Source organism: Marinactinospora rubrisoli (assembly GCF_042664915.1).
In the GTDB taxonomy this organism is placed as follows: Bacteria; Actinomycetota; Actinomycetes; order Streptosporangiales; family Streptosporangiaceae; genus Marinitenerispora; species Marinitenerispora rubrisoli.
Window position 1 is genome coordinate 575447 of sequence record NZ_JBHTBH010000001.1, and the last position, 57671, is coordinate 633117.

The window sequence follows — 57671 nt, forward strand, 5'->3', positions numbered from 1 at the left end:
GGGGCCGGTGGAGCGGAGTGAGGAGGCGAATGCGACCGGGGGACGGGAGCGGTGAGCCGAGGAGCGAGCGTAGGTGGCGCCGTTTCTGGCCGGAGGCCCCTCGTACGGGGCCCGGCGCAGCGGAGTGAGAAGACGAACGCGACCAGGAAAAAACACGTCCTCGCAGGCCGGAGGCCCCGCCCGTGCGCCGTCCGGCCGGTCGCCGTGGCGAGGCGTGCGAGCGGTTCGCGCGGTCAGGAGCCGCAGTTGGTCTCGTGGACGGTGATCGACCGGTCGCTGATCGCGCCGGTCCAGTCCACGCAGATGCCGGCCGCCTGCAGGTAGACCGGCCCGGCGTACTGGGCGAAGCTGCCGGAGTCCCACACGGCCGTCGAGTCGTCGCCGGCGTGCCGCAGCCCGACGTCCATGTACACCGGGCCGCCCGAGCCGGACCGGATGGTGACGGCGCAGTTGCGGCCGTCGTCGTTGTTGTACAGCAGGTAGACGGTACCGGCGCCGTTCGGCAGCGCCTGGGAGTTGACGGTGCCGAATCCGGCGCCGCACAGTTCCTCGGGGCTCGCGCCCTGCGCGGCGCTCGCCGACGACAGCAGGGTCGCGGCGGTCAGGGCGGTGACCACGCCCGCCGCCGTCGTCCATCTCGGTCTGACGGTTCGCACGGTGACTCCTTCGCGGGTGAGGCCGGTCGGCGGCCCCGACGGCGCGTGCCGCCGGGACTCCGCGGTTCGGTGGAGCGGCCGGATCATGGCGCCCGCCAGAACAGGGGGCGCGGGTCCAGCCACCAGGTGAGGCGGCGCAGGCGGCGCTGCCCGGCGCGCAGTTCCGCCAGGTAGCCGCGGGTGTCGGCCACGATCCGTTCGGCGGCGCCGGCGGTGAGCCAGCCGGTCGCCGCGAAGCCGACGATGTTGACCGCGTAGGCGAGTTCGGGCAGCCGCCGTCCGGGCTCGCCGGTCGCCAGCAGCCCGTTCGCCAGGGCGACCGTTTCGGCGGCCGTGCCGGAGGCCGGGAGCGCGGCACCGGCCAGCCGCAATCCATCGCGCAGCTCGTGCCACGCCCCGAGCACCCGGTCGCCGGGATCCGGCGCGGCGAGACGGCGGCGCGTCCGCAGCCACCGCAGGACCGGCACGCCGACCAGCGCGAGCACGGCCAGCCCGAGCACCGCACCGGCCGCCACCACGACGATCACGCCCCAGCGCGTTCCGGCCGGTTCCCGGTGCCCGGACGCCGCCGGGTCGTCCTCCTCGGGTGGCGTGGGAGAGTTCTCCGGCTCCGGCGCCTCCGACTCGGCGATCGACCCGGTCTCCGGCGCGGCGGAACCGCCCGCGTCCTCGCCGCCGGGCGTCACGTCGAACGGCACCCAGCCGAAACCGGACAGGTACACCTCGCCCCACGCGACCGCGTCGCCGGTGCGGACCTGGAACTCGCCGTCGCCGGCCGGTGCGCCCGGGCCGAACCCCACGACGACGCGGCTCGGCAGGCCGGCCGCCCGCGCGATCACGGCGAAGGCGCTCGCGAACTGCTCCGACGTCCCGCCGCCGCCGTCCTCGCCGGGGGCGACCAGCAGGTTGGCCAGGTTGGCGTAGCCGTGCCCGCCGGGCACCTCGGGGTCGAAGGTGTAGGTCTCCCGCAGGTAGCGGGCGATCGCCTCGGCCCGGGCGTGCGGCGGGCCGCTCGCCGCGATCTCCGCCACGATCTCGGTGACCAGGGGCGGCGCCCCGGCCGGCAGCTCCCGGTACCGGTCCAGGGCGGCGTCCGCGGGAACCCGGGCGTCCGCCATCTCCGCGGCGCGCCAGTGCCCGACATCGCCGGTCACCGTGTAGCGGCGTCCCTCCGCGGGACCGTCCAGCGCCGCCACGGTCCCCGAGACGGCGTCGAAGCCGATTCCGGCTGCGTCGATCCTGCGCGGCGCGCCCGGCACCGGCAGCCAGTCGCCGGGCAGCTCGCCCACGGCCACCTCGACGCGCGCCTCCGTGGCGTGCGGCGGGGCGGGCTCCGGCGCGGGCAGCGCGGTTCCGGCCGATCGGTACCCGGCCTCGGGCAGCCAGGTCGTTCCGGTGAACTCGCCGAGCGCCACCCAGCGCAGCTCGGCGGGTTCACCGGCGCGGACGGTGAGCAGCGGCCGGTCGGGCTCGGCCGCCCACTCGGACAGGTAGCCGAGCGGGTTCAGCGCGGGCGCCGGCGGGGTGGGCGGCGAGACGGCCGAACGCGGGTCGTACGGCCGCGCCTCCCAGCCGGAGACGGCGGCGGGCCCGGCCACCGTGGTGACCAGCACCGCCAGCAGCGCCAGTCCGGCCGCGCCGACGGCCCGAAGCCGCAGCGGTCCGCGGGGCACCGCCGTGCCACCGTCGGCGTCCGTGAGACCGACCCGCAGGGCGGCGCCGCCCGGCGCGCCCTGCGCGGCCCGCGCGTCGGCCCCGGACACCGCGAACAGGCCCGCCGCGGCCGCGGCCAGCAGCCCCACCGCCAGGTATCCCGGCGGCGCCACCGGCCCGTTCAGCACCACCGCGCCGACCAGGAGCAGCACCGGGGGGACCAGTGCCGCTCCGCCGCGCCGCCGGTGCCACAGGTGGGCCGCGGCGGCACCGGCCAGCCAGGTGGCGAGCATCGGCAGCGTGAGCGTGTCGACGTTCACCGGCGTGGGGGCCGCGCTGGTCAGGATGTGCGCCCCGGAGTGCACCAGCGCCGACGCGACCTGCTCCGGGGGGAACCCGGCCAGCGGGGGCCGCCAAGCGGCCACCGCCACCACGCCGCCGAGCGCGATGGGCGACCCGCCCAGCAGCGCCGCGACGGCCGCCGTCCGCGCCGAGAGCAGCAGCGTCACCGCGACGCTCACCACCGCCGCCGCGCCGAGCACGATCCGCACGGCACCCGGTTCCGCATAGGACGGCGCGAGCGCGACCCCGCCCGCGACGGTGGCGAGAACCAGGCACACCGCCCCGAACACCGCTCGCACGTCGCGACGCGGCGGACCGGGCGCCGTCCCACCGTCCGCCCCGGGACGCGCGGCGGCGGTCGAGGGACTCGGCCGTTCGACGGTCACCGCGCCCATGGCCCACCTCTCCCTCGCGCCAGGCCGTTCATCGAACCCGACCGCCGCCCGGACCGGACGATCGGCGGATTCCGGCGCGCGGCCGAGTCCCGCTCTCGGCCGGTCGAAGCGGAGATTCGCGCCGCGGGCGGAACATGACGGGACCGGCCGTTCTCCGGGAATCCCGGGGGCCACGGCCGTGAGTAGCGGATTCCAGGGCCGGTGGACGCGTGATCCGCCCCGGGGTGCATGGCGCGGCACCGGCCGCCCGCGCGGGTACCCGGAGAATTCGGCCGGCGAGCGGCGGGTGAACCCGCGAGGCTTCGTGCGGGCGAGCGGTTCCGGCGCGCTCGTGCGTCGGCGTGGGAGCCGGAGCCACATGCCCCGTCCGCGCACGGGACTCGAAGCGGCGCGTGATCCGGGTGGAGCCCTCGGGCCGCCTGTTGCGCCCGCAGTGCCGGTCCGCGAGGCCTGGTGCGGGCGGGGCACGCGGCGCGGCCCTGGGCGTCTGCCGCTGCCGCAGGCGGAACGGGACGGGGCGAGCCGTCCGCCGTGGACCTCGGGAGCCGAGCGCGCGACCGGTAGGTCCCGGGACCGGCGGACGCGCGGTCCGCCATCCTGTGCCGCATGACGAGGCACCGGCCGTCCGCGCGGGTTCTCGGAGAATCCGGCCGCCGATCGTCGGGTGAGCCTGTGGCGTGCTTTCCGGGCCAGGCCGTCTGACGCGATCGCGCATCGGTGGGGGTGCCAGCGTAAGGAGGCCACCCCTTGTACGGGACGTGATCCGCGACGTGCCCCGGGTGGAGCCGCCGGCCGGACCGCGGTACCCGGTGTGCCGGATCGGGAGGTCCGGCGGGGGCGGGTCCCGGACGCGTGGCGGAGCCCCGCGCGCCTGCCGGCCCGCGGACCCGCGGGTTCGCGGTGCCGACCGCCGAGGATCCCTGGGCGCCGGGCCATTGACCGGCGGGCGAGCCCACGCCCACGCGTGTTCCCGGCCCGACGGAGGTCGGCTCCGCCGCCAGCGCGGAAGAAGCCCCTGCCGCGGGCCGCCGCACACCCGCAAGCCCCGGGGCCGGTCGGCCCACGCGAACCAGGGCGGGAACCGGCATCGCCCTGCTGGAAAGCGAGGGCCACCGCTGAACCGCACCGCGGCCTTCCGGCACCGGCGACGCGATGCCCCGCGCCGCCGGCCCCCGTCCGTCGGCCAGTGCCCGCGCCGGTGGATTCGCCCGTGGCACGGCCTCGGCGATCTGCGTGGGCGGCGTGTCGTCGTATCCGCCGACCGCCGGGGCTTGCACTCGGCCGGGTCGCGGGCCGGTTCCGGCGGCCGTGCGGGCGCCCCACCCCTTCAGCGCGCCCATGGCGCCTCGTTCCACCGCCGGACGAAGTCGGCCGGATCTCGCGCGGGCAGGACCGTCACGCCCGAGGGCGCCACCCGGCCGGAGGCGGGACCGAGCAGCACGGCGACCAGCCCGGGGCAGCAGTCGCGCAGCTCCGCGAACACCCGCAGGTCGTCGTCGGAGAGCCCGGCGCTCACCAGCACCACCGTGTCACCGGCCCGGCGGGTGCGCAGCGCCCGGCACGTGCGGGCGAGGTCGGCCTCCGGCGTCGGCTCGGCCTCGGCCAGCAGGTCGAGCAGACGGTGCACCCCGGCCGCGCCGTCGCGGGCCGCGCCGCTCACCAGGCGCAGGTCGCACCGCAGGCCCGAGCGCAGTGCCGTCACCGCGACGGACGCCGCCGCCTCGGCCACCGCGTCCAGCCCGTCACGGCCGTCGGCCGCGCCCCGGTCGTCCACGAGCAGCGCGATCCGCGCGTGGGAGGTGTCGATGTACTCGCGGACCACCAGCCGGCCCTGCCGCGCCGAGCTGCGCCAGTGCACGTGCCGCAGGTCGTCGCCCAGCACGTAGTCGCGCAGCGCGTGGAACGTGAGGTTCCCGCTCTTGGCACCGTCCAGCACACCGTCCGGGTCGGGCACCCGGCCGACCGGGAGCGAACGCAGCGGTGTCCAGCGGGGGTGCACCCACACCCGGTCCGTCCCGCCGTACCGGCGGGTGGCCGCCGCGAGCCCGAACGGGTCGGAACGCCGGGCCTGGACCGGTCCCAGTTCGAGGACCCCGCGCCGCCCGGCCGCCAGCCGGTAACGGACGCTTCCGGCCGCCCCCGCGTCCGGCAGATCGATCATTCGCTCCTCCCCGAGACCGGCGACGCGCTCGGCCAGCCGCGGAAACCGGCGGCGGCCGTCGGCGCTCAGCGTCACGTCCACCGCGACCGAACCGCCCGGCGCGACGCGCGACGCCGCCGGCCGCCGGTGCACCGCGATCCGCCCCGGCGGCCGGGCCAGCGCCACGGCGAGGGCCACCACGAGCAGGGCGGCGGCGCCCAGCACGGCCAGCTCGCGGTAGTCCCAGACCACACCGAGCGTCAGCAGCGCCGCGCCGCACGCGGCGACCGCCCACCCCCGAGCCGTCGGCATCAGCGCCGCCCCGCCGTCGCCCGTGCGCCCCCGCCGGACACTCAGGCCACCGTCCGCACCGGCTGCGGCGCCGGCGTGTCGTCGAGGACCTCCGCCAGCAGCGTCGCGGCGTCCCGGCCGCCCACCGCCGCCTCGGAGGTGAGGACGAGCCGGTGCGCCCACACCGGGACGGCCAGCCGCTTGACGTCCTCGGGAACCACGAACGGGCGCCCGTCGGCGAGCGCGGCCGTCCGCGCCGCGCCGGTCAGCGCCAGCGTCGCGCGGGTGGACAGGCCCACCCGCAGCTCGGAGTGGGACCGGGTGGCCTGCGCCAGACGCAGCACGTACTCGAAGATGGCGTCGTGGATGTGCACCCGCCGGGCGGCGGCGGCCAGCCGGGCGATGCCGGCGGTGTCCGTCACGGGCTCCAGGTCGTCCGGCGAGGCGAGCCGTTCGCCGCGCAGCACCGCGAGCTCGGCATCGGAGTCCAGATAACCGAGGGAGAGCCGCACGAGGAACCGGTCGAGCTGCGCCTCGGGCAGCCGGTAGGTGCCGTCCATCTCGACCGGGTTCTGCGTCGCCACGACGAGGAACGGCTCCGGCACCGGGTGCCGCACACCGTCGACCGTGACGTGCCGCTCCTCCATGACCTCCAGCAGCGCGGCCTGGGTCTTGGGGGAGGCGCGGTTGATCTCGTCGGCGATCACGACGGCGGCGAAGACCGGCCCGGGGTGGAACTCGAACGTGTGCTCCGCCTGGTTGAAGACGGTGACCCCGGTGACGTCCGACGGCAGCAGGTCCGGAGTGAACTGGATGCGGCGCCAGTCCGCGCCGACGCACGCGGCGATCGCGCGGGCCAGCGTCGTCTTGCCGACCCCGGGCACGTCCTCCAGCAGGATGTGGCCGTCCGAGAGCAGCGCCGTGAGCGCCAGCCGCACGACGTCGGCCTTGCCGAGCACCGTCCGCCGCACGGCGGCCGCGATGCGTTCGACGTCGGCGGCGTACGCGGTCACCTCCTCGGTGGTGAGGGGCGGCGCGGCGGCGTGGCCGCCGGGGGCCGTGTTGGCGACGGCGTCGGACGCGGTGGTCACTGACGGTCCTTTCTCTGTGCGGATGTGCGGGCGACGGGGCGGGGATGCGGCACCGGGCGGCTCAGCCGAAGTCCCGGACACAGGAGGCGGGACTCGTGGTCCCCTCCTCGGCGACGGTCCCGTCGGAACCGACCGCCTGCACCGTGAACGAGAAGCACCGTCCGGACGTGCGCTGGAAGGAGTGCGACGTGCCCGGAACGGTCACGGGCTGCAGGCTCCCGCTGCCGTCGCCGCCGGGCGTCACACGGTACTGGGCGGCGCCCTCGACCGCCGACCAGCGGACGGCGATCGTGCCGCCCGAGGTCTGGAACGAGACCTCGGCCGGCGCGCCGAGCGACGCCTCGGGCAGCGTGAGCGGCGCGCTGCTCGCCGGCTCCCCGCTCGCACCGCCCTCACCGCGCGCCACCACGGTGAACACGTAGCTGGAGCCGGGCTCCAGGCCGGTGACCGTCACCGAACCGCCGGTGGACGTGCGGTCGGCGACGTCGGCCGCCGGGTCGGCCCGCGTGGTGACGAGGTAGTCGACGGCGCCGTCCACCGGCGCCCATGTGACGGTGGCCCGTCCGTCGCCGTCGGCCTCGGCGCTCACCCAGTCCGGGGCGGCGGGCGCGTCCCGGGACGGCGTCACCTCGGCCGACTGCGCGGCGGGGCCGGTGCCGTACCGGTTCGTGGCGGTGACGCGGAACCGGTAGGCCGTCCCGTTGGTCAGGCCGGTGATCGTCGTGCCGAGTTCGTCGCCGCCGACGGTGGTCCGGCCGCCCTCCCAGGTGACGACGTAGCGCTGCACCGGGGCGTCCGGCGAGTAGGCGGCGGACCAGGACAGCCGCACCGAGCCGTCGCCCGCCTCGTGCGAGACGGGGGTGGGCGCGCCGGGGGCCTCACCGGAGTCGGGCTCCTCGGGCTCCTCGGGGTCCGGGATCGGGCCGGGCGGGTCGCTCGGCAGCGGCACCTCGATGGGCGGCTGTGACGCGGGCGGATTGGCCGGCGGCCCCGGATCGGTGATGTCGCCGGGCTCGGCAGGGTCGCCACCGGGACCGGGCGGCGGCGCGTACTTGTCGATCACCTGGGCGCGACCGGACGGGTCCACGACGACGGCCGACCGCGAGTCCGGGGCGTTGACGAACAGGTGGCCCTCACGGACCTCGACCTCCAGGTCGCCCTCGGTCTCCGGGACGGTGATGACCTGCTGCTCCACGCCGTCCGGCGCGTAGACGCGGACCACGCCCTCCTCGTCGAACGGCAGGTACACCCGCCCCTCATAAGGCACGGCGGTTCCCGCCGCGGCGAGGTCGACGCTGATGGAGCCCAGCTCCGGATCGCCGCTCGCCATGCCGGTGAGGGTGAGGATCCGCCCGGCCTCGGGCGCGGTCAGCGCGATGAGGTCGCCGGTGGTCCGGTCCGGGACCGAGGCGCCCTCCAGCGGGATCGGCGACGGGATCACCACCGGGTCGCCGGTGCCGGTCACCGCCGCGATCTCGTCGTCAGAGCGGTTCACGGCGAGGGCGCCGTCGTCCAGCGCGGAGACGGCGAGATCGTCGCCGGGGTCGGCCACCGCGACCGTCCGCCCGACCTCCACCTCGCCGTGCGCGGCCGTGAGACCGGCGACCGTGCCCTGGCTGGGGACGCCGAGCCACAGCGCGCCCTCGCCGTCGAACGCGCCGCCCACCAGGGGCGCGGGCATGTGCACGCGTTCCCCCGTGGTCTGCAGGGTGGCGGGGTCGACCGGCTGAACCTCGCCGGTGCGGCGGTCGACGACCACCGCGGTCTCCTCGCCGAGCGCCAGAGCGAAGTCCCCGCCCGCACCGAGGTCGACCCGGCCGGAGAAGCCCATCCGGTTGAGGTCGATCGCCGTCATCCGCCCGGTGTCGAGGTCGTGCAGGATCAGGTACTGGTCGTTCTGGGTCACCTGGACCCGGTCGCCGGTGGCCTCGGGCAGCCGTGAGACCAGATCGACCTGCCCGCTGTGCCCGTTCACCCGGCTGATCTCACCGGTGAGGCTGCTCCACAGCCACACGTTGCCGTCCGACATGGCGTCCGCCCGCCCGAGCGCGCCGGCCCCGAACACCGTGCACACGAGCGCGACCGCCAGCACGACCGCGGTGCCACCGGACGCGCCGGACCCGGACCAGAACCTCCGGACCGCCGTGACGATACGCACTCGCACGGTGCCACGACTCCTGTTCACCTAGGGCCAGCCGCCGTGCGGGGTGGACTGGCGACGGAGTGAAGGTGTCACGCTCCGCGCCGGTCGGCGGCGTCTCCCATGGCCCGATGTCAGCGGCCGATGAATGCCGCGCCGTGGCACGATCGTCACACTCCGTGCGGCGACGCGGGCTTTCGGTCGCGCCCGAGGGGGTGGGGACATCGGGCGGGGGCTGCGTGATCGGCGCGGATGAGAGAACGATGGATCGATCGCAGCAAACCAGAACGTGCCGGGCGAATCAATCCCCTCCGGTCACGAAAACGTCCCGAATACGGGGGGCCCGGATGACGGAGCGGCGGCTTCCGGGTGGCGCCCGGCGGTCAGCGACCGGCCGGCAGATGCCGCAGCTTGTCCGGGTTGCGGATGATGCGGAGTTCGGTGATCCGGCCGTCGGCCACCTCCGCGCAGGCGACGGTGTCCGGGCGGCCCGCAACGGTGAGTAACAGCCCCGGCTCGCCGTTGACGTCGACCGCGTGCAGCCGGGGATCCGCCATCGGCTGGGCCAGTACGGCGGCGAGGAACCGGGCGACCTTGTCCGCGCCGTGCTGGGGGCGCGTGGCGGCCCGCACCTTACCGCCGCCGTCGCTCCAGGCCGTCACGTCCGGGGCGAGCAGCTCCATCATGCGGCTGAGGTCGCCGCCGAGGCAGGCGGCCAGGAACCGGTCGGTGACCTGCCGCCGCACCTCCGCCGGGGTGTCGTACCGCGTCCGGCGGGCCCGGACGTGCGCCCTGGCCCGGTGGCCGACCTGCCGGACGGACGCCTCGCTGCGCTCCAGCATCCCGGCGATCTCCCGGAACGAGAAGCCGAAGACCTCCTTGAGCACGAAGACCGCCCGCTCCAGCGGCGAGAGACTCTCCAGCACGACCAGCAGGGCGAGCGAGACCGACTCGGCCAGCTCCGCCTCCTCCGCGGCGTCGGGCATGGTGACCAGGGGCTCCGGCAGCCAGGGGCCGACGTACCGTTCCCGGGTGACGGCCGCCGAGGAGAGCAGGTTGATCGCGAGATTGGTGATCGTGCGGGCCAGGTAGCCGCCGGGATTGTCCACCGGCGCGGGTGCCTGGCTGCAGCGCAGCCAGGTCTCCTGCACCAGGTCCTCGGCGTCGGCGACGCTGCCGAGCATGCGGTAGGCGATGCCGAACAGCGTGCGCCGGTGCTGCTCGAAGGTCGCCGTGTCGATCACGGTCGCGACGGTACCGCGCAGGCGTTCGAGAAGCCCTGGCCGGTGAGGCCGAAGGCACTGTTGACGCGCGAACGGTAGTTCTCCAGGCCCACCACGGCGGTGAGCTCGACGAAGGCCGCCGCACCGAGTCGCCGCAGCAGCGCGGCGGCGAGCTCGTCGGTGACGCGGGGCTCGGTCTCGGTCATCGCCTCGGCGTACTCCAGGACCAGCAGCTCCAGTTCCGTGAAGGCCGCCCGGTCGGCACGCCACCGCGGAACCATGGCGATCTTCTCCATGGGCAGCCCGAGCTCGTGGGCCTCCCAGTGGCCGAAATCCATGCACCACGAGCAGTTGATCCGGGCCGCCGAGGCCATCACGGCGAGGTGCTTGAGGCCGGGGTCGAGGCCGTTCCACCTGGCGGCGGCGCGCTCCAGCCGGACGTAGGCGAGCAGTACCCGCGCGTTGTGCCCCATGGCCAGGCCGGGGGCGAGCACCTTGCCGTAGCCGCGCCGGGAGTACCAGGCGGCGACGCGGTTCAGCAGGGTGTCCGGTGGGGTGAGCGAGATACGGGCCATGGTGGCTCCTCCATCGTGCCGGACGCCCGGTTCGAGCTTCGCCGGGCGTCCGCGGTGCGTGCTTCCACAGGGATGACAGGCCGGCCCGCCGGAGTGTGACATCGGCCGGTCGCCCGATCCTGATGCGGGGCTCGGCAGTGCCCCGTCCCCCTCATGGGCGACGCGGGCGGGCGGCGTTTAACACGCCGAAGCCCGGCATGTCCATATCCCGCAGCGGCCACATCCGGCACACGAGCGGGGCGACGCGGCGGTGCGATCGTTACCGCGGCCGCCCATACTGCTGCGCGGAGTGAGATCCCCCCACAACTCAGCGTTAGGTGCGGCGAACGTGTCCTCGACGAGCATCCCCCCAGTGCCCGCCCGAAACCGACCCTCCCCCCGGCCCGGCCGTCGTCCGTGGGTGCGCGTCCGCACCACGCTGGCCGGGCTCATGGCCGGTCTCCTCGCCGCGCTGGCGCCCGCGGCCCCGGCGCTGGCCGACGACCGGCACAGCTTCGACCTCGGAGCCATCAGCAACCCGGACTGGATGGCCGGGATCAGCGACGGCACCAGCTTGGCCGCGCTGTCCATCCCCGGCACCCACGACACCATGGCGCGCGACGTCACCGCGATCGCCGAGACCCAGGAGAGCCCGCTCCCCGAACAACTCGACGCGGGGGTACGGGCGCTCGACATCCGGACCCGGCACTTCCAGGACCGGTTCACGATCCACCACGGCGCCGTCTACGTGAACGCGAACTTCACCGACGTCATCCGGCAGACCACCGACTTCCTGCGCGCACACCCGACCGAGACCGTGCTGATGCGCATCAAGCCCGAGCACACCGCCGAGCAGAACACCCGCAGCTACGAGGAGACGCTCGACTGGTACCTGGAGGAGAACCCCGAGACCGCCGGTCTGGCCCGCGACTTCGTGTGGACGCCGCCGAGCGGTGACTACGCCACCCGCGTCCCCGACCTGGGCCAGGTACGCGGCCGCATCGTCATCCTCCAGGACTTCGACGGAGCGGGCCGGGTCTACGGCCCCCGGTGGGCGGGCTCGGGCATGTCCATCCAGGACGACTACGAGGTGCCCACCCTCTTCGACATCGCCGGCAAGTGGGAGAAGGCCCGCACCCACTTCGAGACCACCCGCACCGGTCCGGCCGGCACCCTGCACATCAACTTCCTCAGCGGCGCCGGCGTCGGAGCCTTCCCCATCCATGTGGCATCGGGCGGCTTCGGGTTCCGGGGCACCAACGACCACGCCCTCGCCTATCTCCGCGAGACCGACCTCCCCCGGACGGGCGTCGTGATGGCGGACTACCCGGGCCCGGGCCTGGTCGAGGAGATCCTGGCCGAGAACCCCTAGCCACGGGTGCGGCCTTCGCCTACGTCGCCATCGGGATGGCACTGAGCGGGCTGACGCCCGCGCACGCGCTGCCCGGCATGCTCGGGGCCGCGCTGTGCGGCGGGCCGGTGGCGGCACTGGTGGCCGGTTCGCCTGACCCCGCGCCCCGCTGCCGTCCCTCCGGGGGACGGCAGCGGGGCCGCCGGGCTACCGGCCGACCGCAGGCGCCCCCGGACGCTGCGGTGCCCCGGGTACGGCCGGCGCGGCGGGCCGGTGACGTGCCAGCATGATCGCCGGCACCACGGCGAGGAGGAAGAGCGCTCCCGCCATCGCGACGTAGAGGTACACGCCGGCCGCCGTGCTCACCGGTGCACCGTCGGCGAAGGTCCCGGGAATCCGGGTCGCCTTGAGCACCTCGCCCCCGGCGAAGTTGAAGACGACCGAGCCGAGGGCGAGCACGACCGACACCAGACCGGCGATCGTGCCCTGCCGCTCGGGCGCCGCGAGGCCGGTCGCCAGGTTGTAGCCGGAGGCACCGATCGCGCCGGCGGCGACACCGACCATGGCGCCGCAGGCGATCGCCAGCGGGAGCACTGATACGCCCGCCAGCATCACGAAGGTCGCCACGACCCCAAGAGCGATGCCGCCGAGGAGGGGAAGCGCGGGACCGAACCGCCCCGCGATCCATCCGGCGCACGCGCCGCCGATGACGATGCCGAAATTCGGTGTGGCGAGCAGCACCGCGACCGCCTCTCCGTCGCCCAGCCCGTAACCGAGCCCCAGGCCGGGCGGCACCTGGGCGATGATGCTCGTCAGTTGCAGCATGCTCCGGAAGGAGCCCGCTGCCAGCACCAGGGCCAGCAGCGTCAGCAGGACCGGACGGCTGAGAGCCCGGATGTCGATGATGGGCTCGTCGACCCGCAGCGCGAGGAACGCCCAACCGGCCAACGCGACGGCACCGGCCGCCAGCAGCGCGATCGCGCCCCCGGACAGCCATCCGAGGTCGCTGCCGAGGCTGACGTAGGCGAGCACCGCGCCGAGGCCGCCACCGAGCAGCAACGCCCCGACCACGTCGATCCGGCCGGTGCCGCGGATCGGCGACTCCGGGATGAAGGAACGCACGCAGATCGCGGCCGCCGCGGCGAGCAGGGCCGCCACGACGAACACGCTCCGGTGGCCGAACACATCGATGACCGGCTTCATCAGGAACGGCTCGATGATCCCGACGACCGACGAGCCGGACGTCACGAGCCCGACCACGGCCATCGCCACCCGCGGGGAGTAGATCTGGCGCGCGAGGGTCACCGTGATGAAGACCGCGGCGAAGGCGGCGCCTTGGAAGAAGCGACCCGCCAGGAAGATCCAGATATTGGGGGCGGCAAGGCAGACCAGCGCTCCCGCGCATGCGAGGAGCAGCGTGCCGATGAGTATCCGGCGCTTGCCGAAGATGTCGGAGCTCTTCGCGAGCAGCGGTGACCAGATGGCACCGGCCAGCATCGCGCTCGCGTTCAGCCACGCCGCCTGGTCGGTGTCGAAATGCTCCAGTAACTGGGGCAGGACCATCATCGGCGAGCCGATGGCCACGTCGGCCAGAACATTGGCGAGGGTCAGAACGGCCGCCCAGAGAACGAGCCGCTTGCTCCAGCGGTGCTCCTGGACGCCGGGGGTGGGCTTTTCCAGCGTGTCGTCCACTATGCATTCTTTCCAGCGCATTGAGGGCCCGGCGAACGGCACGCTCCGTGAGCGGCGCGATCGGGGCGGGTCGCCGGCCGAGCCGACGTCCGGGGAGTGGGCGGGTTCAGGCCGCGCCGGTGCCGGGCGCCTGCAGCGCCTTGTTGCGGGCGGCGATGGCAGCCCAGGTGGCCGGCAGCATGCGGTCGCGACCGCTGTCGACACGACCCTGAGCAAAGGTGACATAGGGGCGCTGCCGGGCCTCGTACCGCGCGAACGCGGCGGTGTGGTCATCGCCGCACCGTTGGAGTTCCTCGGCGAGAAAGCGGGCGCCGGTGAGCGCGAGGGAGGTGCCCCGGCCGGACAGGAAGGCCGGGCAGTACCCGGCGTCCCCGACGAGGACGACGCGGCCACGGTGCCAGGAGGGCAGGTGGATCTGGCCGGCGGAGGTGAAGAAGAAACCGGGATCGGCGCGGGCCGCCGCAAGCAGCTCCGGGATCCGCCACGACCGGTAGCCCGCGAAGGCGTCGATGAGGATCTTCTTCTGGGCGTCCAGGTCGTGGCGGTCGTAGTCGATCGGTTCCGAGCGGAACTGGAAAACCGCGACGGCCTTGCCGTTGTACCGGAAGATGCCCGCCATCCGGCCGGGGACGTTGTATATCGAGTTGGCGCCCTCGGATCGCGCCTCGCCGGGGTGGTCGGCGAGGGCGAAGTAGACACCGAGGTGCCGGAGGTAGTCCTCCTCGGGCCCGAACACCAGCCCGCGGACCGTGGAGTGCTGGCCGTCGGCACCGATCACCAGGTCGTACCGCCCGGTGCGGCCCGATGCGAAACGCACGTCGACGCCGCCATCGACGCCGCCGTCGGTCAGTGTCGCGATCGAGTCGCCGAAGCGGATCGTCGCGGTGTCCGGCACCGCATCGGCGAGAATGCGCACGAGGTCCTCGCGGAGGAGCTCGATGTCGTCATCGGAGTCACTGATCTCCGCGATCGGGAGCCGGGCCACCGGTTCGCCCCGGCTGTCGACGAACCAGGTGAGCTCCGACATCCGGACCCGGTGCTTCCGGATCTTCGTGAGCAGCCCCATCCCGGCCACGGCCTCGATCGCATCACCCCGGATGTCGATGGGGGTGCCGGTGAGCCGGAGGTGGTGGCCGTACTCGACAACGGTGACTTCGTGGCCGCGGGTGCCGAGCTCGACCGCGCAGGCGAGCCCGGCGATACCGGCGCCGGAGACAAGGATGTGCACGTGTGCGCTCCAGGTTTCACTGAGGGGGTGATCGGATCGGCCGCCGCTGCCGCGGTTACTGATACCTAAAGCAACAAATTGTTGCTTTTAACGCAGCTTACTTATCGCCGGCTTGCACCGCAACGCCGCACCTGGCCACAATCGGCACCCGAGCAGAGCACAGGAGGTGAGCACGGCGATGGCCGACAGGACCGCCGACCGGCCGCCCGCACGGCGCCCCGGCGGCCGCACCGCCCGGGTGAGAGCCCAGATCCTCGCCGCGACCGCCGAGCTCGTGGCACGCGACGGCATCGCGGGCTTCCGCTACGAGGAGGTCGCCGAGCGCGCCGGCGTGCACAAGACCAGCGTCTACCGCAACTGGCCCGACCGCGAGGAACTGGTGGTCGAGGCCCTGCTGCGCTACGCCGAGGACCTCGCCTCGATCGCCGACACCGGCGACATCCACCGAGACCTGGTGGACTTCCTGCTGGCCCTCGCCGGCGGCCTGGAAACCCCATTCGGCCGGACCCTCGAACAGGCCATCCAGCCCGCCCACCCAAGCCCCACCGTCCGGCAGGCGGTGACCAGAATCCTCGACCAACGCGTGGCCGCCCTGCGACGCCGCGTGGACACCGCCGTCGCCCGGGGCGAGCTCCCTCCGGTCGACAGCGCCTTCCTCGGCGAGATGATCTCCGGCCCGGTACACCTCATCACCAACCGCGGCGTGCGCCCGTTCACCCGCACCGACGCGGAACGCATCGTCGGCGTGGTACTCGCCGGCATCCGGGCCACGGCACCGCACGCCTGAACAATCAGCCCACCCATACGGTGCCGACCGAAGACCCGAACCGCCGACTCAACGCATCCAGTACCGCCGATTGCGGCTCGCCTGCTCGGATTCGCGCCGACTGTCGACTCGTGGCCTACGCTGGCAGCCTCGGAAAGAGGCAACGGCAAAGTGGTTCAAAATGAGGTTCGGCGTCAGTATCGTTCCAGGTCAACGAGACTGCTCCCCGCGCACGCGGGGGTGACCCCAGCCCCGGCTGACCCTCCACCGGCCCAGACTCCTGCTCCCCGCGCACGCGGGGGTGACCCCGACTACCGCTCCGAGTGGTACCGGGACGTCGTCTGCTCCCCGCGCACGCGGGGGTGACCCCCAGAGCACGCACCAGCGCACGAGCGGGGGCGTGCTGCTCCCCGCGCACGCGGGGGTGACCCCCCCTCCACACCACCGGCCCCCTCCGCTCGTACCTGCTCCCCGCGCACGCGGGGGTGGCCCCGGTGGCACGCCTACACAGGCGACACGATGGACCTGCTCCCCGCGCACGCGGGGGTGACCCCATTTGCACCCGTAGTGCCTCATGCCCGGCCATCTGCTCCCCGCGCACGCGGGGGTGACCCCCGCGCGACGGGCGCCACCCTGGAGTTCGATCTCTGCTCCCCGCGCACGCGGGGGTGGCCCCCTTCACTCCGGTCAGCATTGGCAAGGTCAGATCCTGCTCCCCGCGCACGCGGGGGTGGCCCCCTTCACTCCGGTCAGCATTGGCAAGGTCAGATCCTGCTCCCCGCGCACGCGAGGGTGACCCCAGCGTCGAGTTGGCGTTGCGCGGCCCCTGGTGCTGCTCCCCGCGCATGTGGGGGTGACCCCGACGCAGGAGTCTGGGTGTGGGCCTGCGACTGCTGCTCCCCGCGCGCACGCGGGGACGACTCTCAGCCGTGCCCAGGAGTGCCTGAAAACGTCGACTGTTCCACCCCCCTTAGCGCCGTGCCCCCGCGAGCCGTTCCGCTCCGAAGGCGCGCGAAAGACCTCCGGCCCGATGGCCGGATACGGACAAGTGCCCCGTTCACCGCGTGGATGCGATCTCAAGTCCGCTTGAATCACGCCATGTCCTTCGAGCAGTTCGCCCAGCAGCTGCGCGGTTCGCTCTCCGCGACGGCGCGTTCCGTGTGGGCCAAGCACGATCGGGACACCAATGGGTGGCTCCCGTTGTGGCGTCACATGGCGGACAGCGCGGGTGCTGCGGCCTATTTGTGGGACGAGTGGTTGCCGCCGCTGGTCAAGCGGCGGATCAGCGAAGCGCTGCCCGAGGGCGCGGCTGACGGTCGGCTGCTCGCGCTGTGGCTGGCCATGGTGCACGACATCGGCAAGGCCACCCCCGCGTTCGCCAGCCAGGTCGAGGAGCTGGCCGACGTCATGCGCGCGCAGGGTCTCGCTATGGATTCGCGCCGCCAGATGGCCGACCACGGTTTCGCTCCGCACGGACTGGCCGGACAGATTCTTCTTACTTCGTGGCTGGAGGCGCGGGGGTGGACGAAGGCGGCGGCACTGCAGCTCACGGTGATCGTCGGCGGCCACCATGGTGTGCCGCCCGGCGACGGCGCTGTAAGGGATGCGATGGTCCGCCCGGCGTTACTGTACGGCCGTCGCGATGAGCACGTGTGGCGGCAGGTGCAGGGCGAACTGCTCGACGGCGCCGCCGTCACCTGCCAGATCGAGGAGCGCCTCGCCGTCTGGCGCACCGTGCGGCTTTCGCGGCCCGCGCAGGTGCTCCTGAACGCGCTCGTCATCGTGAGCGACTGGATCGCCTCCAACCCCGAACTCTTCCCGTACTTCCGGGAGACGGGCGACGAGCGCCGCGGTCGCGTCGAGGTGGCCTGGGAGAAGTTGGGGTTGCCGGGACCCTGGCAGCCGCGAGAGCCGGTGGGAGCCGCGCAGGAGGTGTTCGCGGCACGTTTCTCCTGGCCGGAGGAGGCACGAGTCCGGCCGGTGCAGGAAGCCGCCCTCGCAGCGGCGCGTGCGATGGAAGACCCAGGGATGCTCGTCATCGAGGCCCCGATGGGTGAAGGCAAGACCGAGGCGGCCCTGGTCGCGTCCGAGGTCCTCGCAGCGCGGAGCGGCGCCGGAGGCTGCTTCATCGCGCTGCCGACCATGGCCACCAGTAACGCGATGTTTCCGCGCCTGACCGAGTGGGTCCAAGCGCTGGGTGAGTCAGAGCCTCGGTCGGTCTTCCTGGCTCATTCCAAAGCGGCGCTGAATGAGCGGTACGCCGCCATGCTGCACGCGGGTCGTTGGGCATCGGAGGACATCGATCGCGACGGGAGTGAGCGGGAACACGGCAGGGCGGCGACCGAGCTGGTCGTCCACCAGTGGCTGCGCGGCCGCAAGAAGGGGATGCTGTCCTCGTTCGCCGTGGGCACGATCGACCAGCTGCTGTTCGCCGGTCTCAAGAGCCGTCATCTGGCGCTGCGCCACCTGGCCCTCGCCGGCAAGGTCGTGGTGATCGACGAGGCGCACGCGTACGACACTTTCATGAACACCTACCTTGACCTGGTGCTCTCCTGGCTCGGTGCCTACCGGGTCCCGGTCGTCGTGCTCTCGGCGACGCTGCCGGCCCGCCGCCGCCGGGAACTCGTCGAAGCCTACGCCCAGGTCCGGCGCGGGACCGCCGAGTTCGATCTGGTCGAACAGGCCACGGGCTACCCCCTTCTGACCAGCGCGGTGCCCGGCCGCGCACCGGAGGTCATGACGCCTGGCGCTTCCGGGCGGCGGACCGATGTGCGCATCGAGCGCATCGTGGATGATCCATGCGCACTCGCGGAACGTCTCAGGGAGGAACTCAGCGACGGCGGGTGCGCCCTGGTCGTGCACAACACCGTCCGGCGGGTGCACGCCACCGCCAAGGTGTTGCGCGAACGCTTCGCGGACACCGGAATCGAGGTCTCCGTCGCCCACGCTCGATTCGTCGACCTCGATCGTGCCGCCAGGGACCGGGAACTGCTGGCCACCTTCGGCCCTCCGTCCAAGGTCGCCGAACTCGGCGGGCGGCGGCCGGAACACGGCCGGGTCGTCGTCGCCAGTCAGGTCGCGGAGCAGTCGCTGGACATCGACTTCGACATCCTGGTCAGCGATCTGGCGCCCATCGACCTGCTGCTGCAGCGCATGGGGCGTCTGCACCGCCACGCGCGCGGAGCGGACCAGAGCGAGCGCCCGAAGCGGCTCCGCTCGGCGCGCTGTCTGATCACGGGAGCCGACTGGGAACAGCGGCCACCGAAGCCCGACCCGGGGTCCGAAATCGTCTACCGTCCCTACCCGCTGCTGCGCGCCGCCGCGGTGCTGGAGCCGTACCTGGCCCCGGAGGCGGCCGCGACCGGCGATAACGTCGTCCACTTGCCGGCTGACATCGACCGGCTGGTCCAGCGGGCCTACGGTCCCGATCCGGTCGGGCCCGGCGCATGGCAGGAGACGGTGGCCCAGGCGCGCGAAACGCACGAGATCGAGCAGGCCAAGAAGGCCGAAGGAGCACGGATCTTCCGCCTCGGCGCGCCCGGCAAACCGGGACGTTCCCTGCTGGGCTGGGTGGAAGCCGGCGTCGGTGATACCGACGACACGCCACGCGGCCGAGCCCAGGTTCGCGATACCGGAGAGAGCCTGGAGGTGCTGGTGGTGCAGCGCCGCCAGGACGGCACGCTGACCACGCTTCCTTGGCTCGGGGAGAAGCGCGGCGGGATCGAACTTCCCGCCGACGTCGCTCCCCCTCCGGACGCCGCGCGGACCGTGGCGGCGAGCGCCGTGCGCCTGCCCTTCCCCCTCGTACTCCCGAAGGTGATCGACCGGGTGATCGACGAGCTGGAGGAGAACTGCTTCCCGGCGTGGCAGAGCAAGGAGGCCCACTGGGTCGCAGGTGAGCTGCTCCTGGTGCTCGACGAAGACTGCCGTGCCGACCTGGCAGGCTTCGAGGTTCGTTACTCCCGCGAGGACGGTCTTGAGGTAGTCGATGGCGATTGAGAACGGCACCAGCACGTTCGACCTGACCGAACGCCCCTGGATTCCCGTGCGCAGGCGCGACGGCAGCGAAGCGGAGCTGTCCCTGCGGGAAGTGTTCGAACAGGCGCACGACGGACCCGACGGTGTGCGGCGGATCGTCGGCGACCTGCCCACCCAGGAGTTCGCCCTCGTCCGGCTGCTACTGGCCGTCCTGCACGACGCGCTCGACGGGCCCGAAGACGTCGAGCAGTGGAAGGAGCTGTGGGACGGCAAGCGACTGCCGGCCGAGCTCGTCCGTGACTACCTCCGGCTGCATCAGGACCGCTTCGACCTGCTGCACGGCACGGCCCCGTTCCTCCAGGTGGCCGACCTGCGGACCGCCAAGAGCGAGTACTTCTCGCTGGACCGCATCGTCGCCGACGTGCCCAATGGGGAGCGTTTCTTCACGATGCGCGCACGCGGCGCCCAGCGGCTCAGCTTCGCCGAGGCGGCTCGCTGGCTGGTGCACGCCCACGCCTTCGACCCGTCCGGTATCAAGTCCGGGGCCGTCGGCGACCGCCGGGTCAAGAACGGCAAGGGCTATCCACAGGGAGTGGCCTGGGCCGGAAACCTTGGCGGGGTTCTGCTGGAGGGCGAGGATCTCCGGCAGACGCTGCTGCTCAACCTCATCGCCTTCGACTTCGACATCCGCACCGATGAGGGCGACCGCCCCGCATGGCGGTTCGACCCCGTGGGTCCTGGGGCGCTGCGCGGAGCCGAGGGGGTGTACCGGCCGTACGGCCTGCGGGACCTCTACACCTGGCAGAGCCGCCGCGTCCGGCTCTTCGCGGACGGAGAGGGGGTGTACGGGGTCCTGCTCTGCTACGGCGATCCGCTGGAGGCACCCAACCAGCATTCTCGCGAGCCGATGACGGGGTGGCGTCGCAGTCCGAACCAGGAGAAGAAGCTCGGCAAGAATCCCGTCTACATGCCGGCCGAGCACGATCCGAGCCGGAGCGCGTGGCGAGGACTGGAGTCCCTGATCCAGGGGGAGGCCGACACTCAGCGAGGGGAGGCGGCCAAGCGGCTTCGGCCCCGGGTGATGGACTGGGCGGACCGTTTGGTCGTTCGGGGCGTGCTGCCGGAGGACAAGCTCGTCACCGCCCGCACGGTCGGCGCTCGTTACGGAACGCAGCAGTCGGTCATCGACGAGGTGACCGAGGACCGGGTCAACATGCGCCTCGCTCTGCTCGCGGATACGGGGGTGGAACTCCGCCAGGCGGCCGTTGCAGCGGTCGCCGACGCTGATAAGGCCGTCTTCGCCTTGGGCAACCTCGCCAGCGGGATCGCCCGCGCCGCGGGTCTCGACCCGGAGGCGCCCCGGCAGCAGGCGCGCGACCGGGCCTTCGGTGAGCTCGACGCGGCCTTCCGGCGTTGGCTGGAAGACCTGGCCCCCGGACAGGACCCGGATGAGCGCCGGCAGGTCTGGCAGTGGAAGGTCCGGCGGCTCGTTGATGGCATCGGCCGGGAACTCGTCACCAACGCGGGAGAGGCCGCCTGGACCGGGAGAGTCATCGAGATGGAGAAAGGCGACCAACTGTGGCTCACCGCCGGCCAGGCCGAGCGTCGATTCCGGTCCGACCTGAACAAGGCACTCCGCATGACGGTGCACCAAGCGACTTCGGAGAATGACACGTGAGCCAGAAGAGCGGGAAGGACGCCGAAAAGCGGGAGCAGCGCACCGAGCTGACGCCCTTCGGCCGGGCCGTGCACGAGCAGCTCGCGTGGCTGCAGCAAGGATATGTCGGCAGACCCGAAGACCCGATGGCCGTGCAGCTCCTCGCCGAATTGCGTCGGGGAGCGGGCAAACTTCCTGAGGACGTCCCGGAAATGCTCGGCCAGAGCTACGGACTGGACGGCCTTTGGCTGGAAGACGACTCGCGCATCCGCGCCGCCCATGTCAGCCTCACGCTGTACTCCCGTCATCAACAGTCACTGCGTGAACACGGTCTGCGAATGTACCGGTGGCATTCCCCGGACAGCAACAGGCCGTCTCCGGTGCACACACTCGGATGGGCCGTGCGCGCGCTGATGACGGACGACGAGGAGAACGGAGCGGAAACGGCGCGGGAAAACCGCGAGCGGCGTCAGGTGCGGATTCGCGACTCGGTCCGGCAACGGTTCATACAGGCCGGTAAAGCCTCGAACGTGAAGACCACGGCCGAACGATTGCGGGGCCTGGTGGACCTTCTCCACAACCGGCAGATTCCGCTGGACTATGCACGCCTCGCCGAAGATCTGTACGACGTTCAGCAGCAAGGGCGCAGACCCGAAGTACGGCGCCGCTGGAACTTCGCTTTCAACGCCTATCGAAAGCCCAACACGGCTGAAACCAACGAGACTCTCAAAAACGCTGACAAGGACGCCTCGTGAGTCGAACGATCCTGGACGTGCACATCCTGCAGACCGTCCCGCCGAGCAACATCAACCGCGACGACACCGGCTCGCCAAAAGGCGCCGTCTACGGGGGTGTTCGCCGCGCCCGGGTCTCCAGTCAGGCATGGAAGCGGGCCACCCGCGAAGCGTTCAAGAACGTGCTCGACCCGAGCGAGCTGGGAACGCGGACCAAGCGCGTCGCCGAACTCGTGGCCGAGCGCATCCGGGAGATCGACGGCGACATCCCGTGGGAGCAGGCGCTTGAACTAGCGGCCGCCACGGTGACCGCGGCCACCGGTTCCAAAATCGAGAAGCCGAAGCCCAGGAAGGGCGACGAGTCGGCGAAGGAGAAGGCCCCCGAGTCCTCCTACCTGATGTTCCTCAGCGCCCGCCAGCGTGACGGTCTGGCCGAACTCGCCGTCGAAGGCCGCGCCGACATCGCCGCGTTCCTGAAGCAGGCGGAGAACAAGAAGCGGGCCAAACGGATAGCGAACACCGGCCACTCGGTCGACATCGCGTTGTTCGGCCGCATGGTCGCCGACTCCTCCGACATCAACGTGGACGCCTCCGCCCAGGTCGCCCACGCGATCAGCGTGCACGCCGCCGACATCGAGTCGGACTATTACACCGCGGTGGACGATCGCCGCAGCGACGCAGAACCCGGCGCCGGCATGATCGGCACCGTCGAGTTCAACGCCGCCACCCTGTACCGCTACGCCGCTGTGGACGTCGACCGGCTGGCCGACAACCTCGGTGTCGGCGTCCGGGACGACCGCCCCGGTAGCGAACCCGTGCGCCGGGCGGTGGAAGCGTTCGTGCGGTGCTTCGCGGAATCCATGCCCACCGGTAAGTCCAACAGCTTCGCCAACCACAGCCTGCCGGACGCGATCATCGTCAAACTGCGGGATTCGCGCCCGATCAATTTCGCCGGCGCGTTCGAGGAGGCCGTACCTCAGGACGCCGTGAGTGGGCAGCTGGCCGAGGCGTGCCGGAAACTCGCCGAGCACATCGGCGACGTGGAGCGCGCCTACGGGGTCGAGAACGCGCCGACGTGGGTGCTTCGCGTCGGAGCGGCCACCAAGGACCTCAGCGGGCTCGGCGAGGAGGTCTCCATGGGAGAGCTGGTCGAGCGAGTCGGGAGGGCGGTGGCCGAGCGGCTGGAGAACACGCCATGAGCGTGCTCGTCATGCAACTCGCCGGGCCGCTCCAGTCCTGGGGTGCGGCGTCCAGGTTCGCGCGGCGCTCGACCGAGAACGCGCCCACCAAGAGCGGCGTCCTCGGTCTGCTCGCGGCAGCCCAGGGGCGCCGCCGCACGGACGACGTCAGCGACCTGTCGCGCCTGCGGTTCGGGGTGCGCGTGGACCAGCCGGGTGTGCGACTGCGGGACTTCCAGACCGCCCACCATGCGGACACCGGCGAACCCATGCCGGTCTCCGAGCGTTTCTACCTTGCCGACGCGGTGTTCCTGGCGGCCGTGGAAGGCGACGATCGGCTCATCAGCGAACTGGATCGTGCCTTGTGGGCGCCGGTCTTCCTGCCCTACCTCGGCCGGCGCTCCTGCCCCCCGGCCGAGCCGATCTCGCGAGGCATCGTGCGTGATTCCGAGCTGGAGGCCGTACTCAGGAACCACAAGTGGATCGCCTCGACCTGGTACCAGGAAAAGCGGAAGTGGGAGCCAACGATCGAACTCGGGGCGTGGATCGACGCCGCCCCGGGAGAACGGGCGGATCACGAGATCCGCGACCTTCCGGTGAGCTTCGATCCCGCGCATCGCCGGTACGCGCTGCGCGGGCAGAAACACCTCACCGTGAGGTTCCCCAACCCTCGGGGGCACGATCCCATAGCCGCTTTAGGAGGCGAATGATGCTGCTGTCCAGGGTTCGCCTCAATACCGCGCGCGCCGGCGCTCGTAAGCTGCTCGCCTCACCGCAGGCCATGCACGCCGCGGTCATGGCCTCCTTCGCGGAAGAGCCGGCTCCCACCCCGGAGGGTGGCCGGGTGCTGTGGCGCCTCGACCGCAACTCCCGCACCGAAGTCTTCTGCTACATCGTCAGCCCTGCCAAGCCGGACCTCACGCACGTCGTGGAACAGGCGGGATGGCCCACGACCCAGACATGGGAGACCCGCGACTACCTGCCGCTTCTGACGCGCCTCGAAGCGGGGCAGACGTGGTCCTTCCGGTTGACCGCGAACCCGGTGCACAGCATCCGCAACAAGGACGGGGTGCCGACCAAGGTCACGGCGCACCGAACGCCTAGGCATCAGCTCGCGTGGCTGCTCCAGCGTCAAGAAGCCAACGGGTTCCAGATCGTCACCAAACCTCCCGGGCAACGCCGGACACCCGACGACGTCCATGAAGTGATCGTCCACGATCGGCACAGCCGCCAGTTCGGGAAGACCGAGGCCGACGGCAAGCAGAACCGAGTGCCGCTGGTCAGCGTGACTTTCGACGGACGTCTTGAGGTCACCGATCCCGACGCGCTGCGCAGGATGCTCGTCAGGGGCCTCGGCCGTGCCAAGGCGTACGGGTGTGGGCTGATGACCCTGGCACCGGTGGCTGAATGAGCGGCATCGGCGCGCGGAAGGCACTTGCTCCCCAGGAACTCGCCCGCGTCGGAGATCGGCTCTCCTTCGTCTATCTGGAGCGGTGCACGATCCATCGGGAGGACAACGCGATCACCGCCGAGGACGTCGAAGGGATCCGGTACATCCCCGCCGCCACCATCGGCACCCTGCTGCTCGGACCGGGCACCAGGGTGACCCACCAGGCAATGCGCGTGCTCGGCGAGTGCGGTGCCGGTGTGGTGTGGACCGGCGAACATGGCGTGCGCTACTACGCCGGCGGCCGGGCGCTCTCGCGTTCATCGGCCCTGGCCGAGGCTCAGGCGCGGGCCTGGGCCAACACCCGCAGCCGAGTGAACGTCGCCCGAGCCATGCACCGCCTGCGGTTCCCCGACGCGGACACCAGCAAGGCGACCCGGCGCCGGCTCCTGGGCATGGAGGGCGACCGGGTCAAGACCTGCTACCGGCAGGAGTCGGCCAGGACGGGGGCGCCCTGGCACGGTCGACACTTCATACCCGGAGACTTCAACTCTGGAGACCCACCGAACCAGGGGGTCACGGCCGCCGCCCAGTGCTTGTACGGAGTGGCCCACACCGTCGTAGCCGCCCTCGGATGCTCCCCGGCACTTGGGTTCATCCACTCCGGACATGAACTGTCGTTCGTGCTGGATGTGGCCGACTTCTACAAGACCGATGTGGGAATCCCCGCGGCTTTCGACGCGGCAGCGGAGGGCCCAGAGGACGTCGGAAGCCGGACTCGCAGACTCGTCAGGGACCGGATCAACCAGGGCGAACTGCTCGACCGCTGTGTCAGAGACATCAAGACACTTCTGCTCCCGAAAGGCGAGGACGCAGAGCTTGAGGACGCTGCCGACAGCGTGGCACTCCAGGTCGACGGCGACATGCAGGTGGAATCGGGGATCAACTACGGAGTGATCTGGTGACGGTCATCGTCCTGACCACCTGCCCGGCCGGGCTCCGTGGCTTCCTCACCCGGTGGCTCATGGAGATCTCGGCGGGCGTATTCATCGGCAATCCCTCCGCCCGCATCCGAGAGGCACTGTGGAACGAGGTGCAACTGTACGCAGGCGCGGGGCGTGCGTTGCTCGCCTATAGCACCGATACCGAGCAGGGCTTCACGTTCGAGACTTTCGACCACAAATGGAAACCGGTCGACCACGAGGGCCTGACGCTCCTCATGCGCCCCCACCAGAGGGCCGTTGGCTCAGAGAACGCGTCGGCTAACGCCAAGGGGTGGAGTAAGGCGTCGAAACGCCGTCGCTTTGGAAACCGGTGAAGCAAAGTGGTTTCAAACCGGGGTGTGCGTTTGTGAACTAGCAGGTCATCGAGAGTGCTCCCCGCGCACGCGGGGGTGGTCCCTGCGACGACTACGGGGAGAGCCCCACGACATCGTGCTCCCCGCGCACGCGGGGGTGGTCCTCGGGATGCTCGCCTACGAGCAGGGCCTGAAGGGTGCTCCCCGCGCACGCGGGGGTGGTCCCGCGACGAGGCGCGAGCGGAAGTCCGCGAGGTGGTGCTCCCCGCGCACGCGGGGGTGGTCCCCGCACGCTGTCCCGGGATGAGGCGGGCCGGCTGTGCTCCCCGCGCACGCGGGGGTGGTCCCGACGAGCGGGTCGACCACGGTCAGGCCAACCAGTGCTCCCCGCGCACGCGGGGGAAAAGTCCCGTTACCCTCATTGGCGAGGTAGCCCCAAGGCTGCTCCCCACGTACGTGGGGATGGTCCCGAGTAATAAAGGAACCTAGCCAGGGAACATGGCCTGCTCCCCGCGCACGCGGGGCTGGGGCTCCTCGCCAAAGCCTGATGATCTTCGTGCTTCGCTGAGCAACGACCGGAAGCAGATTTCTCTTACTTTCAGAGAGAGCGGAGGACAGCGGCGACAGCGCCTATTGGCGCGGCAAGCAGTGCCAGGCAGGTGGCAACGGAGTTTGGATCAGTGGCTAGAACGATGACGGTGATTCCTATCAGGAGGAAGCCCGTTAGTGCGACAAGGACTGCGCTCCATCTTGTATGCGACTCAGGTGAAGAGGTAAGCGGCTCGGCTTGTGGATCAAGCATGTCGTTCCTTGGTGGCGTGGTCGTGAAGGAGGCCTCAGTGGGTCAGGCCGTTGAGAGATTACTTTATTACTCCTTGCCATGTTCTCTTCGTGGAGAACGAGCGGACTTCTGGTAGCGCTCTGATCAGCGCCAACGTTCTAAGCTCACGGTTGTTGACCATATGTGGCCAGCCATGCCTTCGCTGTGGCTCCCGAGTCTGCGCGAATGACAGTCCTGGCTCCTCACACACGCCGGGGCATGCGGGGCATGAACGTGGGGCGCGTCCTTGAGCTTTCGGTGGCTGTCATGGGGCGGAGAAGGTCCTACGAGCCGTCGGCGTCCTCCGCATACACCGCTTCGCTGCTCTCGGCAGCCTGGTATTCGCAACAACCGCAGCGGCGGCCAGCGCCTCAGGTTTCCGGTTGATCAGTAACCGCGGGGGAGGGGTGCGACGTTGACATTGGGATCCACTTCGTCCCATTTATGTCGCTTACGTCCGTGGACCACCGAGATGACCCAGAGGACGCGCTGCGCCCACTGTTCGAGGCATTCAGGCTGAAATTGCGATGGACAAGCCGGACGGGCAACTGACCGTCGGGGTGACTCTGCTACCGCAGACCGTCGCGGCGGTCCGGGAGATCGCAACGCAGGTCACAGAGGATCCGGCATGCCCTGAGTTGCCGGTTTGGTTGGTGGCCCCAGCAGGATTCGAACCTGCGACACCCGCTTTAGGAGAGCGGTGCTCTGTCCCCTGAGCTATGAGGCCGGGGTTCTGTCGGAAAACGAGGTCGGGCTCACGTGCGGATTTCCGGCAGGGGTTGGTGGCGCGGCCGACGAGAGGTGGGCCACTGTGGACAGTGTAGCGGGCGGGGCGTGGTGAGGGGCCATCGCTGCCGGGGTGGGGGCGAGGGGACTCGGCGTGGAGTTGTCGTGCTGTGGTGGCCGGAACGTGGGAATTCCGAACCGCCGGCCCTGGAAGCCGGTACGGTTCCGAACGTCGGCTGGGCGGCGCATGGCCGCTGGCGGGGTGCGGGATCGGGAAGGTGAGACTCCCTTGAGCACCATGCCGTGCGCCGCTGCGTTCCTTGGGGGCGCGGCCGGGCCTCGCGGACTACTGGGAGCGATGGGAGTGCACACGTGAACGACGCCGGTCCGTCCCTCTTCGTCAAGATCTGTGGGCTGCGCACCGAGCGTGATGTGGCCGCGGCAGTCGGGGCGGGGGCCGATGCCGTGGGGTTCGTCTTCGCCGAGAGTCCGCGCCGTGTCGGTGCGGACGTGGCGGCGGAGCTGGTGCGCGGCGTTCCCGGGCGCGTGCTGACGGTCGGGGTGTTCCGTGACCAGCCGCTGGAGGAGGTCCGGGCCCTCGCTCGTGGCAGTGGGGTGCGGGCGGTTCAGTTGCACGGGGGCGAGGGACGGTCCGACTATGCCGCGCTCGCCGCGGAGGGGTGGACGCTGATCCGCGGTGCCGGTGTGCGCGAGGGACGCGTGCCGTCGCACGGCGAGATGGGGGAGGACATCCTGCTGCTGGACGCTCCTGTTCCCGGCTCTGGGACGAGCTGGGACTGGACGAGCGTGGACGGATTCGGCCCGGGGGAGCGGTGGCTGCTCGCCGGTGGACTCAACGCGGGGAACGTGGGCGCGGCCGTCGCGGCCGCCCGCCCATGGGGGGTCGACGTCTCCAGCGGGGTCGAGGTGAGCCGGGGAGTCAAGGAGCCCGCGCTGATCGCGGAGTTCGTCCGCGCCGCCCGCTCGGCGGGCTGAGCCGTGCCCCGCGATGCGCCCGACGGTAAAAGGTCGAACGAGGGCGCCTCCCCAAGGCGCCGGGTTGAGTACCCTGTGTTGCCGAAGGGTTGTCATTGTTTCTGGGTGGCATGCGTCACACTGGCGTGACGCGTGTGGTGCGGCCTTCCCCCACCGAAGCCGACCGGATGACGCTGGCGGCCCCTGATCAGCTGATGCGCGGAGCGACCGTACGGCCGGCCGAGGCGGCCGACGAGGAGCGCTCTCGCACTACGTGTTCGGTCGACCACGTGACCGCGCCCCCGATGTACGCGTGTAGTACGTTGCGATGCGGCCACGCCAATGACCGAGAGGCAGCCGGAGGATCCACGTGCCGTTCATTCTCGATTCGCCGCGGCCGGTGCCCCGCGTGCCGAGAAGTGTGGCCGCGGCCGGCCCGAGGCGGTCCCGGTTCACCGCCGGCCTGGTGATCGTGCTGGTGCTCTCCCTGTTCGCGGGGACGCAGGTGCTCATGGCGCCGCTCACCGATCAGGCGGCCGCTGACGTGGACCTCGACACCCTCAAGCAGGAGGCCGAGCAGGCGCGCGACGAACTGGAAGAGGCCACCGAGGCCTACACCGAACGCGAGGAGGCCCTGGAGAGCGCGCAGGAGGAGCTCGTCCAGACGCTGCACGAGCTGCAGCAGACGGAGCTTCAGCTCTCCGAGATGCGGGTGCCGCTCGCCCAGCTGGCCAGCACGCTGTACAAGCAGCCCGACGTCGGTGTGATGGGGCTGATGACCTCCGACACGATCGACGCGGACCTGCGGGCCGAGTCGCACGTGGTCAAGCTGTCCGAGGACCAGGACGCGATGCTGGCCGAGGCCAACAACCTGCGGGAGCAGCAGACCGAGCTCACCACCGCGGCGCAGGAACTGCAGGCGCAGACGCAGCTGGAGCGGGTGGAGCTGGCCGCCGACCTGGAGGAGCTGCGCCAGCAGTCCGAGGAGAGCACCGAGCGCCTCACCAACGAGCTGGAGGCCCGCGGCCTGTCCGTGGACGCCTACATGGCCGGGGTGGAATGCGACCCCACGGCGGGCGAGGCCGCGGCCGGCTACCCGAACGGGCTGGTTCCGCAGAACGCGCTGTGCGAGCTGCACGAGAGCGGGCACTTCCTTCGCGCCGACGCCGCCGTGGACTTCCTGATGATGAACGAGGCGTTCACCGAGAACTTCGGCAAGGAGATCTGCCTCACCAGCTCCTACCGCGACCTGGCCAACCAGCAGCGGGTCTATGTGGAGCAGCCTCCGGGCAACGCCGCCGTGCCCGGCACCAGCAACCACGGCTGGGGGCTCGCGGTGGACATGTGCGGCGGCGTGCAGAACCAGGGCTCACCCGAGTTCAACTGGCTGGAGGCCAACTCCCGAACATACGGCTGGTTCCATCCACAGTGGGCCTACTCCAGCCCGTTCGAACCGTGGCACTGGGAGTACGAGGCCGCCGCCGGCCAGTGAGCCGCGGCCGGGACAGCGGGCCGTCCGGTGACCGCGCGCGGACGGCCCCGCCCGGACCCTAGGACGTCATCGCAGGGACCTCCGGCTCCACCTGGGAGGTGCAGTGCGGGCAACGGGTCGCCTCCCGGTTGATCTCGCTGCGGCACTCGGGGCAGGTGCGGGTGGCCGCCTCCTCCTCCCTGCCGAACCGCTCCAGGACCTTCGTCATGGGCAGCACGATGCAGAAGTACAGGATGGTCGCGGTCAGCAGGAACGAGACCAGCGCGTCGACGAACTGCCCGTAGAGGAAGCGGCTCCCGTTGACCTCGAAGTACAGACCGCCGAACTCGGGAATGCCACCGAAGACGCCCAGCAGTGGGGTGATGAAGCCCTCGGTGAACGCCGTGATCAGGTTGGAGAAGACGGCGCCGATGACGACGGCCACCGCCAGTTGCACCAGGTTGCCCTGGAGCAGGAACTTCTTGAATCCACTCATGGGACCCCCATCGACGTGGTCGGGCGGGCACCTGGGGTGGGTGGACGCACGGGGGTGCGGGTGCCCGCTGCGGAACGGCACCGCCCCGGAGTGCGGACCGGCGCGGCACCACGAAAGGTTAGCGGTCAGCCGCGGATCGTGATGGAGAGCCGGTCGGCGACCGCCCGGCCGGCCAGGGTTCTCGACTCCTCCTCGGTGACGGCGAGCAGGAGCAGCGCACCGGATTCGCCGTCGGCGGGTTCGGCGCCCGGCACGGCGATCACCGGACGGTCGCGGACCACGAGCTCGGCGGGCGCCGCCGCGGCGCCGAACTCCGCGGCGAGCGGGTCCTGTGCCGCGGCGAGGACGTCGACCCGGCTGCCCGGCCGCAGCAGCGCCACCGCGCCGGGGTCGGCGACCCGCACCGGCGCCGCCACCATGCCGGCACCGTAGGGCGCCGCCGGTGGGTCGGCGATCCGGGCGGTGGTGAGGATTTCACCCCGGCGCATCGGCGCGGTGAGTGCGGCTCCCAGTGGATCGTCGGCGGGCGTGAGCGCGCCGGTGGGCGCGGTGTCTCGGGGGACCGCGCGCCGGGCGGTGTCGCCGCGCCCGAGCGGCTCCAAGGCGGTGAGGTCGCGCGCGGCGACCAGGACGTCGATGGTCGGGGGAGCGGGCGGCCGGAGCGACAGCACCGCGCCGGCGACCGCGAGGGCGGCGCACACCGCACCGAGCGGACGCCGCCAGCGGGCCAGTGCCGCCGCCAGCCGGTGTGCGCGGGCCGGTCCGCGCCGCGCCGCGTTCGGGTTCATGCCCGCACGGTAGGCGACGGCGGACGGGACGGCGCGGAGTTGTCCACAGGCATGTTCGTCGTCTTGCTCGCTCTACTGGGTCCGCGAGGGGGGTCTGCGGCGGGTGGCGGTGCTGGTTGGGCTCGTTCGGTGGCTCACCGCTCTGCACTCCTGGTCGCGTTCGCCGCCTCGCTCGGCTCCACCGGTTCCGCGAGAGCGGGCCTGCGGCCGGTGGCGGTGCCGGTTGCGTTCGCTCGGTGGCTCACCGTTCCGCACTCCTGGTCGCGTTCGCCGCCTCGCTCGGCTCCACCGGCCCCGCGAGAGCGGGCCTGCGGCCGGTGGCGGCGCCGGTTGCGCTCGCTCGGCGGCTCACCGCTCCGCACTCCTGGTCGCGTTCGCCGCCTCGCTCGGCTCCACCGGCCCCGCGAGGGGGGTCTGCGGCGGGTGGCGGTGCCGGTTGCGTTCGCTCGGCGGTTCACCGCTCCGTCGGCCACCGTGGCCAAGTGAGCCGGACAGACGACCGGGGGCCGGCCCGTGGGAGGGCCGGCCCCCGGTCGAAGGCGCGGTGCGCTGCTGCCCGGGCTCCCGGGCGTGATGGACGAGTGCTCCGGCCGGCCGGTGGCCGCTCCGGATGCCGGTCCGCCGTCAGGCGACCTTGGCGGCGGAGCTGTCCGAGCCGCCGGAGGAGCCGTTCGTCGAGGAGGACTCGCTCTTGGACTCGCTCTTGGCGGTGCTCTTCGACCCCTCGCTCTTGGAGCCGTCGCCATTGCCGGACGAGCCGGTGATGGCGGAGCTGTTGGAGCTGGAGCCGCTGTCGGTGCGGTAGAAGCCGGAGCCCTTGAAGACGATGCCCACGGCGGAGTACACCTTGCGGAGCCTGCCCTGGCACTCCGGGCACACGGTCAGCGCGTCGTCGCTGAAGCTCTGCACGACCTCCATCTGGGCGTCGCACTCGGTGCATGCGTACTGGTACGTAGGCACGGATCCTCCTTGCTGGCACTCTCGCCCATCGACTGCTAAATAGTACGCGCTCGGGTAGCCGGCCGCGACACAGGCACGGGGGACGGATGGGCGCTGTTCCTGCTGGTGCCGCTCGCGCCGTCGGACGGAGAACACGCGGCGCGCCCCGGATGTTCCGCGTCGGCTCCCGGTGGGAGTGCGGCCCCGCCGTCCCGCGAGCGCGGAGCGGGCCGCGGCCGGTCGCGGCCCGGGGGCATCGAGGGGCTCAGCCGCGCGCGGGGCGGAGCATTCGCACCCCGCCGCCGGGGGTGACCACGCCGCGCACCGGCCGGTCGTGCGGCTCCGCAGGAAGTTCGCGGACCACCTCTGTGTCGTAAATCACGGCGATCGTCAACGTGTGCGGGCCGACGCGCGCCAGCACCCGGTCGTAGCAGCCCGCCCCGCGGCCCAGCCGCCGCCCGGCCTCGTCCACCGCGAGCGCGGGGCAGACCACGGCGGCCGCCCGCCGCACCGCGTCGGGGCCGTAGCGCGGCCCGGTCGGCTCCAGTAGGCCGTGACCGGCCGGTGCGAGAGAGTCGGGGCCGTCGTACCCGGCCCAATCGAGGTCGCCCCCGGGCAGCAACACCGGCAGCAGCACGTAGCAGCCGTGCTTCCACAGCGCCGCGACCAGCCGCCGGGTGTCGGGCTCGGTGCCCACCGAGTAGTAGGCGGCCACCGTCCCGCCCATCGTCAGCTCCGGCATGGCCAGCAGCGCGTCCCGGATCGCCGATCCCGCCCGGTCCCGCCGCTCCGCGGGCATCTCCCGGCGCGCGGCCAGGATGCGCCGGCGCATTTCGCGCTTCGCCCCAACGACGTCCATGTCAGCAGTCTGGCAGCCGGCGCCGCGTCCGGCCGCCGCGGCGCCGTCAGAGCTCGGAGCCGCGGACGGCCAGCCGACGCGGAGATGAGAATCCGGGGAACGGAATATGAATGTCCGCGATGATTTGTCGCGTGGAGCGGCACCACATATGAGAGATCAGGCTCAGAACGCGCGCGCCGCGCAATTCGCCACCGACCATTGGCCTAAAGTGCCGACATGGCAGATACGCATCGTGCCCCGGCCCCCGTCACCAAAGCCGTCGTTCCCGCCGCCGGTCTCGGGACCCGCTTCCTGCCCGCGACCAAGGCGACGCCCAAGGAGATGCTGCCGATCGTCGACAAGCCGGCGATCCAGTACGTCGTCGAGGAGGCGGTGTCGGCGGGGCTCGCCGACGTCCTCATGATCACTGGACGCAGCAAGCGCTCGATCGAGGATCACTTCGACCGCGCCTACGAGCTGGAGGAGGCGCTGCGGGCCAAGGACGACACCGAACGCCTGAACGCGGTGCGTGCCTCCAGCGAGCTGGCACAGGTCCACTACGTGCGGCAGGGCGAGCCCCGCGGTCTCGGGCACGCGGTGCTGTGCGCGGCCGGGCACGTGGGCGCCGAACCGTTCGCGGTGCTGCTCGGCGACGACCTCATCGGCGAGCGGGACGCACTGCTGCGCCGCATGATCGAGGTGCGCGCCACCTACGGCGGCAGCGTCGTGGCGCTCATGGAGGTCGAACCCGAGCAGGTGTCGCTGTACGGCTGCGCCGCCATCGAGCCGACGGGCGAGGACGACGTCGTCACCGTCACCGATCTCGTCGAGAAGCCGCCGGCCGACCAGGCGCCGAGCCGGTGGGCCATCATCGGCCGCTACATCTGCGACCCGGAGGTGTTCGACGTCCTGCGGGAGACCCCGCCCGGCCGCGGTGGCGAGATCCAGCTGACCGACGCGCTGCGCGAACTCGCGCATCGCGGGCCGGACGAGGGCGGACCCGTGCACGGGGTGCTCTTCCGCGGCCAGCGTTACGACACCGGCAACAAGCTCGACTACCTGCGCACCGTGGTGGAGTTCGCCTGCGACCGGCCGGACCTCGCCGGGGACTTCCTGCCCTGGCTGCACGAGTTCGTCGCGAAACGGGACATCGCGCTCGGCTAGCGGCCACCGGGATCCGGCACGCGGGCGGTGCGGGCGGCGGCAGCGAGCCGGCCCCGGTACGTTGGCCGCAGGCCGGCGCACCGGTGGGGAAGCGCGTCCGGTCGCGGAACCGGCCGGCGACCGGACGCGCGGCTCCGCAGGAAGGTCCGCCCCTCCCCGCCGGACGGCGGGGCCGTCCACGGAGGATGCCCGATGAAGAGCGTGGAGCGGCACGTCTCCGACGTGCTGGAACTCGTCGAACCGCTGGCGCCGATCGAACTCGACCTCGTCCGCGCGCACGGCACGGTCCTCGCCGAGTCCGTCACGTCGACCGTGTCGCTGCCCGCCTTCGACAACTCCTCCATGGACGGTTACGCCGTGGTGGCGCAGGACGTCGCCGCCGCGTCCCCCGACCTGCCGGTGGAGCTCCCCGTGGTCGCCGACATCGCGGCCGGCGACCCCGGCGCCTACGCGATCCGGTCCGGGATGTGCGCCCGCATCATGACCGGCGCGCCCATGCCGGCCGGAGCCACCGCCGTGGTGCCCGTGGAGTGGACCGACGGGGGCGTGGCGCGGGTCGCCGTGCACCGGCCGGTGCGGACCGGCAACGCGGTGCGCCGGGCCGGAGAGGACGTCGAGAAGGGCACCCGGGTCCTGCGCGGTGGTGTGCGGATCGGGGCCGCCGAGGCGGCGGTCCTCGCCGCGGTCGGGCGCAAGGCCGTGCCGGTGCGTCCCCGGCCGCGCGTGGTGGTGCTGTCCACCGGCGCCGAACTGGTGGAGCCCGGTGAGCCGATCGGCCCCGGCCAGATCTGGGAGTCCAACAGCTACATGCTCGCCGCGGCGGTGCTGGACGCCGGATGCGTGGCGTACCGGCACGGCTTCGTCGCGGACGATCCCGCCACGGTGCTCGGCACCCTGGACGACCTGCTGGTACGGGCGGACCTCGTCATCACCACCGGCGGGGTGAGCATGGGCGCCTACGACGTCGTCAAGGAGGCGCTGGCCCGGCTGGGCACGGTCCGGTTCGAGAAGGTCGCCATGCAGCCGGGGATGCCGCAGGGGTTCGGCACCATCGGAGATCCGGCCACGCCGATCATCACGCTGCCCGGCAACCCGGTCAGCGCCTTCGTGTCCTTCCACCTGTTCGTGCTGCCGGTGCTCCGCCGGTTGCGCGGCATGCCGCCGGAGCCGCTGCCGACCGTGCGGGCCCGGCTGCTGGCGCCCGTCCCGTCGTCTCCGCCGGGCCGCCGGTCCTTCCTGCGGGCGACGCTGGAGTACGACCGGAGCGCGGACGGCCCCGGCTACGCGGTGCGCCCGGCCACGCGGCAGGGATCGCACCAGTTGTCGGCGCTCGCCGAGGCCAACGCGCTGCTGGTGGTCCCCGAGGAGGTCACCGAGCTGGCGGAGGGCGATGTCGCCGAGGTGCTGCGGCTCCCGGGAACCCCGTAGCCGTCCCTCCGGCGTGCGGCGGTTCCGGTGATTGCGTAACGTCGGACCGTCAGGTCCCCGTCTGGAGAGCCATTCATGTCCGACAGCCATCCGCCCGCCTTTCCGCACCTCGACCCGTCCGGCGCCGCCCGCATGGTGGACGTCTCCGCCAAGGAGGTGACCGCGCGCACCGCGACCGCCACCGGGCGGGTGCTGCTGGCCGCCGAGGCGGTGGCCGCCCTGCGTGCCGGGGAGGTGCCGAAGGGGGACGCGCTCGCCGTGGCACGGCTGGCCGGCATCCAGGGCGCCAAGCGCACCCCGGATCTGGTGCCGCTGTGCCACCCGATCGCGGTGCACGGCGTGGACGTGGCGGTCGAGGTGGTCGACGAGGGCGTCGCCATCTCCGCGACGGTGCGCACCGCCGACCGGACCGGCGTCGAGATGGAGGCGCTCACCTGCGTCATGACGGCGGCGCTCGGGCTGGTGGACATGGTCAAGGCGATCGACCCTGCGGCGGTGGTCACCGACGTCCGCGTCGAGGAGAAGACCGGCGGCCGGACCGGCCACTGGAGCAGGCCGCGGTGAGCGGGGCGGGGGAGGCGGGCCCGCCCGCCCGCAGCGCGGTCGTCATCACGGTCTCCAACCGGGCCGCGGCCGGGGTCTACGCCGACACCTCCGGTCCGCTGCTGGCCGAGCTGCTCGCCGGCGCGGGCTGCACGGTCGACGGACCGTGGGTGGTCCCGGACGGCGAGCCGGTCGCGGACGCGCTGCGGCGGGCGCTGGGGCACGGCTACGACGTCGCGGTCACCACGGGCGGCACCGGGGTGAACCCGGGCGATGCGACACCGGAGATGACCCGGCCGCTGCTCGCCTACGAGATACCGGGGATCGCCGAGGCGATGCGGGCGGCCGGCCGCGACAAGGGCGTCCCGTCGGCGATGCTGTCGCGTGGTCTGGCGGGCGTGGCGGAGCTGGCGGGGCATCGGATGCTGGTCGTCAACCTGCCGGGCTCCCGTGGCGGGGTCCGGGACGGGATGGCGGTGCTCGGTCCGGTGCTCGGCCACGCCCTGGACCAGCTTCGTGGCGGGGATCACCCGCGCCCGGCGGCCGGAGCGGGCTGAGGACCCGAGGGGCGGGCCCGCGCCGTCCGGCGGCCCCGGCACCCCGGCGTTCGCGGGTATCGGTCCCTGGATGGCCGGGGGACGCCGGAGGTCCGCCAGGACCGGCCGAACCGGGCGCCGGATTTCTGCTGTTCGATTTGTCCGAAATAGGGGTCTGATGGACGTTCGGCGCCCCGTACCTTTCGCGTGGAGTGGGATACTGGGCGGCAACGGCCCGCGTGGCCGGCTGATCGCCGGTCGTCGAGCCGGGCGCTCCACATCTCGTGACGGTGGCTGGCATCGGCGGCGGAGGGAAGGCAGTGAACCGGATTCGAGGCTGGCCGGTATCCCTCGCCGAGGGACCGGTCGGCCTGCGGCCGCTGCGGCTCCGCGATGCCGCGGCACTGCGCGAGACACGGGAGCGCAATGCCGACTGGCTGCGCCCGTGGGAGCCGACGTATCCCGAGATGCCGCTGCAGACCGGGAGCGTTGCGCCCTACCTGGCCATGGTGCAGGCCATCCGGCGGGAGGCCCGGCAGGGCATCGCCTTCCCCTGGGCGGTGACCTATGACGGGCGATTCGTCGGGCAGCTCACCATCGGCGCCATCGTGTGGGGCTCGGCGCGGTCGGCCCAGGTGGGCTACTGGATCGACAGCGCCTACGCGGGGCGTGGGGTGACCCCCACGGCGGTGGCGATCGCCGTGGACCACTGCTTCTTCACCGTGGGGCTGCACCGGATCGAGGCCAACATCCGGCCCGAAAACCGGGCCAGCCGGCGCGTGGTGGAGAAGCTCGGTTTCCGCGAGGAGGGGATCCGTCGGCGGCAGTTGCACATCGACGGCGCGTGGCGGGACCACATCTGCTACGCCCTCACCGTGGAGGAGGTGCCGCGCGGCCTGCTCGCGCGGTGGCGGGAAGCCCGGTCCCATGGGGCGTCCGGCGGCTCGGCCGACGACGACCCCGCGCCGGGGGGACCGGCCCCGGGGGCGGCGGGCCCCTGGTCCGAGCGCCAGTGACGTCCCGCGGCGGACGCCGCGGCGGGAGTACCGGGTCCGGCCCGAGGTCGGCAAAGGGCTACCGGCGCGCGATCGTTCGCGGGATAATCGCCGAGACCCGCATGGCGCGCGGACCTTGGGTGGAGACGTATTACTACTCTCCGTTTTTCAGGTTTCACGGTACGTATTTCCCGTTTTGACCTGCGTTTCTCATGACGGAGAGCCCATCTGAGGAAGAGGAAAGACTGCGATCTCACGACACTCCGGCCCGAATACTGCGCATTCTCGGACACCGGGTCGTACGGTGCGGAACGTAGACGCATCCACGATGCAGGCAACAGGTACATACGGCGCATGGGAGCAGAGGCATGACGAGCGGTGCGTCGGGCGGAAAAGACGCCCTGTCGGTGAATCCGACCGAACCGCCGGAACGCCTTCGCCCCTGAGCCGGGTACTCGCCACCGCGTCGCCGGCGCGTCTGCGAATGTCCTGTGGTCGGCGGTGCGAGGAGGGGCGATGAGTAGCTCTCCTCTGTATTTGGCCATTGTGGTGGTCTGGGCGATCGTGCTGGTGCCGATGCTGCTGCGTCGCGACGCCGGCGACCCGCTGCCCGGACCGCGCCGCTCCGGACGACGCGGAGCCGCCGAGGCGGACGACGCGGACGGGGCGCCGACCTTCTCTGATGTGGACGACGTGGACGACGAGGCCGAGAACGGCAGCCCTGACATCCAGAAGACCCAGGTGCTCTCCTACGGTGCCGACTACGTGACCTCGGCCGTGGCCCGTTCGGCCCGCGCGGCCGACGAGCGGCCGGCCCGGGAGAACGCGGCCGGCACCGCCGAGGCGGCCGGCGAGCCCCTGCCGGACGACGAGCCGGGGCCCGAGGACGACGTGCGTGCGGACGACCCCGCGGACGATCTCGATGAGGAGATGGCCGCGGAGCAGGCCGGCCTCACCGCGCCGCCCGCCCCACGGTCCCGCTTCATCGCCCGCCGGCGCCGCCGCACGGTCGGCCTCACCACCCTTCTCGCCGCCACCGGCGTCGCGGTCGCCCTGGGGTATGGCCCATGGTGGGTCCTGGTGCCTCCCGCGGTGCTGCTCTTCGGTCACCTGCTGCTGCTGCGCGAGGCCGCCAAGGCCGACGCCGAGCGCCTGGCCGCCGACCTGGAGCGCCGTCGCCGGCACGAGGAGGCGCGGGCCCGCCGCGAGGCGGCCGCGGCCGCCCGCGAGGCCGAGATCGTCGAGCTGGCCGCCAAGCGCGACCAGGTGTACGACCAGTACGCCGACGCCCACCTGCGCGCGGCGGGGGACTGAGCCGGGCTCCTCGTCCGTTTCGAGTACGGGCGAGGAGCTGCTAGTCTTTAGACGTCCTTGCGGGGCTGTAGCGCAGTCCGGTAGCGCACCTCGTTCGCATCGAGGGGGTCAGGGGTTCAAATCCCCTCAGCTCCACCGCGACACTGAGAGGCCATTTCCGATTTTCGGAAATGGCCTTTCTGTATTCCCGGTCGCATGACGTCCGGTGCTCCCTTCCGGGGCGGTGGCTGCCGAATCGGCGGTCACGGCGGGCGATATTCCGCCTACGGAGCAGAACCTTCACGGAATGGCGGCGCATTCACCCGGTGACCGGACTGCGGTACGGGGGGCGGGAGTGGCCGGAGTGGCGATCCGCTGGTGGCAGAGTGTCGCGAGACACGTCTGCCGCGCGTCGGCGCAGGTCAGTGGTGGGGTGCTGGTCTTGTAGTGGCAACCCGTCATATTCCATTAATGAGAATTTTGGTAAGTTGAAGCTGATATTCCAATATGGTGACAATCGCCATGATTGACCGGATTTGCCCCTTGTGTGCTCCGTGACTGGTAAGTCATCGTGTAGCGCGGGGATGGGCTCGCGTTACGAGCGAAAGGAGTAGTGTGCTCAAGAAGATCTGTGCCGTGACGGCCATCTCGGCCGCCGCGCTGCTGGGATCGGCGCTCCCGGCATCCGCGGAGGACTCCGGCTCCCTCACCACCTTCTCCCCGGGCTGGATCTGGTACCTGTCCGAGGAGATCACCCAGACGTCGACCACGGTCGTGGACTGGGTGCTGAGCGCCGCTGAGGAGAAGGCCGGCGACACCGTCCGCTAGTCGCCCGCCGGAACCTCGGCCATCACCCCGGCGCCCGGCCACCCCCCAAGTGACCGGGCGCCCCCGGGCCGTCTCCCCGAGATCTTCGAGCACCGCCCCGCCGGGTGGCCGCCGTCCCGCATGACGTTCCGGCGGCCAGGCCCGGCCCCTCACGGCGTCGTCCCCGCCGTCGTGGGCGGGAGCGGTGGAGGGAGCGGCAGCCGGCCGGTGTCCAGGGCATCGACCAGGGCTGCGGCGCCGCCGCGCGCGGCGGCGGTGAGGCCCAGCGTGGACGCCGCCACCTGGCAGCCTCCGCGGTCCGGCGCGATCACGTGCGCGTCGAGTTCGGCCGTGCAGGGCGGCAGCAGCCAGGGCGCCAGCGGGACGAAGTAGCCGCCCAAGAGCACCGCCCGCGGGTTCAGCAGGTTGACCACCGTCGCGACGCCACGGCCGAGCCAGCCGCCGGCGCGGCTCAGCGCGTGCAGGACGTCGGCGTCCCCGGCACGCGCCCGCTCGACGGTGGCGGCGACCGCGGTGGCCACCAGCGACCCCGTGACGGGGCCCGCCGGGACGAGGTCGGGGACCGTCCGCCGCACGATCGCCTGCACGCCGGCCAGGGCCTCCAGACACCCGTACCGCCCACAGCCGCACCGCGGCCGCCGCGCCAGCGGGATGTGCCCGATCTCCCCGCCGAACCCCCGGGAGCCGCGGAGCGGCCGGCCGTTCACCAGAACCCCGGCCCCGATGCCCACCTCGCCGGTGAGATACACCAGGTCGGGCGTGTGCGCGAGATGGCCGCTCCGGTACTCGGCGACCGCGCCGAGGTTGGCGTCGTTGTCCACCAGCAGCGGCAGTGCGCCCAGGCCGGCCGCGTCCAGCAGCGCCCGCAGCCGGTCCCGCAGCGGAAACCCGCTCCACCGCAGGTTGGGGGCGTCGGTCACCACACCGGCGGGGGAATCGACGAGCCCGGGGACCGCCACGCTGATGCCCAGGACGGTCCGACCGCTCAGCAGCGGGTCGGCGAGCGTCTCCCGTACCAGCGCGGCAAGGCGCTCGGTGGCGGGTTCAGCCCGAGCGGCTGCGGAGCGGGGATCGGGCCGAGCGGCTGCGGAGCGGGGATCGGGCCGAGCGGCTGCGGAGCGGGGTTCAGCCCGAGCGGCTGCAGAGCGGGAATCGTCCCGAGCGGCTGCGGAGCGGGAAGAGTCGCCGGCGGCCCCGGCGTCGAACGGAACCTGCCGGCTGAGCAGCTCCCGCTCCATCAGGTCCACGGCGACCACGGTCAGGTAGTCGACGTTCACCTCCAGCCCGACGGCCGCGATCCGCCGCCCGTCCAGCGCCAGCATGACCCCGGGGCGGCCGACCCGGCGCTCGGGAGCGGCACCGGTCTCGCGCACCAGGCCGTGCGCCATCAGGTCCGCCACCAGGCTGGACACGGTCGCCTTGGTCAGCCCGGTCACGGCCGCGACGTCCGCGCGGGAGCACGGGGCGTTCTCACGGACGGCGCGCAGCACCAGGCCGAGGTTGCTCTCGCGCACGGTCTGGAAATCGGCCGGTCCACCCGCCGCAGATCCGCCAAGCACGCTGTCGTCCGTCCCGTTCTCGCTCGTCCGGTGCCCGCCCGGGCGGGCCGGGCCGCCGCGTACCGGGCGGTGGACCCAGGGTAAGCCGCCGTGGCAGCGGGGTATTGACCAACTTTAGTTCAGACATCAAACTAATTGGGTGACCCAGGCCACGCACGGCCTGCGGCCCCCGTCCCGTGGAGGAGCAATGCCGCTCGCGGCAGAGGTGGACGTCGCCACCCCGGACACCTGGTTCCTGCGCGGCGGGGGCCGTTCCGCGCGTCCCGGCAGGCCGCCGGACCGGCGGACGGAGCCCGGCGCGCGGGTCCGCGAGGCCACCCCCGCGCCCGCCGGCTTCGGCGCCGTCGTGGCCCTTCCCGGGAAGGCCCACCGGCCGGAGCGGTGCGGGGCACCCGGAACCGGCGGGGCGGCCCGATCGGCCGCTCCCGAGAGCAGGAGGGAAGGCGTCCGTTGAGCAACTACCAGCCCGCGCCCGAGGACAAGTTCAGTTTCGGCCTGTGGACCGTCGGATGGCGGGGCGTCAACACGTTCGGCGAACCGGTGCGCCCGCCGCTCGACGGGGCCGACGCCGTGTACCGGCTCGCCGAACTGGGCGCCTACGGCGTCTCCTTCCACGACGACGACCTGATCCCGCCGGGCAGCGACGCCGCGACCCGCGACGCCGTCCTCGCCCGGTTCCGCCATGCTCTGGACGACACCGGGCTGGCCGTCCCCATGGTCACCACCAACCTGTTCGGCCACCCGGTGTTCCGGGACGGCGGGTTCACCTCCAACAGCCGGGACGTCCGGCGGCACGCGATCCGCAAGGTGATCCGCAACATCGACCTCGCGGCGGAGCTGGGCGCCCGCACCTACGTCTGCTGGGGCGGCCAGGACGGCGCCGAGAGCGAGGCCGCCAAGGACCACCGGGCTGCCCTCGACCGGCTGCGCGAGGCGTTCGACATTCTGTGCGGGTACGTGCGGGACCGCGGCTACGACCTGCGGTTCGCCATCGAGCCCAAGCCCAACGAGCCGCGCGGGGACATCCTGCTGCCCACGGTCGGGCACGCGCTCGCCTTCATCGCCGAGCTGGAGCACCCCGAGATGGTGGGCCTCAACCCCGAGGTGGGCCACGAGCAGATGGCCGGGCTGAACTTCGCGCACGGTGTGGCGCAGGCGCTGTGGCACGGCAAGCTCTTCCACATCGACCTCAACGGCCAGCGCGGCGTGAAGTACGACCAGGACCTGCGGTTCGGCGCCGGGGACGTCAAGGAGGCGTTCTTCCTGGTCGACCTGCTGGAGCGCGCCGGGTACGACGGGCCCCGGCACTTCGACTTCAAGCCGCCGCGCACCGAGGACATGGACGGCGTCTGGGCCTCCGCCGCCGCCTGCATGCGCAACTACCTGATCCTGAAGGAGAAGGCCGCGGCCTTCCGGGCCGACCCCGAAGTGGCCGACGCGCTCGCCGCCGCCCGGGTCGCCGAGCTGGCCGAGCCCACGCTGGGTGCCAAGGAGACGCTGGCCGACCTGATGGCCGAGGAGATCGACCTCGACGAGGTCGGGCGGCGCGGCTACCACTTCGAGCGCCTGGACCAGCTCGCGCTCGACCATCTGTTCGGCGTGCGGTGAGCCGCGGGCCGGTGGCGGGGGCGGGCCGTCTCGGTCCGGCCCCGCCACCGGCCGCCTTGGGGCCCGGGCGGGGCGCCGCCGTGGCCGGACCCGGTGAACCGGTCACCGTCCACCGAAACCGACGAACGTTCGTTTCTTTGTCATCCCTCTGTGCGCGCCTGATTACATTACGTGCACATCTGCCCGCAGAATGGTGCATCGTCTGTGACACGTGACAGTCGGGAGGGACCACTCCGTGTCCGAGTTCACCGCGGGCGCCGTGCTGCACGGTGCCAGTCGCCGCACATTCCTCAACCTCACCGGCGTCAGCGCCACCGCCTTCCTCCTCGGTCTGGGAACCAGTCCCACCCCGGTGCACGCCGCCGAATCGCTCCCCGCCGACCCGTTCACCCTCGGTGTCGCCTCCGGCGACCCCTCGCCTGACGGTGTGGTCCTGTGGACCCGCCTCGCCATGCGTCCCCTCGCGCCGGACGGCCGCGGCGGGATGCCGAAGAAGGACATCAAGGTGCGCTACGAGGTGGCCGAGGACGAGCGGTTCACCCGGATCGTGCGGCGCGGCTCGGCCGTCGCCACCCCCGAACTCGGCCACTCCGTCCACCCCGAGATCAGCGGCCTGCAGCCGTGGCGCGACTACTACTACCGGTTCCGGGTCGGCGGCTTCACCAGCCCCGTGGGCCGGACGAGAACCGCCCCGGCCCACGACTCCGGGGTGGGCCGGCTGCGCTTCGCCACGGCCTCCTGCCAGGCGTGGTACCACGGCTACTACACCGCCTACCGGCACATGGCGGCCGACGATCTCGACGTGCTCTTCTTCCTCGGCGACTACATCTACGAGTACGGCATCATCGCCGGCGACAACCTGGAGCGCCAGGCCGACCTCGGCGATGAGCACAGCGTGAAGGTCACCACCCTGGAGCAGTTCCGGCTCCGTTACTCCCTGACCAAGACCGACCCCGACCTGCAGGCCGCGCACGCCGCCGCCCCCTGGGTCGTCACCTGGGACGACCACGAGGTCGAGAACAACTACGCCAACGCGGAGTCGCAGTACGGCGTGCCCAAGCGCGAGTTCCTGGCCCGCCGGGCCGCCGCCTACCAGGTCTTCTACGAGAACCTGCCGCTGCGCTCCGTCCAGACGCCCAGCGGGCCTTCCGTCCGCATGTACCGGACCCTGCGGTACGGCAGACTCGCCGACGTCCACGTGCTCGATACCCGGCAGTACCGCGACGGCTATCCGGCCGGCCGGGTGATCGATGACGCTCCCGAACGCCGTGATCCGGCCCGCAGCATCCTCGGCCGCGGCCAGGAGCGGTGGCTGACCGGCGCCCTCCGCGGCTCCCGGGCCCGCTGGAACCTGCTGGCCAACCAGGTGGTGATGGCGCAGATCGACCGCGATCTGGGGTCCGGGCGGCTGTACAGCAACGACCAGTGGGACGGCTTCCCGGCCTGCCGGGACCGGGTGCTCTCAGCGGTCCGGCAGGCCAAGATCCGCAACTTCGTGGTGCTCACCGGCGACATCCACCGCAGCGTGGCCGCCGAGATCAAGGCCGACTTCGACGACCCGGACTCCCGGACCGTCGGGGTGGAGCTCGTGGGCAGTTCGATCAGCTCCGACCGCGACGGCTCGGCCAGCGACGACCTGGCGCCGATCTGGCTGCAGAACCCGCACGTGCGGCTGTACAACGCCCGGCGGGGCTACCTGCGCTGCGAGGCCACCCGCGAGAGCCTCACCGCCGACTTCCGGATCCTGCCGTACGTGACCCGGCCGGGAGCGGGCGTCGAGACGCTCGCCCGCTACACCATCCCCGCCGGCGAGATGGCGCTGCCGAGGCGGACACCGCAGGAGCAGCCGCTGGCCTGACGGCCCCGCCCGCGTCCGCCGGGCGGTCCGGCGGACGCGGCGCGACGGTGTGGCCAGCGGCACCCGGCCGCCCCGCCTTCCGCGCTTGACAGGGGGCGGTGCCGGGCTGGCGTGACCGCCAGATGTCCCTTTCGAGGCGGCCGAACGACGGTTCGCCGTCCCCGGAACGGGTCATGTTCCTGTGCGAGACAACGGCGGAGCGGGCGGACCGCCGTCCCACCGTCCCTCCGGCCCGGCCGCGGCACCGGCGAGCCGAGGGCCGCGCGGGCGGCGGCCGTCACACGCGGGAAGCGGGTGGTGCGGGGTGGACCGCGGACGTCCCGATGATCCGGGCGCGCCGGATTCGTGGCCGGATCCGGCCGCCGGCCTCTGGCGGCCCGGCGGGGCCGACTCCGACGACGCCGCCCCCACCGAGGTGTGGCCGCGGCACACCGCCGACAACTGGCCGAGGCAGGACGAAGCGACCACCCGCGTGGACGGTCCTTCGGGCCACCACGGCGGCCCCGGCGATCCGGCCCGGCCGCCGGAACCCGCGCATCCCCCACTGCGGCGGCTGACCCCGGCCCGGCTGAAGCCGATCGTCCAGGAGCGCCGCAACGGGTTCTGGGGTCTGGCCACCGGCACGGTGCTGTTCGTGATGGTGGCGGCGGGGTCGGCCGAGTACGTCTCCACCGCCGTGCGGTTCGCCGAACACGTGGTGTTCTGGGCGCTGGTCGGAGTGGCCGCGCTGGTTAGCGTCCACCGTGAGCACCGCTACGGGTGGGAGCCCAAACCTCGCTGGCCATGGGCGTTCGCGGCCGTGGCCGGCACGCTCACCGCCGAGGTGCTGGCGCTGACCGCGGGCTCGGCGGTGGTGATCGTCGGCTCCCTGATCACGCTCGCGCTGCTGCTCTTCCTCGTGCTGATGTTCGGATGAGGCTCATGGCACCCGTGCGATCGCCCCGGCACCCGGCCGGAGCGCGGGACCGGCGGGCTCAGGTGGCCTCGTCGTCGAAAGGCGGCCGACGGCCGTTCAGCTGCGCGGTGGCCCGCCGGGGCGCCGCCTCCTCCTCTTCCTCCCAGAAGTGTTTCTGCACGAATCGCTTGGGGTTCAGGTCCTGGACGTCGAAGTCCCGGAACTCCGGCCCCAGCCCCTCCTGGATGTCGTTCTTGGCGCTGTCGGCCATACGGCGCAGCTGCCGCAGCATGCGGCCGGCCTGCTGCGCGGCCTTGGGAAGCTGCTCCGGCCCGAAGATCAGGAGCGCGAGCAGCGCGAGGGTGATGATCTCCCACCCCCCGATGTTGAACATGCGCACTCCTCCAGGGGACTGGCTTGCCTGTCTGCGCCGATAGCAGGGTAGCCGGTATCCCGGCGGCGGGACACAGCGGCTCAGGGGGGATCGGCGGACCGCGCGGCGGGGCCGGTGGGGCCGGGGAATCCGGCGTCGGCCGGGACGCGGCGGCCGGTCGGCGGCGCGATTCCGGGCGGCACGGCACCGGTGTCTCCCGGCCCCAGAGCGAGCCTGCCCAGCAGCGCCACCGCGATGCCCAGCGCCCAGCCGCCCAGCGCCTCGCTCGCCCAGTGGTAGTCGAGCACCGTCATCATCACACCGACGGCGAGGACCGGAACCGCCGCGCCGGCCAGCGCCCACCGCAGCGCTCGCGGGTCGGGCCACCGGCCGTTGCGCCCGAACAGCAGCCAGGCGAGCAGCGGGTAGGTGAGGGCGGCGTTGGCGGTGTGACCGGAGGGGAAGGAGACGAAGCCGTCGTAGGGCGGTCCGCCCGGAGAGAGCACGGCGGCCAGCCAGGCGGCCACGTTCTCCAGGCCGGGGCTGACGGCGTCCAGGCCCACCACCGGCGGGGTGCGGCCGACGGCGACCTTCAGCAGGGTGCCCGCCACCGCCAGCGAGGCCAGGCCGGTGGCCGCGGCCAGCAGTGGCCGCCGGTCGCGCCGCCGCCAGCTCACCCAGGCGGCGAGACCCAGCAGCACCGGCGCGGTGAGCCAGCGCTGGCCGAGCCGGGCGACCGCCACGCAGAGCGCCAGCGGCGCCCCGGTGGGCTGACGGGCGTCCACGACCTCGTGCACCGGCCAGTCGAGCACGGTGAGCGGGCCGCCGGACACCACCTGCCAGGTGACGGCGGCGAGCGCGGCCGTGGCGACGGCCAGCCCCAGAACGTGCGGGCGCCACCAGCCGGCTGCGGACGTAGCGTTGCGGAACGTCACTGTCCGGGTCCCCCTTGGTCGGCCGAACCGTTCCAGCTTAAGGTCCCCGGCGGGTGGGCTCCGGGGCATCGGGGACACCCCCGGAGCGACCGCCGCGCCGCCCCCGCAGGCGCACACCGCTACGGAGGCACGGGACCGCGCAACGTTAGGGTGGCGAGGTTCGGATCCGGGCAGCGGAGCAGCCGGTACGGAGGGGAACTGTGGGAGAAGGCACGCCGCGCGAGCAGGTGCGGGCGATGGTCGAGGCGCGGTGGTTCCAGAACGCGGTCATCGCGGTGATCGTGCTCAACGGCGTCTCGCTCGGGATGGAGACCTATGAGGACGTGTTCGGCCGGTACGGGCACTACTTCGCGCTGGCCGACCGGGTGTTCGTGGCGCTCTTCGTCGTCGAGCTCCTCCTGCGGCTGTTCGCCTACCGCCTGGCGTTCTTCCGCGACCCGTGGAACTGGTTCGACCTGTTCGTGATCGGGATCGCGGTGATACCGGTCACCGGCGGCTTCTCGGTGCTGCGGCTGCTCCGGGTCCTGCGGCTGCTGCGGCTCATCAGCGTGATCCCGCAGATGCGGGAGATCGTCGGGGCGCTGTTCCGCTCGGTTCCGGGCCTGGGAACCGTCATCGGGCTGCTCTTCGTGATCATGTACACCTCGGCGGTGCTCGGCGAGAGCCTGTTCGAGGACATCTCACCGGACTACTTCGGTGACCTGGGCACCACCCTGTACACGCTGTTCATGCTGCTGACCACCGAGAACTGGCCGGACATCTCCGACTCGGTGATCGAGGAGGCGCCGTACGCGTGGGTGTTCTTCGTCGGGTTCATCGTGGTCAGCGCGTTCATCGTGCTCAACCTCATCATCGGCGTCATCGTCACCTCCATGGAGCAGGAGGTCAGCGCCGAGCGGTGGGAGGAGGACCAGGAGCTCGAACTGCGCCAGCACGAGGCGGTCATGCTGCGGCTGACCGCGCTGACGGACGAGGTGGCGCGGCTCGCCGCCGAGGTGAGACGGCTGTCGGGTAACGCGGGGGATAACGGGCCGGACGATGCCGCGCGGGCCACCACGGACCCGCCGGCGTCCGCCGGCCGCTGAGCCGCCGCGGACATCGGGCCCCGGACGCCACGGAAACGAAAAGCCCTCCGCCCGGACGCCGGGCGAAGGGCCGAGAAACGATACAGCGAACGTTAGACCGGGCGCACGTCGGACGCCTGCGGGCCCTTCGGTCCCTGCGTGATCTCGAACTCGACCGACTGGTTCTCTTCCAGGTTCCGGAAGCCGGTACCCGCGATCGCCGAGTAGTGAACGAACACGTCCGGGCCGCCGCCTTCAACAGCGATGAACCCGAAACCCTTCTCAGAGTTGAACCACTTCACGGTGCCCTGAGCCATCTGCTCTCCCTTTGGGGACTACAACGAGACCGCACCCTGCTGGTCTCGGGCTGCTGAGCGCCCATCCCCGGGAGTTTCCGCCCATCGAACCAGCGCCCACGTGAAGTTCCGCGAGGCGCCTGAGGCATCCATGGAAACTACAACCGCAACCGCTCCCCAAACTACCAGCCGGGTCACGGGGTTGCCGAGGGTTTCAGCCGAGGAAAATCGTGGAGGAAACGCCGACATTTCACGGCATTGCGCCCGGGTCTCCCGGGAGAGATCCCCGAGTTCCCCGGTGCCGTGCCGCGGCTACTCCGGTGTCGCGTTACCGAAGATCCAGGTGTCGAACCACATCCGGTCCGCCCACTGCTCGTACGGGATCACCTCGGCGCTCAGCACCGGGTACAGGTAGCCGAAGTTCGCCACCACGAGCAGCATCACCACGCCGTACAGCACGCCCCCGGCGATCCGGCGGCGCGGAGAGAAGAGCGGATCCGCGGGACCCGGTCCCATGGCCAGCCCGAGCGACAGCACCAGGGCCAGCACCAGGAACGGCAGCATCGGCAGCGCGTAGAAGACGAACATCGTGCGGTCGGGGAAGGCGAACCACGGCAGCCAGCCCGCCGCCACCCCGAGCAGCACGGCGCCGGCCCGCCAGTCGCGGTAGGTCACCCACCAGCCCAGCATCACCAGGCAGGCGACGATCGACAGCCACCACACGGCCGGCGACCCGATGCCCAGGATCGCGCTGGAGCAGTCGGCGGCGCCGCAGCCCGGGTCGTCGCCGTCGTAGTAGAACGCCACCGGCATCCGCATGATGATCCAGTCCCACGGACGCGACGCGTAGTCGTGCGCGGCCGACAGGCCCTCGTGGAACGCGAACATCTCAGCGTGGTAGTGGACCAGGCTGCGCAGCGGGTTCACCACGGCGAGCACCGGAGCCGGGAGTTCCGCCCACAATCCGGTGGTGTGCTCGGCCGCCCACTGCCGGCCCCAGCCGATCGGGCTGAGCAGCCAGCCCGTCCACGTGGCCAGGTAGGTCACCGCACCCACCCCGACGACCTGGAAGAACGCCGGGACCGCGTCGATGAGGAACCAGCGCCCGGCCACCCGGCGCTGGCCCACGCTGCGCCGCGCGCCGTAGTCCCAGGCCACCGTGAGCAGCCCGAACACCGCCACGTAGAGCAGCGCCGACCACTTCGTCCCGCACGCCAGGCCCAGGCACACACCGGCGGCCAGCCGCCACCACCGCACGCCCAGCCAGCCCACCGACGCCCGTCCGGAGTCGGCGAGGCCGGCCAGCCGGGCCCGGGTCCGGTCCCGGTCCAGCACCAGGCAGCCGAATCCGGCGAGGATCCAGAAGGTGAGGAAGATGTCCACCATGGCGATGCGGCTCATGGTGAAGTGCAGGCCGTCCAGCGCCATGATCAGGCCGGCGGAGCAGCCGAGCAGCGCCGAACGCGTCATCCGGGTCGCGATGCGCGCCAGCAGCAGCACGGACAGCGCGCCGACGAACGCGGCCGCCACCCGCCAGCCGGTCGGCGACATCGACTCCCCGAACGGCAGCAGCCCCCACAGGAGGTCGCCGAAGGCGATCATCCACTTGGCCACCGGCGGGTGCACGACGAAGTCGCCGGTGCCCGTCCAGATGTCGTGCACGCCCTGGGCCAGCATGGCGTCGGCGTTGTCGACCGTCTCGTGCTCCACACCGAACGTGCGCAGCGCGAACGCGTCCTTGGCGTAGTAGGTCTCGTCGAAGTAGATCTCGGCCGGCTCGCCCAGGCGGATGAACCGCAGGGCACCGGCGAAGACCGCCACGAGCAGCGCGCCCAGCCAGCCGATCCAGGCGGGACGGGGCATCGGCGGCGCCAGCCGCGCGCGCATGGTCGAGGCGGCGGCTGACTCCGGCGTGCGGCCGGGGGAAGGGGCTGTGGTGGACATCGCGGCCATACTAGATCGGGGAGTGTCGGCGGCGCGGACGCGCGCGGAGATCATCTCGGGGACCCGGGACCGCGCGCGGCGGTCGGAGCCCGGTGGGCGGTCCGTCCCCCGACGCGGAAGAACGGGTCTTCCGTTCCCGCCCCGGAGGCTGCCACCCACCGTAACGCGCCGAAAGGAGTGGAATGTGACACATGCCGCGACGGAGGGGCCGACGCCGGGGACGCTGACGCTGGCCGGGCTGCCCATCGGGCAGGCCGACGACGCACCGCCACGGCTGCGCGCGGCCCTGGAGGGCGCCGGGATCATCGCGGCGGAGGACACCCGGCGGCTGCGGCAGTTCGCCGCCCGCATCGGGGTCCGGCTCGGCGGGGAGGCGGGCGCACGGGTGGTCTCCTACTACGACGCCAACGAGCGGCGGCGCGCCACCGAGCTCGTCGCCGACCTGCTCGCCGGCCGTGACGTGCTCGTCGTCACCGACGCCGGCATGCCCGGGGTGTCCGACCCCGGATACCGGCTGGTCACCGCGTGCGTCGACGCCGGGGTACCGGTCACCGCGATCCCGGGGCCGTCCGCCGTCACCACGGCGCTGGTGCTCTCCGGGCTGCCCACCGACCGCTTCTGCTTCGAAGGGTTCCCGCCGCGCCGCGGGCTGGCCGCCCGGCTGACCGAACTCGCCGACGAGCGCCGCACCATGGTGTTCTTCGAATCCCCGCACCGGCTGGCCGCCACCCTGCGGGCGATGGCCGAGTCCTTCGGCGCCGACCGGCGGGCCGCGGTGTGCCGCGAACTCACCAAGACCTACGAGGAGGTGCGCCGGGCCCCGCTCGGCGACCTCGCCGAGTGGGCGCGGGGCGAGGTGCGCGGCGAGATCACCGTGGTCGTTGCGGGCCGGACCGCACCCGCGGCCACCGACCGCGACCCGGCCGCCCTCGCCGCGGCCGTCGCCGGGCGCGAGGCGTCCGGGGTCCCGCGCAAGCAGGCCATCCAGGAGGTGGCGAGGGAGACCGGCCTGCCCAAACGCGAGGTGTACGACGCCGTGCACCGCTAGCTCGTTGCCGGAGGCCGTGCGCGCTGTTCAGAGGCCGTCAGCGGCCGGCGACCGGTCGACCGGGCGCCGGTCGTGTCCTATCGCGGTGAGCGCGCGGACGCGCTGACACCCCCGGGCCCACGGTTCCTCGGTGCCGCGCGCTCGGTGGCGCTCCAGATCGAGCCGGTTCGTCCAGGCCCGGATCAACCGCCTCGATCCCCGGCCACGGCCAGGACGGGAGCGCTTTCGCCCCTGGTCCGGGCGCCCCGGTGAACCGGCCGGAGCGGGATATGGCCCAAGCCCGCGGCGGCTTTCTCCCCAGGGCGATGAACTCTTCGGTCAGCAGCGGTCCCGTGCCCGGCGGGGACCGGATGAGTGGCCGGTACCTCCAGGCGACCTAACGCCGACTCCGGACGCACGGAGGGGACGGGCGCCGCCCGTCCCCTCCAGTGGTTCAGCCGGTCCGGCCGTCAGACCACCGCGCCGTCGCTCTGCTCACGGGCGGTGCGCAGTTCCCTGCGCTGCTTGGTCTTCTTCTCCCGCACCACGTGCGGCGGCGGCGTCCGGTCGTACTTCTGCAGCCAGATCGCCAGCGGTGTGGCCACGAAGATCGTGGACAGCATGCCCGAGACCAGACCCACCAGCATCGCGATCGAGAAGTCCGTCAGCGACGAACCGCCGAAGATCGCGAGCGTGGCGAGGATGAAGAGGGCACCGATACCGGAGTTCACCGTCCGCGGCAGCGTGTGCAGGATCGCGTTGTTGGCGATCCGCCTGAACGGCGACTTCGGATCGTGGGCCCACTCGTCCCGGACCCGGTCGAAGACCACCACCGAGTCGTTCACCGAGAAGCCGATGACGCTCAGCAGGGCCGCCAGGAACACGCCGTCGATCGGCTTGCCCAGCCAGCAGAACAGGCCGATGACCAGGACCAGGTCGAACGCCAGGGCCAGCATCGTGGCCAGGCCGAACGACCAGCGGAACCGCCACGCGAGGTAGGCCATCTGCAGCACGAGCGCGGCCACCAGCGCGAAGAGCGCCTTGTTCCGCAGCTCGTTGCCCATGCTCGGGCCGATCAGCTCGTCGCTGACCCGGTCGACGTTCCCGGCCTCCTCGCCGAGCGCGTCCTGGATCTGCTGCGCCTCGGCATCGGAGATCTGGCCGGTGCGCACGGCGATGTCGCCGTCGCCCGACTCCTGCACCACGGCCTCGGGGAAGCCGGCGTCGGCGACGACCTCGCGGGCGTCGTTGACGCTGATCGGCTCGCTCACCGTGAAGTCCATCACCCGGCCGCCGGTGAACTCCACGCCGAAGTTGGGCTGCCGGATCACCATGCCGGCGACGGCCACCACCACGACGAGCCCGGTGATGCCGAGCCACAGCGCGCTGCGCTTCATCAGGTCCGGGTTGCGCTCGACCAGCCACGCGCGCACCTTGCTGATCCGCGAGATACCGCTGATGGCGGGGTGGTTGCGGACCACCTTGCGGCGGACCGCCCACTCCACGAACACCCGGGCGATGACCAGCGCCGAGATCATCGACGCGACGGTGCCCAGGCCCAGCGTCACGCCGAAGCCCTGCACGGTGCCCGTGGCGAGGAAGAACAGCAGCGCGGCCGCGATCAGCGTGGTGATGTTGGTGTCCAGCACCGCGCTCCACGCCCGCTCGGTGCCCGTGACGAACGCCTTGTGCAGGTTGGGGGGAATCGCCCGGCGGCGGCGCCGCGACAGCACCCCGGCCTCGGCCTGCGCGGTCTCGGCCTCGGTGGCGTCCACCATGCCGGCCGACTTGTTCGTCGCGTAGACCCGCTCCTGCCGTTGGTGTTCCTCACGGGCCCGTTCGAAGATCAGCACGTTGGCGTCGATCGCCATACCGATCGCGAGCACGAACCCGGCCAGGCCCGGCAACGTCAGGGTCGCCCCCAGCCCCACCAGCGCCGCGTAGGCGATCAGCGTGTAGCAGGCCAGCGCCAGCGACGCCAGGAAGCCGACGAGCCGGTACGTGACGCAGATGTACAGCGCGGTCAGCAGCAGGCCGACCCCGCCCGCGATGAAGCTGGCCTTGATGGCCTCGGCGCCCAGGGTCGGGCCCACCGTCTGGCGCTGGATCTCCTGCACCGGCAGCGGCAGCGAACCGCCCTCGATCAGCACCGCCAGGTCGTTGGCGCTCTCCTGGTCGAACTGCCCGGTGATGCTGGTGGAGCCGCCGGTGATGCCGACGTCGCACGCCACGTCGGTCTGCACCTCCGGCGAGGAGATGATCTGGTCGTCCAGCACGATGGCGATGCGGCGCTGCGGAGTGTTCGGGTCATTGCACGCGGCCTGACCGGTCAGCTCCTTCCACGCGTCGCGGCCCTCGCCCTGGAAGCTGACGTTGACCATCCAGTTGGTCTGGTACTGGTCCAGGCCGGCCTCGGCACTGGAGACCGCGTCGCCGTTGATCGCCGCCGGGCCGAGCTGAAGCTGCTGGCCCTGGTCGTCGGGCAGGGTCAGCGCGACGTCCTCGGGATCGGCCGCCTGGTCCGCGGGGGCGCCGGTGCCGCTCTGCCCGCCGAGCAGCTGCTGCAGCTCCTCCTCGGAGAGATCCCCGGCGCCACCGTCGGAGCCGTCGCCGCCCTGCTCATCGGACGACGAGGCGGGCGCGGCCGCGTGCGAGGACGGCGCATTGGCGTTGTCGGCCGGCGCGTCGGCGGCGCCGGTGCCCGGAGGCGCCTGCACGCCGGTGCCGCCGCTCGGGGCCACCCCGACGACCGGGTGGAAGGTCAGCTGGGCGGTCTGGCCGATGATCTCGGCGGCCTCGGTGGGGTCCTGCACACCGGGCAGCTCGACGATGATCCGGTTCTCACCGGAACGCGACATGGTCGCCTCGCTGACACCGAGGCGGTCGACACGCTGGCGGAGAACCTCGACGACCTGGTCGGTGTTCTCGGCGTTGGCCTCGGTGCCGTCCTCACCGTCCCGCGTCTCCAGGACGATCTGCGTGCCCCCACTGAGGTCGAGCCCCAGTTTGGGCGGTACGAACCACGCGGCGCCGAAGGCGGCGACCACGATGACCAGGGAGATGACGCCGCGCAACCAGCGGCCGCCTGCTCCCGCAGAACTGGACAATGGAAAAACCTCTCACGACTGGGTGGACGTCCGGCGCCTGCCGGAGGGAAAGCGGGTGCGCACGACGGTCCACGCCGGGCGTGGCTCAGGTGCGCGTCGTGGGAGGCGGGGCACGGCCCTGTGGGAGCCGGCCGGTGTCGTCAACGCCGGTCCGGGCGGCCGGTACCGGCGGCGGCACCCGCTCCCAGCGGCCCGTGCGGCCGGGAAGCCCCACCTGGCCGGGCAGGTAGCCGTCGGCCAGATCGCGGGCCACCGGGCGCTGGTCGCCGCCCCACTTGGCCAGCGCGAGCGACACCGAGGCCGAGTCCTGGGCCGGGCCGACGACGGCGTGCGGACCGAACCCGACCGTGACCGTCCGGTGCTCGGCGGGCGTGCCCGGGACCGGCGTGCTCTCCCCCCGCTCACCCGCGGCGGAAGGGCTCCGTTCACTCGCCACGGAGGCGGCGGCGTTCCGTTCACTCGCCACGGAGGCGATGACGCTCCGTTCACTCGCCACGGAGGCTCCCACACCGAACAGCACTGCGATCAGCAGCGTGGCCAGGGCACGGAACACCGCGGTGGGCACCTTCCTCCGGTTACTCCGGGCATGGGCGGGGTGACGACGGACTCTGGCCCCATACCCTATCCGCAGGTGTGCCGGGAACGGCCTGCGGCGTGCACACGGTGTGTTTCTGACCTCGGACGGCGGGCCGACCCCGCCTCGCACCGGCGATGTTCCGGCACGCCGGGGAGCACCCCGCGCCGGATGTAGCATTACAGGCATGCAGCGGGCACGCATGGCCATGATGGCGAGCCGGATGATGATGGTCTCCGGCCTCCCGCGCGTGCCCTGAACCCACCGCTTGAGGAGGCCCGGCCGGTGCCTCCGCGGATCGGGCGTCGGTGGGGCGGAAAGGTTGCCGATGAGTCGTTACTTCGTCATGACCGCCATTCCCTACGTGAACGGCAGGCCGCACGTCGGGCACGCGCTTGAACTGCTCCAGGTCGACGTGCTCGCCCGCCACCGGCGGCAGCGCGGCGACGAGGTACGCGCCCAGACCGGCACCGACGACAACGCGCTGAAGAACGTGCAGAGCGCCGAGGCCGAGGGCGTGAGCCCGACCGAGTACGTGGCACGGGTCGCCGAGCGGTTCCTCGGCCTGCAGCAGCCGCTGAACCTGCGGTTCGACGACTTCATCCGGACCAGCTCCGACCCCAGGCACCGGCCCGGAGTCGAGAAGCTGTGGGACGCCTGCGCCGCCAACGGCGACTTCTACCGCAAGAGCTACACCGGGCTGTACTGCTACGGCTGCGAGCAGTTCTACACCGAGGAGGAGCTGGCCGACGGCCTGTGCCCGGAGCACCTGGTCCGCCCGGACCTGGTGGAGGAGAACAACTGGTTCTTCCGGCTCAGCCGCTACCAGCAGCAGCTCATCGGCCTCATCTCCTCCGACGAACTGCTGATCGAGCCCGCCTCCCGCAAGCGCGAGGTGCTCTCCTTCGTCGAGTCGGGGCTGGAGGACTTCAGCGTCTCCCGCAGCATGAAGCGGGCACGCGGCTGGGGCATCCCGGTGCCCGGCGACCCCGAGCAGGTCATCTACGTCTGGTACGACGCGCTCGCCAACTACATCACCGCTCCCGGCTACGGCAGCGACGACTCCGGCTTCGCGCACTGGTGGACCGACGGCGACGAGATCGTGCACGTCATCGGCAAGGGCATCATCCGGTTCCACGCCGTCTACTGGCCGGCCATGCTGCTCTCGGCCGGGCTGCGGCTGCCGAGCACGATCTTCGTGCACGAGTACCTCACCGCCGACGGCCAGAAGATCAGCAAGTCGGCCGGCAACGCCAAGGACCCGGCGGAGATCGCCGAGCGGTTCGGGACCGACGCCCTGCGCTGGTGGATGCTGCGCGACGTCGCGCGCGCCGGTGACACCGACTACACCGACCAGCGCCTGGTCACCCGCAACAACGAGGACCTGGCCAACAACATCGGCAACCTCGTGAACCGCACCGTCTCCATGGTGAACAAGTACCGCGACGGCGCCATCCCGCCGCTGCCCGAGCGCAACGAGGCGGCCACCGGCCTCCGGGCGGCACGCGACGCGGCCGCCGGCCGGATCGACGAGGCCATGGCGGCGTTCGACTTCCGGCGGGCGGCCGAGGTCATCACCGACCTCGGCGACGCTGGCAACCGTTACGTCGAGGCGGCCGCGCCCTGGGCGCTGGCCAAGGCCGAGCGCAAGGAGGGCGCCGCCCCCGACGCGCTGGACGCCGTCCTGGCCGAACTCGTGCACACCTGCCGCCGGCTCGGCGAGCTGCTCACCCCGTTCCTGCCGGGCTCGGCCGCCGAGATCCTCGCGCAGACCGGGGAGGGCGGCGAGCGCGTCACCGCGCCGTCCCCCATCTTCCGGCGCCTGGAGCTGGCCGAGGACGAGTAGCACGGATCCGCCCGGGCCGGCCGCCGCACGGCCGGCCCGGGCCGGGTCCCCGGCACCGGCCGCACCGCCAGAGGACACCAGAGGAGAAGACACTCCGATGAGCAAGCGCAGCGGCGAGGCCGTTCGCAACCGCAACGCCCAGACGCCGCCGCCCGCGCCCGAACCGCTCCGCGTGGCGGTCCCGGACAGCCACACCCACATGGACATGCAGACCCCCGCCGTGCCCGAGATCATCGCGGCCGCGGCGGCCGTCGGCGTCACCCCGCTCATCCAGGTCGGCTGCGACCTGCCGTCCTCCCGCTGGGCCGCCGAGATCGCGGCCGAGCACCCGACGGTGTGGGCCGCCGTGGCGCTGCATCCCAACGAGGCGCCGCGCATCGTGCACGGCGACGGCGCGGCCGGTGTCGAGGCCGCCGACACCGACTGGTCCGGCGCGCACCGCCCGCCCGGCGGGCCGTCGGCGCTGGAGGCCGCGCTCGCCGAGATCGACCGGCTCGCCGCGCTGCCCCAGGTGCGCGCGGTCGGCGAGACCGGCCTGGACTACTTCCGCACCGGTCCCGAGGGCGTGGCCGCGCAGCAGGAGTCGTTCCGGCGGCACATCGACATCGCCCGGCGGCACGGCCGGGCGCTGATGATCCACGACCGCGACGCCCACGACGACGTGCTGCGGATCCTCCCGGAGGAGGGGCCGCCCGAGACCGTGGTGTTCCACTGCTTCTCCGGCGACGCCGACATGGCCAAGGTGTGCGCCGAACGCGGCTACTACATGAGCTTCGCCGGCAACGTGACCTTCGCCAGCGCCCAGCAGTTGCGCGACGCCGCCGCCGTGGCGCCGCCGGAACTCGTCCTGGTCGAGACCGACGCCCCGTTCCTCACCCCCAAGCCGTACCGGGGGCGGCCGAACGCGCCGTATCTCATCCCGTACACCCTCCGCGCTCTCGCCGAGACCAAGGGGATGGCCGAGGACGAGCTGGCCGCGGCGGTCGCGGCCA

The 57671-nt window shown here is 72.2% G+C and carries 46 protein-coding genes, 2 tRNA genes and 2 CRISPR repeat arrays (1 of these 50 cut by a window edge); of the genes, 27 read left to right on the forward strand and 21 right to left on the reverse strand.

Features of this window, described 5'->3' with window-relative positions; all coding sequences use genetic code 11:
* Positions 1–233: 233 nt before the first annotated feature.
* From ACFQRF_RS02655 to ACFQRF_RS02685, 7 genes are all read right to left on the reverse strand, one after another.
* A complete protein-coding gene (locus tag ACFQRF_RS02655; protein WP_379868473.1) occupies positions 234–656 on the reverse strand; it encodes a spore-associated protein in 423 nt (140 codons plus the stop codon).
* Between the two features lie 83 nt (positions 657–739).
* Positions 740–3046, reverse strand: coding sequence for a transglutaminase TgpA family protein (locus ACFQRF_RS02660; RefSeq protein ID WP_379868475.1), 2307 nt, complete (start codon positions 3044–3046; stop codon positions 740–742).
* A 1327-nt stretch (positions 3047–4373) separates the two neighbouring features.
* Positions 4374–5498 (reverse strand): DUF58 domain-containing protein, encoded by a 1125-nt coding sequence (locus ACFQRF_RS02665; protein ID WP_379868476.1) that lies wholly within the window; start codon positions 5496–5498, stop codon positions 4374–4376.
* A gap of 41 nt (positions 5499–5539) precedes the next feature.
* Positions 5540–6568 (reverse strand): AAA family ATPase, encoded by a 1029-nt coding sequence (locus tag ACFQRF_RS02670; RefSeq protein ID WP_465262327.1) that lies wholly within the window; start codon positions 6566–6568, stop codon positions 5540–5542.
* 61 nt (positions 6569–6629) lie between these two features.
* A complete protein-coding gene (locus ACFQRF_RS02675) occupies positions 6630–8732 on the reverse strand; it encodes a fibronectin type III domain-containing protein (protein ID WP_379868478.1) in 2103 nt (700 codons plus the stop codon).
* A gap of 359 nt (positions 8733–9091) precedes the next feature.
* Complete coding sequence (locus tag ACFQRF_RS02680) at positions 9092–9952, reverse strand: RNA polymerase sigma-70 factor (RefSeq protein ID WP_379868480.1); 861 nt, start codon at positions 9950–9952, stop codon at positions 9092–9094.
* The gene (locus ACFQRF_RS02685; protein ID WP_379868482.1) at positions 9949–10506 is read right to left on the reverse strand and encodes a carboxymuconolactone decarboxylase family protein; all 558 of its coding nucleotides are present in this window, start codon (positions 10504–10506) and stop codon (positions 9949–9951) included. The genes ACFQRF_RS02680 and ACFQRF_RS02685 overlap by 4 nt, the downstream gene beginning before the upstream one ends.
* A 400-nt stretch (positions 10507–10906) precedes the next feature.
* On the opposite strand from ACFQRF_RS02685, the gene ACFQRF_RS02690 reads away from it, so the two are divergent.
* Complete coding sequence (locus ACFQRF_RS02690; RefSeq protein WP_379868484.1) at positions 10907–11857, forward strand: phosphatidylinositol-specific phospholipase C; 951 nt, start codon at positions 10907–10909, stop codon at positions 11855–11857.
* 186 nt (positions 11858–12043) lie between these two features.
* On the opposite strand, the gene ACFQRF_RS02695 is transcribed toward ACFQRF_RS02690, so the two are convergent.
* A complete protein-coding gene (locus tag ACFQRF_RS02695; RefSeq protein ID WP_379868486.1) occupies positions 12044–13528 on the reverse strand; it encodes an MFS transporter in 1485 nt (494 codons plus the stop codon).
* 106 nt (positions 13529–13634) lie between these two features.
* A complete protein-coding gene (locus ACFQRF_RS02700; RefSeq protein WP_379868488.1) occupies positions 13635–14756 on the reverse strand; it encodes an FAD-dependent monooxygenase in 1122 nt (373 codons plus the stop codon).
* A 178-nt stretch (positions 14757–14934) separates the two neighbouring features.
* On the opposite strand from ACFQRF_RS02700, the gene ACFQRF_RS02705 reads away from it, so the two are divergent.
* The 9 genes from ACFQRF_RS02705 to cas2e all read left to right on the forward strand — a co-directional run bounded on the left by ACFQRF_RS02705 (position 14935) and on the right by cas2e (position 25774).
* On the forward strand, positions 14935–15543 hold the full coding sequence (locus ACFQRF_RS02705) for a TetR/AcrR family transcriptional regulator (RefSeq protein WP_379868490.1): 609 nt from the start codon (positions 14935–14937) through the stop codon (positions 15541–15543).
* A 198-nt stretch (positions 15544–15741) separates the two neighbouring features.
* Positions 15742–16383: direct repeats of the CRISPR family, unit length 29 nt; unit sequence CTGCTCCCCGCGCACGCGGGGGTGACCCC.
* 237 nt (positions 16384–16620) lie between these two features.
* Positions 16621–19521 (forward strand): CRISPR-associated helicase Cas3', encoded by a 2901-nt coding sequence (gene cas3 / locus ACFQRF_RS02710; protein WP_379869018.1) that lies wholly within the window; start codon positions 16621–16623, stop codon positions 19519–19521.
* The gene (gene casA, locus ACFQRF_RS02715) at positions 19511–21178 is read left to right on the forward strand and encodes a type I-E CRISPR-associated protein Cse1/CasA (protein WP_379868492.1); all 1668 of its coding nucleotides are present in this window, start codon (positions 19511–19513) and stop codon (positions 21176–21178) included. Before cas3 ends, casA begins: the two co-directional genes overlap by 11 nt.
* Positions 21175–21912: a type I-E CRISPR-associated protein Cse2/CasB gene (gene casB, locus ACFQRF_RS02720; protein ID WP_379868494.1), complete on the forward strand. Its 738-nt coding sequence runs from the start codon at positions 21175–21177 to the stop codon at positions 21910–21912. Before casA ends, casB begins: the two co-directional genes overlap by 4 nt.
* Entirely contained in the window at positions 21909–23090 is a 1182-nt protein-coding gene (cas7e, locus tag ACFQRF_RS02725) for a type I-E CRISPR-associated protein Cas7/Cse4/CasC (protein ID WP_379868495.1), read from the forward strand. Before casB ends, cas7e begins: the two co-directional genes overlap by 4 nt.
* Entirely contained in the window at positions 23087–23779 is a 693-nt protein-coding gene (gene cas5e, locus ACFQRF_RS02730; protein ID WP_379868496.1) for a type I-E CRISPR-associated protein Cas5/CasD, read from the forward strand. Before cas7e ends, cas5e begins: the two co-directional genes overlap by 4 nt.
* Positions 23779–24480, forward strand: coding sequence for a type I-E CRISPR-associated protein Cas6/Cse3/CasE (gene cas6e, locus ACFQRF_RS02735; RefSeq protein ID WP_379869019.1), 702 nt, complete (start codon positions 23779–23781; stop codon positions 24478–24480). Before cas5e ends, cas6e begins: the two co-directional genes overlap by 1 nt.
* A complete protein-coding gene (gene cas1e, locus ACFQRF_RS02740) occupies positions 24477–25421 on the forward strand; it encodes a type I-E CRISPR-associated endonuclease Cas1e (RefSeq protein ID WP_379868497.1) in 945 nt (314 codons plus the stop codon). Before cas6e ends, cas1e begins: the two co-directional genes overlap by 4 nt.
* Entirely contained in the window at positions 25418–25774 is a 357-nt protein-coding gene (gene cas2e, locus ACFQRF_RS02745) for a type I-E CRISPR-associated endoribonuclease Cas2e (RefSeq protein ID WP_379868498.1), read from the forward strand. The genes cas1e and cas2e overlap by 4 nt, the downstream gene beginning before the upstream one ends.
* A 54-nt stretch (positions 25775–25828) precedes the next feature.
* Positions 25829–26101: direct repeats of the CRISPR family, unit length 28 nt; unit sequence GTGCTCCCCGCGCACGCGGGGGTGGTCC.
* Between the two features lie 1123 nt (positions 26102–27224).
* Here cas2e and ACFQRF_RS02750 read toward each other — a convergent pair.
* Positions 27225–27300 (reverse strand) — tRNA-Arg (locus ACFQRF_RS02750).
* A 371-nt stretch (positions 27301–27671) separates the two neighbouring features.
* On the opposite strand from ACFQRF_RS02750, the gene ACFQRF_RS02755 reads away from it, so the two are divergent.
* On the forward strand, positions 27672–28295 hold the full coding sequence (locus tag ACFQRF_RS02755) for a phosphoribosylanthranilate isomerase (RefSeq protein WP_379868500.1): 624 nt from the start codon (positions 27672–27674) through the stop codon (positions 28293–28295).
* Between the two features lie 349 nt (positions 28296–28644).
* Entirely contained in the window at positions 28645–29766 is a 1122-nt protein-coding gene (locus tag ACFQRF_RS02760; protein ID WP_379868502.1) for a D-alanyl-D-alanine carboxypeptidase family protein, read from the forward strand.
* A gap of 58 nt (positions 29767–29824) precedes the next feature.
* Here ACFQRF_RS02760 and ACFQRF_RS02765 read toward each other — a convergent pair whose 3' ends face one another.
* From ACFQRF_RS02765 to ACFQRF_RS02780, 4 genes are all read right to left on the reverse strand, one after another.
* A complete protein-coding gene (locus ACFQRF_RS02765; protein ID WP_379868504.1) occupies positions 29825–30241 on the reverse strand; it encodes an MscL family protein in 417 nt (138 codons plus the stop codon).
* A gap of 125 nt (positions 30242–30366) precedes the next feature.
* Positions 30367–31029, reverse strand: coding sequence for an SAF domain-containing protein (locus tag ACFQRF_RS02770; protein ID WP_379868506.1), 663 nt, complete (start codon positions 31027–31029; stop codon positions 30367–30369).
* Positions 31030–31653: 624 nt separating this feature from the next.
* Positions 31654–31989, reverse strand: a complete 336-nt coding sequence (locus tag ACFQRF_RS02775) for an FmdB family zinc ribbon protein (protein ID WP_379868508.1) — start codon at positions 31987–31989, stop codon at positions 31654–31656.
* Between the two features lie 244 nt (positions 31990–32233).
* On the reverse strand, positions 32234–32827 hold the full coding sequence (locus ACFQRF_RS02780; RefSeq protein WP_379868509.1) for a 5-formyltetrahydrofolate cyclo-ligase: 594 nt from the start codon (positions 32825–32827) through the stop codon (positions 32234–32236).
* Positions 32828–33043: 216 nt separating this feature from the next.
* Between ACFQRF_RS02780 and galU the strand changes: the two genes are divergently transcribed.
* The 8 genes from galU to ACFQRF_RS02820 all read left to right on the forward strand — a co-directional run bounded on the left by galU (position 33044) and on the right by ACFQRF_RS02820 (position 39593).
* Positions 33044–33970: a UTP--glucose-1-phosphate uridylyltransferase GalU gene (gene galU, locus ACFQRF_RS02785; RefSeq protein WP_379868511.1), complete on the forward strand. Its 927-nt coding sequence runs from the start codon at positions 33044–33046 to the stop codon at positions 33968–33970.
* Between the two features lie 192 nt (positions 33971–34162).
* Positions 34163–35398 carry a molybdotransferase-like divisome protein Glp gene (glp, locus tag ACFQRF_RS02790; protein WP_379868513.1) on the forward strand — a complete coding sequence of 412 codons (1236 nt, stop codon included), beginning with the start codon at positions 34163–34165 and terminating at the stop codon, positions 35396–35398.
* A gap of 75 nt (positions 35399–35473) precedes the next feature.
* Positions 35474–35962, forward strand: coding sequence for a cyclic pyranopterin monophosphate synthase MoaC (gene moaC, locus ACFQRF_RS02795; protein WP_379868515.1), 489 nt, complete (start codon positions 35474–35476; stop codon positions 35960–35962).
* Entirely contained in the window at positions 35959–36498 is a 540-nt protein-coding gene (locus tag ACFQRF_RS02800; RefSeq protein WP_379868517.1) for a MogA/MoaB family molybdenum cofactor biosynthesis protein, read from the forward strand. Before moaC ends, ACFQRF_RS02800 begins: the two co-directional genes overlap by 4 nt.
* 299 nt (positions 36499–36797) lie before the next feature.
* A complete protein-coding gene (locus tag ACFQRF_RS02805) occupies positions 36798–37493 on the forward strand; it encodes a GNAT family N-acetyltransferase (protein WP_379868519.1) in 696 nt (231 codons plus the stop codon).
* Between the two features lie 495 nt (positions 37494–37988).
* Positions 37989–38786, forward strand: a complete 798-nt coding sequence (locus ACFQRF_RS02810; RefSeq protein WP_379868520.1) for a hypothetical protein — start codon at positions 37989–37991, stop codon at positions 38784–38786.
* A 61-nt stretch (positions 38787–38847) separates the two neighbouring features.
* Positions 38848–38921 (forward strand) — tRNA-Ala (locus tag ACFQRF_RS02815).
* 480 nt (positions 38922–39401) lie between these two features.
* Positions 39402–39593, forward strand: coding sequence for a hypothetical protein (locus ACFQRF_RS02820; RefSeq protein ID WP_379868522.1), 192 nt, complete (start codon positions 39402–39404; stop codon positions 39591–39593).
* Between the two features lie 149 nt (positions 39594–39742).
* Here ACFQRF_RS02820 and ACFQRF_RS02825 read toward each other — a convergent pair whose 3' ends face one another.
* On the reverse strand, positions 39743–41107 hold the full coding sequence (locus ACFQRF_RS02825; protein ID WP_379868524.1) for an ROK family transcriptional regulator: 1365 nt from the start codon (positions 41105–41107) through the stop codon (positions 39743–39745).
* A 495-nt stretch (positions 41108–41602) separates the two neighbouring features.
* Between ACFQRF_RS02825 and xylA the strand changes: the two genes are divergently transcribed.
* The 3 genes from xylA (at position 41603) to ACFQRF_RS02840 (ending at position 45534) form a co-directional block, all read left to right on the forward strand.
* Positions 41603–42760 carry a xylose isomerase gene (gene xylA / locus ACFQRF_RS02830; protein ID WP_379868525.1) on the forward strand — a complete coding sequence of 386 codons (1158 nt, stop codon included), beginning with the start codon at positions 41603–41605 and terminating at the stop codon, positions 42758–42760.
* Positions 42761–42995: 235 nt separating this feature from the next.
* On the forward strand, positions 42996–44618 hold the full coding sequence (locus ACFQRF_RS02835; protein WP_379868527.1) for an alkaline phosphatase D family protein: 1623 nt from the start codon (positions 42996–42998) through the stop codon (positions 44616–44618).
* A 304-nt stretch (positions 44619–44922) separates the two neighbouring features.
* On the forward strand, positions 44923–45534 hold the full coding sequence (locus ACFQRF_RS02840) for a hypothetical protein (RefSeq protein ID WP_379868528.1): 612 nt from the start codon (positions 44923–44925) through the stop codon (positions 45532–45534).
* A 58-nt stretch (positions 45535–45592) separates the two neighbouring features.
* Here the strand turns inward: ACFQRF_RS02840 and ACFQRF_RS02845 are convergent, their stop codons facing one another.
* Positions 45593–45907, reverse strand: coding sequence for a sec-independent translocase (locus ACFQRF_RS02845; protein ID WP_379868530.1), 315 nt, complete (start codon positions 45905–45907; stop codon positions 45593–45595).
* Between the two features lie 80 nt (positions 45908–45987).
* Entirely contained in the window at positions 45988–46821 is an 834-nt protein-coding gene (locus ACFQRF_RS02850; protein ID WP_379868531.1) for a phosphatase PAP2 family protein, read from the reverse strand.
* A 200-nt stretch (positions 46822–47021) separates the two neighbouring features.
* On the opposite strand from ACFQRF_RS02850, the gene ACFQRF_RS02855 reads away from it, so the two are divergent.
* Positions 47022–47906 carry an ion transporter gene (locus tag ACFQRF_RS02855; RefSeq protein WP_379868533.1) on the forward strand — a complete coding sequence of 295 codons (885 nt, stop codon included), beginning with the start codon at positions 47022–47024 and terminating at the stop codon, positions 47904–47906.
* Positions 47907–47998: 92 nt separating this feature from the next.
* On the opposite strand, the gene ACFQRF_RS02860 is transcribed toward ACFQRF_RS02855, so the two are convergent.
* On the reverse strand, positions 47999–48202 hold the full coding sequence (locus ACFQRF_RS02860; RefSeq protein WP_379868535.1) for a cold-shock protein: 204 nt from the start codon (positions 48200–48202) through the stop codon (positions 47999–48001).
* Between the two features lie 291 nt (positions 48203–48493).
* On the reverse strand, positions 48494–50125 hold the full coding sequence (locus tag ACFQRF_RS02865; protein WP_379868536.1) for a dolichyl-phosphate-mannose--protein mannosyltransferase: 1632 nt from the start codon (positions 50123–50125) through the stop codon (positions 48494–48496).
* Positions 50126–50309: 184 nt separating this feature from the next.
* On the opposite strand from ACFQRF_RS02865, the gene rsmI reads away from it, so the two are divergent.
* The gene (rsmI, locus tag ACFQRF_RS02870) at positions 50310–51173 is read left to right on the forward strand and encodes a 16S rRNA (cytidine(1402)-2'-O)-methyltransferase (RefSeq protein WP_379868538.1); all 864 of its coding nucleotides are present in this window, start codon (positions 50310–50312) and stop codon (positions 51171–51173) included.
* Positions 51174–51622: 449 nt separating this feature from the next.
* On the opposite strand, the gene secD is transcribed toward rsmI, so the two are convergent.
* Both secD and ACFQRF_RS02880 read right to left on the reverse strand, forming a co-directional pair.
* Positions 51623–54259, reverse strand: a complete 2637-nt coding sequence (gene secD / locus ACFQRF_RS02875; protein WP_379868540.1) for a protein translocase subunit SecD — start codon at positions 54257–54259, stop codon at positions 51623–51625.
* An 85-nt stretch (positions 54260–54344) separates the two neighbouring features.
* Complete coding sequence (locus ACFQRF_RS02880; protein WP_379868542.1) at positions 54345–54824, reverse strand: hypothetical protein; 480 nt, start codon at positions 54822–54824, stop codon at positions 54345–54347.
* Between the two features lie 337 nt (positions 54825–55161).
* Between ACFQRF_RS02880 and ACFQRF_RS02885 the strand changes: the two genes are divergently transcribed.
* Together ACFQRF_RS02885 and ACFQRF_RS02890 are read left to right on the forward strand one after the other, a co-directional pair.
* A complete protein-coding gene (locus tag ACFQRF_RS02885; RefSeq protein ID WP_379868544.1) occupies positions 55162–56679 on the forward strand; it encodes a methionine--tRNA ligase in 1518 nt (505 codons plus the stop codon).
* 97 nt (positions 56680–56776) lie between these two features.
* A protein-coding gene (locus ACFQRF_RS02890; RefSeq protein ID WP_379868546.1) for a TatD family hydrolase crosses the window boundary here: on the forward strand, positions 56777–57671 show its 5' portion. The gene runs 26 nt beyond the window's last position; only the first 895 of its 921 coding nucleotides appear in the window; its start codon is at positions 56777–56779; its stop codon lies off the right edge, out of view.

Bases quoted from the DNA above. Each gene is read 5' to 3' on its own strand.
- ACFQRF_RS02660 (WP_379868475.1), bottom strand. From the start codon at position 3,046: ATGGGCGCGGTGACCGTCGAACGGCCGAGTCCCTCGACCGCCGCCGCG.
- ACFQRF_RS02665 (WP_379868476.1), bottom strand. From the start codon at position 5,498: ATGCCGACGGCTCGGGGGTGGGCGGTCGCCGCGTGCGGCGCGGCGCTG.
- ACFQRF_RS02685 (WP_379868482.1), bottom strand. From the start codon at position 10,506: ATGGCCCGTATCTCGCTCACCCCACCGGACACCCTGCTGAACCGCGTC.
- ACFQRF_RS02705 (WP_379868490.1), top strand. From the start codon at position 14,935: ATGGCCGACAGGACCGCCGACCGGCCGCCCGCACGGCGCCCCGGCGGC.
- cas3 (WP_379869018.1), top strand. From the start codon at position 16,621: ATGTCCTTCGAGCAGTTCGCCCAGCAGCTGCGCGGTTCGCTCTCCGCG.
- casA (WP_379868492.1), top strand. From the start codon at position 19,511: ATGGCGATTGAGAACGGCACCAGCACGTTCGACCTGACCGAACGCCCC.
- cas5e (WP_379868496.1), top strand. From the start codon at position 23,087: ATGAGCGTGCTCGTCATGCAACTCGCCGGGCCGCTCCAGTCCTGGGGT.
- cas6e (WP_379869019.1), top strand. From the start codon at position 23,779: ATGCTGCTGTCCAGGGTTCGCCTCAATACCGCGCGCGCCGGCGCTCGT.
- cas1e (WP_379868497.1), top strand. From the start codon at position 24,477: ATGAGCGGCATCGGCGCGCGGAAGGCACTTGCTCCCCAGGAACTCGCC.
- ACFQRF_RS02765 (WP_379868504.1), bottom strand. From the start codon at position 30,241: ATGAGTGGATTCAAGAAGTTCCTGCTCCAGGGCAACCTGGTGCAACTG.
- ACFQRF_RS02770 (WP_379868506.1), bottom strand. From the start codon at position 31,029: ATGAACCCGAACGCGGCGCGGCGCGGACCGGCCCGCGCACACCGGCTG.
- ACFQRF_RS02780 (WP_379868509.1), bottom strand. From the start codon at position 32,827: ATGGACGTCGTTGGGGCGAAGCGCGAAATGCGCCGGCGCATCCTGGCC.
- galU (WP_379868511.1), top strand. From the start codon at position 33,044: ATGGCAGATACGCATCGTGCCCCGGCCCCCGTCACCAAAGCCGTCGTT.
- glp (WP_379868513.1), top strand. From the start codon at position 34,163: ATGAAGAGCGTGGAGCGGCACGTCTCCGACGTGCTGGAACTCGTCGAA.
- moaC (WP_379868515.1), top strand. From the start codon at position 35,474: ATGTCCGACAGCCATCCGCCCGCCTTTCCGCACCTCGACCCGTCCGGC.
- ACFQRF_RS02810 (WP_379868520.1), top strand. From the start codon at position 37,989: ATGAGTAGCTCTCCTCTGTATTTGGCCATTGTGGTGGTCTGGGCGATC.
- ACFQRF_RS02845 (WP_379868530.1), bottom strand. From the start codon at position 45,907: ATGTTCAACATCGGGGGGTGGGAGATCATCACCCTCGCGCTGCTCGCG.
- ACFQRF_RS02860 (WP_379868535.1), bottom strand. From the start codon at position 48,202: ATGGCTCAGGGCACCGTGAAGTGGTTCAACTCTGAGAAGGGTTTCGGG.
- ACFQRF_RS02865 (WP_379868536.1), bottom strand. From the start codon at position 50,125: ATGTCCACCACAGCCCCTTCCCCCGGCCGCACGCCGGAGTCAGCCGCC.
- ACFQRF_RS02885 (WP_379868544.1), top strand. From the start codon at position 55,162: ATGAGTCGTTACTTCGTCATGACCGCCATTCCCTACGTGAACGGCAGG.